Consider the following 57,671-nt stretch of genomic DNA (forward strand, 5'->3'; position numbering starts at 1 on the left):
GTATTCATTTTTCGTCCGAGGACGTTAAGAATCCATGTCACTTTGAGTGCCCACACAGATTGTCTGATAAATTGTTAAAGAGCAGTGCCGCTTCGCTTTTCGCTGCGGCGCGGGGTGTGCATATTACGCTTTCCCGCTTCAGAGTCAAGCGTTTATTTTCGCTATTCTCTGCTGACCCGGCGGCGTGATGTGCCGTTGTTCCGTGTCAGTGGAGGCGCATTATAGGGAGTTATTCTGAAGTGACAAGCACAAAATACAAAAAACTTTTCGTTCGCTCACTTTTCAAACTTAACGCTTATTTATGTCGCGAATCGTCCGTTAAATGTGCGATTTCTCGCGCAAAACTGGCTACCTGCGACCAGTCGGTATAAACCACTTCTTTACGCGTGTCGGTTTCGCCCCCCGTCATCTTCATAATAAGACGGATCATAAAGCGGTCATACCAGCGGTAGCGAGGGTAGCGCAGCGCGCCGGCAAAGACGGCGCACAGATCAGGCTGCCACGGCGAGTTGAGTAAAAACTTGCGCGTGTAGCTGTTGGTCTGCGGCGTGCGCTTCTCGGGTTTACGCGCGACCAGATTGACCGAGTAAAACGCACCGGGCAATTTGTTGAGCACCGCCGTATGCTTTTTCACAAAGCGATCCAGCGCCGGATGGAAATGCCCGTAACGAATAGATGCACCAATTACCACGCGGTCGTAATCCTGCCAGCTTATCTGCTCAGCACGGTTCAGGTTCACCACATCAGAGTAAATCCCCAGCTCTTTTAATTCAGATGCCAGATACGCGGCAATCTCACGCGTTTGCCCGTCTCGCGTAGAGAAAAGAATCAGTGTTTTCATCAACGGCTCCTTACTCGCGCCAGAATGTAGGGGTGAACAGCACCAGCAGCGTAAAGACCTCAAGACGACCAAACAGCATATTGGCGATGAGGATCCATTTCGCGACCGGGTTCATACTGGCAAAGTTATCCGCCACAACCCCCAGGCCAGGCCCAAGGTTGTTCAATGTTGCGACGACCGACGCAAAGGCGGAGAAATCATCCACTCCCGTCGCGATAATCGCCAGCATACTGACGATAAAGACCAGCGCATACGCCGAGAAGAACCCCCACACCGCTTCGAGGATACGTTCCGGCAGCGCGCGGTTACCCAGCTTGATGCTGTAGACCGCGTTCGGGTGGACCAGACGCTTCAGCTCACGGTTGCCCTGCTTGAATAGCAGCAGAATACGGATCACCTTCAGGCCACCGCCCGTCGACCCCGCACAGCCGCCGATAAACGCGGAACAGAGCAGAAGCACCGGCAGGAACAGCGGCCAGCGCGCGATGCTGTCCGTAGTAAACCCGGCGGTCGTCGCCATCGATACCACCTGGAAGAAGGCCTGGTTTAGCGTGGTCAACGCGGAGTTGTAAACATCATGGAACCACAGCACCAGGGTACAGATGATCACCAGCGTCAGCTGGACGCCAATGAACATGCGGAACTCAGGGTCACGCCAGTACACCTTCAGGCTGCGCCCGCTCAGTAAAGAGAAGTGCAGGCCATAGTTACAGCCAGAGATCAGCAGGAAAATGGCAATAATCGTGTTAATCGTTGGGCTGTCGAAGTAGCCGATGCTGGCATCGTGGGTGGAGAACCCGCCGATAGCAATCGTCGCGAAGCTGTGTCCGATGGCGTCGAAAGCGGGCATCCCGGCAAACCATAGCGCCAGCGCACAGGCCACCGTCAGCAAGACATAGATAAGCCAGAGAGTTTTCGCCGTCTCAGCAATACGCGGGCGCATCTTGTTATCTTTCAGCGGTCCGGGCATTTCGGCGCGATAGAGCTGCATCCCACCAACGCCCAGAATAGGCAGAATGGCCACCGCCAGGACGATGATCCCCATACCGCCGAACCACTGCAGCATCTGACGATAAAAGAGAATCGCGTGCGGCAGCGAATCCAGTCCTACCAGCGTCGTCGCCCCGGTCGTCGTTAAGCCGGAGAAGGATTCAAAGAAGGCATCCGTGATGCTCAGGTTAGGCTGTTCAGAGAAGATAAAGGGCAGCGAACCGACGCTCCCCAGCACCGTCCAGAACAGGACCACAATCAGAAACCCTTCGCGAGATTTCAGCTCACCTTTCTGGCGACGGTTTGGCCACCACAGCAGCGAGCCAATCGCCAGCGCGACAAAGAAGGTCTGGGTAAATGCCCGCCCCGCGCCGTCCCGGTAGATAAGCGCCACCAGTCCAGGGAGAATCATCGTCCCGGAAAAGAGTATGACCAGCAGTCCAACGATTCGGGTTATGGCACGAAAATGCATCTCTGCCGCTTCCTTTGGTATTCAAAAGTGAGGTGGGGATTATTCTTCAATCGGCAGCAATTGCAACGAACCACGACTAAAATCTGCCAGTTTTGCTGAAAAAGCAGCCAGTTCCGCCTGAGGAAGCGCCACGCGTAATTGCACCATTGCCTGATATTCACTGTGTGCGATGACACCGTTAAACTGCCTCAGAAGCGCTTCAATACCCGATAGCTGGGCGTAATCGCATAATAAAGTATATTCGGTAAGCGGCGTTTTGCGGGTAGTGACCAGCATATTAAGCGCCTGCTGTACGCCCCCACCATAGGCTTTAACCAGCCCACCGGTGCCTAACAAAATGCCGCCGTAGTAGCGCACCACCACGGCGGTTATTTCGCCCACGCCGCTGCCCATTAGCTGGGAGAGCATGGGTTTACCGGCCGTGCCCGCCGGTTCACCGTCATCGGAAAACCCCAGCTGCTGCGAATCGTCCGGCGGCCCTGCTACCCACGCCACGCAGTGGTGACGGGCGTCAGGATGCTCAGCCCGGACGGACTCGACAAACGCTTTTGCCGCCTCTACGCCATCGGTATGAGCCAGCAGCGTAATAAAGCGGCTTTTCTTGATTTCCTCAACAAAGGTGACCGGTTCAGCCGGTATCAGCCAGCTTTCCATCAGGCCAGCTTCAGGTCTCGCGTCATATTCTCGATACCGTTTTCGTGAACCACCACGTTATCTTCGATACGAATACCGCCAAACGGCTTCAGCGCTTCAATTTTTTCCCAGTTGAAGTGCTTGCTGAACTGGCCTTCACGCCACGGCGCCAGCAGGGATTCGATAAAGTAGATCCCCGGTTCAATCGTCAGCACCATGCGCGGTTCCAGAATGCGGGTGCAGCGCAGGTAAGGATATTTAGACGGTGCCGCCAGATGTGTACCGGTATCATCCTGCATAAAGCCCGCAACGTCGTGCACCTGCAGGCCCAGCGGGTGACCAATGCCGTGCGGCATGAAGGGCCCGGTCAGATCGTTCTCGACCATCGCCTCTTCGCTCATGTCTTTCACAATCTGGTGCTTACGCAGCAGTTTGGCGATGCGCTGATGGAACTGGATGTGGTAATCCACATAGCTGGTGCCCGCCTTCATGGTGCCAATCAGCGCCAGCTGTTCATCGTTCACGTCTTTAATCAGCTGCGCGAAATCGGTGTCCGCATTCGCCGCCCAGGTACGGGTCAGGTCAGCCGCGTAGCCGTTATACTCTGCCCCTGCGTCCAGCAGGAAGCTGCGCATTTCCGACGGAACATGGTGATCCAGTTTGGTGTAGTGAAGCACAGACGCGTGCTCGTTGAGCGCGACAATGTTGCTGTACGGCACGTCGGTATCACGGTGGCCTGTCGCGGTCAGATAGGCCTGATTGATGTCGAACTCGCTCATCCCCGACTGGAACGCTTCGTGCGCGGCACGGTGGCCGTTCACCGCCGTTTTTTGCGCTTCACGCATGCAGTAAAGTTCATAGTCGGTTTTATATGCGCGGTAATAGTGCAGGTAATCCAGCACCCCTTTCGGATTGAGTTTGTCTGCCGGAATATCCAGACTCAGCGCACGCTCCGGAACAGGGCCAATGTAGCCGATGTTGCCGCGCGCGGCAGGCAGTTGGCTGCCAATACCATCCGCTTTCGGCAGTGCAATCACTTCTATCTCTTCCGTCCAGAAAGAGGTCGGCAGCGGTTCTACGTTGTGCCAGTAATCGACCGGCAGGTAGAACCACAGTTTCGGTTTGTTCACGCCATCCACCAGCAGCCAGCAATTTGGAACCTGCGTCACCGGTACCCAGGCTTTAAACTGCGGGTTCACCTTAAACGGATAAGCGTGGTCATCCAGAAAGGTATTCATCAGCTCGCCGGAGTGGATCAGCAGCGCATCCAGCTTAAAGCGGGCCAGTACATCGCGGGTACGTTCTTGTAGGGTAACGATATGATTTTTATAAAGCGAAGCCAGTGAGTCCATCATTCTTCCTTTCATTTTTTTGACCTCAAGTCATCGCATCTTAGCACACCTCACTCCGGCTGCGTGATTTCCACCGACCGTGATCAATGCAGCATTTTCTTAATGAGTAATTTGCATTTTATTAACATAAATCCCACACTCCGATTCATCTGGTATGACCAGATCCAATTGCTGGATTCAGGAGACTGACATGCTCTACAAAGGCGACACCCTGTACCTCAACTGGCTGGAAGATGGCATTGCCGAACTGGTGTTCGATGCCCCCGGCTCAGTGAACAAGCTTGATACCGCGACGGTGGCCAGTCTTGGCCAGGCGCTGGATATTCTTGAAAAACAACCTGAATTAAAAGGGCTGCTGCTGCGTTCGAACAAAGCGGCCTTTATCGTCGGTGCCGATATCACCGAGTTCCTTTCGCTTTTCCTGGTCCCGGAAGAACAGCTGAGCCAGTGGCTGCACTTTGCCAACAGCGTCTTTAATCGTCTGGAAGATCTGCCTGTCCCGACCATTTCCGCCGTTAACGGCTATGCGCTGGGCGGTGGCTGCGAGTGCGTGCTGGCGACCGACTATCGCCTGGCGACGCCGGACCTGCGCATCGGCCTGCCGGAAACCAAGCTGGGCATCATGCCGGGCTTTGGCGGCTCCGTGCGTATGCCGCGCATGCTGGGTGCCGACAGCGCGCTGGAGATCATTGCCGCAGGTAAAGACGTCGGCGCAGAACAGGCGCAGAAAATCGGCCTGGTCGACGGCGTTGTGAAACCTGAGAAGCTGGTTGAAGGTGCTGTCGCCATTCTGCGTCAGGCGATTAACGGCGATCTCGACTGGAGAGCCAAACGCCAGCCGAAGCTGGAACCGTTAAAACTCAGCAAAATTGAAGCCACCATGAGCTTCACCATCGCCAAAGGCATGGTCATGCAGACGGCGGGTAAACACTACCCGGCGCCAATCACGGCGGTGAAAACCATTGAAGCGGCTGCCCGTCTCGGACGTGATGACGCGCTGAAGCTCGAAAATCAGAGCTTTGTCCCGCTGGCGCATACCAATGAAGCTCGCGCGCTGGTCGGTATCTTCCTTAACGATCAGTTCGTAAAAGGTAAAGCCAAACAGCTGACTAAAAACGTTGAGACGCCAAAACATGCGGCGGTACTCGGCGCGGGCATTATGGGTGGCGGCATCGCATACCAGTCGGCCTGGAAAGGCGTGCCGGTAGTGATGAAAGACATCAGCGAGAAATCCCTGACGCTGGGCATGACCGAAGCGGCCAAGCTGCTGAATAAACAGCTGGAACGCGGAAAAATTGACGGGCTGAAGCTTGCAGGCGTGATCTCCACCATTCAGCCCGTGCTGGAATACAGCGGTTTCGACCGTGTCGACGTGGTGGTCGAAGCCGTCGTCGAGAACCCGAAGGTTAAAAAAGCGGTGCTGGCGGAAACGGAAGACAAGGTTCGTCCTGAGACCGTGCTGGCCTCTAACACCTCCACCATTCCAATCAGCGAACTGGCGAGCGTGCTGAAGCGTCCGGAAAACTTCTGCGGTATGCACTTCTTCAACCCGGTACACCGTATGCCGCTGGTCGAAGTGATCCGTGGGGAAAAAACCTCTGACGAAACCATCGCTAAAGTGGTGGCCTGGGCCAGCAAGATGGGCAAAACGCCGATCGTCGTTAACGACTGCCCGGGCTTCTTCGTCAACCGCGTGCTGTTCCCTTACTTCGCCGGTTTCAGCCAGCTGCTGCGCGACGGCGCGGACTTCCGCAAAATCGACAAAGTGATGGAAAAACAGTTCGGCTGGCCGATGGGCCCGGCGTATCTGCTGGACGTGGTCGGCATTGATACCGCCCACCACGCCCAGGCGGTAATGGCGGCAGGCTTCCCGCAGCGTATGCAGAAAGATTATCGCGACGCCATTGACGCGCTGTTCGACGCTAACCGCTTCGGTCAGAAAAACGGTCTGGGCTTCTGGCGCTATAAAGAAGACAGCAAAGGCAAACCGAAGAAAGAAGAAGACGCCGCGGTGGATGGCCTGCTGGCCGACGTTAGCCTGCCGAAACGCGACTTCACCGACGACGAGATCATCGCCCGCATGATGATCCCGATGATCAACGAAGTGGTGCGTTGCCTCGAAGAAGGCATTATCGCCAGCCCGGCGGAAGCGGATATGGCGCTGGTATACGGCCTGGGCTTCCCTCCGTTCCACGGCGGCGCGTTCCGCTGGCTGGACACGCTCGGCAGCGCCCGCTATCTCGATATGGCTCAGCAGTATCAGCACCTCGGCCCGCTGTATGAAGTGCCGGAAGGGCTGCGTAACAAAGCGCGCCATAACGAACCCTACTATCCAGCAGTTGAGCCAGCCCGTCCGGTTGGCGAGCTGAAAACGGCTTAAGGAGTCACAATGGAAAAGGTTGTCATTGTTGATGCGATTCGCACCCCGATGGGCCGTTCAAAAGGCGGCGCGTTCCGTAACGTGCGTGCGGAAGACCTCTCCGCGCATCTGATGCGTAGCCTGCTGGCGCGTAACCCGGCGCTGGATCCTGCTGCGCTGGACGATATCTACTGGGGCTGCGTGCAGCAGACCCTGGAGCAAGGTTTCAATATCGCCCGTAACGCGTCGCTGCTGGCGGAGATCCCGCATTCGGTTCCGGCCGTCACCGTGAACCGCCTGTGCGGTTCGTCAATGCAGGCGCTGCACGACGCGGCGCGCATGATCATGACCGGCGATGCGCAGGCCTGTCTGGTGGGCGGCGTTGAGCACATGGGCCATGTGCCGATGAGCCACGGGGTCGATTTCCACCCGGGGATGAGCCGTAACGTGGCGAAAGCCGCGGGGATGATGGGTCTGACCGCCGAGATGCTTTCTCGTCTGCACGGCATCAGCCGTGAAATGCAGGATGCCTTTGCCGCGCGCTCTCACGCTCGCGCATGGGCGGCGACACAGTCCGGTGCCTTTAAGAATGAGATCATCCCGACCGGCGGTCACGACGCAGACGGTGTACTGAAGCAGTTCAGCTACGACGAAGTCATCCGCCCGGAAACCACGGTCGAAGCGCTGTCTACCCTGCGCCCGGCGTTTGATCCGGTCACCGGTACGGTCACGGCGGGAACGTCGTCCGCCCTGTCCGACGGTGCCGCGGCGATGCTGGTGATGAGCGAAAGCCGTGCCCGCGAGCTGGGCTTAACCCCTCGCGCTCGGGTACGTTCGATGGCGGTCGTGGGCTGCGATCCGTCAATCATGGGCTACGGCCCGGTTCCGGCCTCGAAGCTGGCGCTGAAAAAAGCGGGATTAACCGCCAGCGACATCGATCTGTTTGAGATGAATGAAGCCTTCGCCGCACAGATCCTGCCGTGCATTAAAGATCTGGGGCTGATGGAGCAGATCGACGAGAAGATTAACCTCAACGGCGGCGCGATCGCCCTAGGTCACCCGCTGGGCTGCTCCGGGGCGCGCATCAGCACGACGCTGATCAACCTGATGGAACGCAAAGATGCCCAGTTTGGTCTGGCAACGATGTGTATCGGGCTGGGTCAGGGTATCGCGACGGTGTTTGAGAGAGTGTAGGTCTAATACGTAGGCCCGATAAGCATCGCGCCATCGGGCTTTTGCCGGGAGGCGCTGCGCTTTCCCGGCCTAAGAGAGGTACCTCGCCGCCAGTGGCGTCACTGGCGAAGAGAGAGTTTAGTTGCCGTTCTTCCCGCCTGTCAGGGGCGGGTTTTTTATTTAAATGAAGGCAAACGCATCGCCAAACAGGCGGTCTTCACGCGCATCACGTTCGTTACAGAACAGATCGCGGGCGATTTTCGCCATCTCGAAACGGCCAGCGATATAGATATCGTGCCCAGCCAGCGTACCGTGATCCTGCAGCACCGCCGTCAGCACCGTACCGCTACGCCCGCGCCAGCCCTCTTCCGGCTGCTCAACCACCGGCTCAATGCGCAGGTTAGGATGGGTGACGCTCAGCGCTTCCAGTTCAGACAGATCGTACAGATGTTTCTCTTCGCGGCCACCCCAGTAAATGGTGATGTCCCGGTCCGGGTTACGCGCCAGTGCGGTCAACAGAATAGAGCGCACATAAGAGAAGCCCGTACCGCCAGCGATCAGGATCAGCGGACGGTCTTCGTCATCGCGCAGCCACGCATCACCGTGCGGAATATCCACCACGATTTCACGTTCCTTCAGGATGCGATCCATCACCGCCATCGCATACAGGTTAAGCTCTGACGCACCAATATGAAGCTCAATAAATTCCTGCTCCGCTGGCGTGGAGGCCATAGAGAAAGGACGCTTATCACGCTCATCCATCACAACCATCAGGTACTGACCCGCGCGGAAAGAGAATGGCGCTTCTGGCACTAAACGGACGCGATATACGGTGTCGGTGATGGCATCTACCGAGGTCACTTTACAGCTTAAGGTTGTCATTCGCTCTCTCTGTCGGGAAGTCTATAGGGCTTAACGGTCAGCTCAGGGTTTACCGTTATTCATTATGGCCAGCTCGTCCCAGATCGCGTCAATGCGCGCGGTCACAGCAGGATCTTTTTTGATCGGGCGACCCCATTCACGGTCGGTTTCGCCAGGCCATTTATTTGTGGCATCCAGTCCCATCTTTGAGCCAAGACCGGAAACCGGCGAGGCAAAATCCAGATAATCAATCGGCGTGTTTTCGACTAACACCGTATCGCGCGCCGGGTCCATTCGCGTGGTAATGGCCCAGATTACGTCATTCCAGTCGCGGGCGTTAACGTCATCATCGCAGACAATAACAAATTTGGTATACATAAACTGGCGCAGGAAAGACCATACGCCCATCATCACGCGTTTAGCATGACCAGGATACTGCTTCTTCATCGTGACCACCGCCATGCGATACGAGCATCCTTCAGGCGGCAGATAAAAATCAACTATTTCCGGAAACTGCTTTTGCAGGATCGGCACAAACACTTCATTCAGCGCCACGCCCAGCACCGCCGGTTCGTCCGGTGGACGTCCGGTATACGTGGAGTGATAAATCGCATCTTCACGCTGCGTAATGTGCGTCACGGTAAACACCGGGAAGTTATCCACCTCGTTGTAATAGCCGGTGTGGTCGCCGTAAGGGCCTTCTGGCGCCATTTCACCCTGCTCAAGGTAACCCTCAAGCACAATTTCGGCACTGGCCGGAACTTCGAGATCGTTAGAGATACACTTCACGACTTCGGTTTTCGTTCCGCGCAGCAGGCCTGCAAACGCATATTCAGAAAGGGTATCCGGCACGGGGGTGACGGCTCCCAGAATGGTGGCCGGATCGGCGCCTAAAGCAACGGACACCGGGAAACGTTCACCCGGATGCGCAGCACACCACTCCTGGAAATCCAGCGCGCCGCCGCGATGCGACAGCCAGCGCATGATGAGTTTATTCTTGCCAATCAGCTGCTGGCGGTAAATACCGAGGTTTTGCCGCTCTTTGTGCGGGCCGCGCGTAACGGTGAGCCCCCAGGTGATCAGCGGCGCAGCATCTTCCGGCCAGCACTGCATGACAGGGATTTTGGTCAGATCAACCGCATCGCCTTCCAGCACCTTCTGCTGGCACGGCGCGCCGCGCAGGCGTTTAGTGGGCATGTTCAGCACCTGCTTAAACTGCGGCAGTTTGTCGAACAGATCGCGGAAGCCTTTCGGTGGCTCCGGCTCTTTCAGAAACGCCAGCAGCTTACCGACTTCGCGCAGCGCCGTGACGTCTTCCTGCCCCATCCCCAGTGCGACGCGACGCGGTGTACCAAACAGGTTGCACAGCACCGGCATGGAGTACCCTTTCGGATTTTCAAACAGTAACGCGGGGCCACCGGCACGCAGGGTGCGGTCAGCAATTTCTGTCATCTCCAGATAAGGATCAACAGGAAGTGTAATACGTTTGAGTTCACCCTGCTTTTCCAGCAGCGTCAGGAAGTCGCGGAGATCGTGGTATTTCATGCAGTTAATCATGGCCTCTCTGTAAGCGCTTCATTATACGGCGTAAGCCTGCTTGATGCTGTAATTTTGTTAAATTAGCGTGAAGTTATGCGTTCTGTCCCATTTTCGCCCATTATAATCAACTTAGCGATCCCGCCAGGGTTTTGATATGCTTGCGCCCCGAACTAAGGGAAAGAGTGATTATGCAGGCCTGGTATTTACTGTATTGCAAACGCGGGCAACTTCAGCGCGCGCAGGAACATCTTGAACGTCAGTCTGTAAATTGCCTGACACCCGTGATCACGCTTGAAAAAATGCAGCGCGGGAAGCGCACAACCGTCAGTGAGCCGTTGTTCCCGAACTACCTGTTCGTGGAGTTCGACCCGGAAGTCATCCACACCACCACCATCAGCGCCACGCGTGGCGTCAGCCACTTCGTTCGTTTTGGTGCTCACCCGGCAACGGTTCCGTCGACGGTCATTCATCAGCTGTCGATTTATCAACAGCCTGAAGGGATCACCGACCCCGAAACCCCTTACACGGGCGATAGCGTCGTAATTACCGAAGGCGCTTTCGAAGGTCTGCAGGCGATTTTTGCCGAGCCGGACGGAGAAGCGCGCTCTATGCTGTTGCTCAATCTGCTGAACAAGCAGGTGCTGCAGAGCGTTAAAAACACCGACTTCCGCAAACTTTAAACGTTTATTCCGAACAGATTACGCACGTTGTTATCCGTCTGCGCCGAAAGCCAGTGCGGATCCTCTCCGCGCCACTTCGCAACGCTCTCAACAATGTGCCCCAGATACGCGGGCTCATTTCGCCGCGATGCCGGTTTGGGTTTCATATCGCGCGGTAGCAGATAGGGTGCATCGGTTTCAAGGAGCAACCGGTCAGCCGGGATCGCTGGCAACAGCTCCCGAAGTTCGAGCCCGCGACGCTCATCGCAAACCCAGCCAGTAACACCCAGATAAAGCCCTCGCTTCAGGCAATCCAGTGCTTCCTGTCGTGAACCGGTAAAGCAGTGGAGTACCGCGCCGGGCAGTTTCTCCAGCCACGGATCCAGAAGTGCCAGGAAACGCTCATGCGCGTCGCGGCAGTGCATAAATACGGGCATTCCAAGCTCTGCCGCCAGCGCAAGCTGGGCAGTGAATGCTTTTTCCTGCTCTTCAGGCGTGGAAAAGTTACGGTTGAAATCGAGACCGCATTCGCCGATCGCTACCACTTCTGGCGTCTTCGCCAGCCTGTACAGGGTGTCGCCACTTTCCGGGGTCCACTGGCTACTGTCGTGAGGATGTACACCAGCAGTAGACCAACAGCGATCGTAGCGTTGCGCCAGCTGCTGCGCCTGCTCGCTCTCATGCAGGTTGGTGCCCGTCAGCAGCAGCCCTTTCACCCCGGCAGCAAACGCGCGCGCAACCACCTCATCGCGATCTTTCGCAAACTGCGAACTGGTCAGGTTGAGTCCGATATCAAACATGTGAATCCCCATATAACAACCGCCCTGACGGGCGGCTGGTTTTACTCTTCAGTGGTCTTGTCGGACGTATCGTCTTCGTCATCCGACCGACGCCCTTTACCCACGTAGAACCTTGAGAAGAAGACGCCGACCTCAAACAGGCAGTACATCGGTATGGCCAGCAGCGTCTGCGAGAACACATCCGGCGGTGTCAGCAGCATGCCGACCACAAAGGCGCCCACCAGGATATACGGACGCTTCTTACGCAGGTCATCCGGGGTTGTTACCCCTACCCAGCAAAGCAGCACAATGGCCACCGGCACTTCGAATGCCACGCCAAACGCCATAAATAACGCCATCACAAAGCTGAGGTAGCTGGCGATATCCGTCGACACCTGGACCCCTTCCGGCGCGGTATGCGTCAGGAAGCCGAAGGCCAGCGGGAAGACAACGAAATAGGCAAACGCCATGCCGATATAGAACAGCAGCGAGCTGGAGACCAGCAGCGGGATCACCAGCTTGCGTTCGTGCTTATACAGTGCTGGCGCCACAAACGCCCACACCTGATAAAGAATGACCGGCGCTGAGGCAATCAACGACACCCAGAAGGTCAGCTTGATGGGGGTAAAGAACGGAGAAGCAACGTCTGTTGCAATCATCGTTGCGCCCAGCGGCATCTGCTTAATCAGCGGTGCAGAGACCACCTGATAGATATCGTTGGCAAAATAGACCAGGCACAGGAATATGAGTAAAACCGCAATAATGCAGTTTAACAGGCGCTTACGCAGCTCAATGAGGTGCGCAATCAGCGGTTGAGTATCATCTACTGCCATGTTTACGCTTTATCACTCGACGAGGGGGATGATTCGGAAACGGACGCAGCGTGCTTCACTTCCGCCGTTTTTGCCACCGGCTCTTCCGGCTGCACCTGTTTTTTCACTTCGGTTTCCTGCGGCGTCTGTTCTGGCGCGGCAGCCTGATGTTCTGCGCTGGCAGGCGTTACGCCCTCGCGCTGCTCCTCGCTGCCCTTCACCACCGGGTTATGGATGGTGTTCGCTTCATCGCTCGCTTTTTCAGGATCGTTAACGCTGTAGGAGCGCTTCATGGATTCCGCCGCTTCGCGCAGCTCATCCATTGACGCTTTCAGTTCCGGCGTCAGGTTATCCATGCTCGCCTTCTCGACCTTTTTAAGGCTTTCCTGAAATTCCTGCAGCTTAAGCTCCTGCGCCAGCTCATTCTGAACGGTCGATGCCAGCGATCTCAGCGCACGAACCCAGCCCGCAACGGTCTTCACCGCCACCGGCAGACGCTGCGGCCCCAGCACAATCAGGCCAATCACAAAGACCAGCAGGAGCTCACTAAAACCAATGTCGAACACGACTTACACCTGCTCTTTATCGTGGCGTTTAGCGTCTTCCTTTTTGGCTTCTTCCTGCTTATCGGCGATGGACTTAGCAGTAAAATCAGCGTCCTGGCTGGTTTTATCCTGCTTGCTCTCATCATCGCTCATCGCTTTCTTGAAGCCTTTGATAGACGCGCCCAGGTCGGAACCAATAGAACCGAGCTTTTTGGTGCCAAACAGCAGCACGACGATGACGGCAATGATCAACAATTGCCAGATACTGATACCACCCATACATGTTCCTCAGGGATAGATGATTAATTAGTCAGGTCGCATTATACGTATGCGACCCGTCGATAGCGACGCAAACTCAGCGCGTTTTTCGCCATCCGGCAAGCCAGACAACCACCCCGGCGGCCATCAGCCAGGCGGGCATCATCTGCCAGTCCGGACGGTTGATCAGCAGCAGCGTACCGCTCAACAGCAGCGTTGCGCCAATCCCAAAGAGATAGCGTGACTGGCCCTGGCGAACCCGGCTGGACTGAAGCTCGCGGGCGATTTTATCCATGCTGTGCTGAAGGTTCTTGCTCTGACGCAAACTGTCATAAACCAGTTCAGGAATTTCAGGCATTTTTTCTATCCAGAACGGGCCTTTCTCTTTCAGCGAGCGCACCAGCGCCGGAATACCAACCTGATCCTTAATCCAGGACTCAAGGAAAGGTTTCGCGGTCTTCCACAAGTCTAACTGAGGATAGAGCTGTCGGCCTACACCCTCAACGTAAAGTAATGTTTTCTGAAGTAAAACTAGCTGTGGCTGAACTTCCATATTAAAGCGGCGAGCCGTGTTGAACAGGTTTAACAGCACGTGCCCGAAGGAGATTTCCGCCAGCGGTTTTTCAAAAATCGGTTCACAAACGGTCCGGATCGCGAACTCGAACTCCTCGACGTTGGTGTCCGGCGGCACCCAGCCTGAATCGACGTGCAGCTCGGCCACCTTACGGTAGTCGCGGTTGAAGAACGCGATGAAGTTCTCTGCCAGATACCGTTTATCTTCCTTGTTCAGCGACCCCACAATCCCGCAGTCGATACCGATGTACTTCGGATCCTCAGGGTGTTCGTAGCTCACGAAGATATTGCCCGGATGCATGTCCGCATGGAAAAAGCTGTCGCGGAACACCTGGGTAAAGAAGACCTGTACCCCACGCTCGGCCAACAGCTTCATGTTCGTTCCCTGCTTCTCCAGGGCCACCACATCCGAAACCGGAATACCGTAGATTCGCTCCATCACCATCATGTTCTGGCTGCAGTAGTCAGAATAGACTTCAGGGACATAGAGCATCGGGCTGTTTTCAAAGTTGCGACGCAGCTGAATGGCGTTTGCCGATTCGCGCAGCAGGTTAAGCTCATCAATCAGCGTTTTTTCATATTCCCGCACCACTTCCAGTGGACGAAGGCGACGCCCGTCCGGCAGCAAGCGTGGTACCCAGCGCGCCAGACGATAAATCAGCTTCATGTCTGCTTTGATGATGGGCAGGATGTCCGGACGAATGACCTTAATAACAACTTCTTTGCCGTTTTCTTTCAGACGCGCGGTATGCACCTGCGCGATAGAGGCCGATGCCAGTGGGTGAATGTCGAAATCGTCAAACCAGGTCTCGACGGGTACATTTCCCATCGCCTCTTCAATTTGCTTTTTCGCGCGCGCGCCGTCAAACGGTGCGACGCGGTCCTGCAGCATCGCGAGTTCATCAGCAATCAGCGGCGGGAAGAGATCGCGACGGGTCGACAGCATCTGTCCAAATTTAATCCAAACCGGACCGAGCTCCTGCAGCGCCAGGCGAAGACGCTCACCCAGCGGTTGACCTTTATGGCGATTGGGCATCCAGAACAGCATCCGCCGCCAGATACGAAGCGGCAGCGTGATACGCATTTTGGGGATAAGCTCGTCGAGCCCGTAGCTCAAAAAGGTGCGAATAATAAAATAGAGGCGCCGAATTTCACCAGGCGTCATTTGCCCTCCAGTTTTTCCAGCCGTTTGGTTAACGCATCAACCGCACGTTCAACAGCAGCGGTCTCTTCCGCAAACCACGCCACTTCCAGTGGACCGGGCGCCATTCGCCACTCCTCCGTCAGCACTTCCGCCGCATAGCGTTGCTGACGTTGCAGGCTTTTACGCGCAAAGGAGGAGCCACCCTGAAGGACTTTCCCGATGCCTTCGGCGGCGATGTCGCCGATAAAAGGCACGAGCAGCTCTGCCGGGTCGAACTCCGCCAGATCGGTGAGCGCAACGAAGTTCTGCACGACCTGAATGTCGCCTTCTACTTCCAGCTCACCGCTGCGGATAAGCGCCGTTAATTGCTGGCGATCGCGCAGTTTTGGCAGCACGCTCATGTGCGTGATGACCGAGCAGTCAGCTTCACCTTCCCACTCCCCCAGTACGTCAAGCTGGCGTTCGCTGAAGACCAGTACAAGCGGCGTCGATAACTCTTTTAAAACAATGCGCAATACCTTCCCGTTTAGCCGCTGACGCGCAGCTTTCAGCGCCGGAGCGCGATACAGGAAAGCGTTCAGTACATTCTCGATGCCTGCGGAGACTAAGGGTTTAAAGGGCACGGGACACCTCCACTCAGAATTTGTAACCGCGATGCAGCGCGACGACACCCGCCGTCAGGTTGAAATATTCAACGTTCTCAAATTCTGCATCCTGCATCATGGCTTTTAAGGTGTCCTGATCCGGGTGCATACGGATAGATTCCGCCAGATAGCGGTAACTTTCCGCATCATTCGCCACCAGCTCGCCGATGCGCGGCAGCACGTGGAAGGAATAGGCGTCGTAGGCTTTGCTCAGCGGCTCAATGATCGGTTTCGAGAACTCGAGCACCAGCAGGCGTCCACCCGGTTTCAGCACGCGGTACATGGAGCGCAGCGCCTTTTCTTTATCGGTCACGTTACGCAGACCGAAGGAGATCGTGATGCAGTCAAAGGTATTGTCCGGGAACGGCAGCGCTTCGGCGTTTGCCTGAACATATTCCACATTCCCCACCACGCCGATGTTACGCAGCTTTTCGCGGCCCATTTTCAGCATGGAGTCATTAATATCGGCGAGGACAACGCGCCCGGTTTCGCCCACCAGACGGGAGAATTTCGCGGTTAAATCGCCCGTACCGCCGGCTAAATCCAGCACCGTTTGTCCGCGACGTACGCCGCTACAGTCAATGGTGAAGCGCTTCCACAAGCGATGAATGCCGAACGACATCAGGTCATTCATTACATCGTACTTCGCCGCCACGGAATGAAATACGTGGGCCACCATGTCAGCTTTCTGCGCTTTGGCGACAGTCTGAAAGCCAAAGTGCGTTGTGTCTTGTGAATCGTCAGCCATCTCAGAGCCTGCTTATCAGTAAAATGTTCGTGAAGTGTAACAGATTGGGCGCGTTTGCCCTACGTTTCAACCACCGCGAAAGAAACGCGCCGGAGTCTCGTCTGGTGATAAATCCACCGCTAACGTATTGTCTTCACTGTTTGTCTTTTGTTCGTCCGCACCTTCTCGCAGGCGAAACTCGTCGTCCTGGGCGGTGGCCTGTTCCACCAATTCCGGATGAATCTCGCGTTTAACCTCTACCCCCAGGCTGCGGAATGATTCGGCCTGCGCCAGCAGATTGCCGCGTCCCGAGGTGAGTTTTTTCATCGCCTGGCGGTAGTTATCCTGCGCACGATCCAGGCTCTGCCCGACTGAGGACATGTCGTCCACGAAGAGGCGCATTTTGTCGTACAGCTTGCTGGCACGATCGGCAATCTGCTGCGCGTTGCGGCTCTGGTGCTCATAGCGCCACAGGTTCGCAATGGTACGTAACGCCACCAGCAACGTGGTAGGGCTGACCAGCATAATGTTATTTTTGAGCGCTTCGGTGATGAGTTCAGGCTGCCTGTCGAGTGCCAGCAGAAACGCGGGCTCTACCGGAATAAACATCAGGACATAGTCCAGCGAGCGAAGACCCGGCAACTGCTGATAGTCTTTTCTGCCGAGCAGGCGAATGTGGTTACGCACGGAGGCAATGTGCTCCTGCAGCGCCGATTCGCGGGTGTAGTCATCCTCCGCGTTGAAGTAACGCTCATACGCCACCAGGGTCATTTTGGCGTCAATCACCACATCTTTACCCTGCGGCAGCCGCACAATCACATCCGGCTGCATGCGAGAGCGGGCGTCGTTTTCGATACTCACCTGCGTTTCGTATTCATATCCTTCCCGCAGGCCGGAGGCTTCCAGTACGCGGGTCAGCACCACTTCTCCCCAGTTGCCCTGGGTTTTGTTATCCCCTTTGAGCGCGCGGGTCAGGTTGACCGCTTCCTGCGCCATCTGGGCATTCAGCTGCTGGAGATTGCGAATCTCATGCGCCAGGGTGTGCCGCTCGCGGGCTTCCTGACCAAAACTGTCCTGCACCTGACGACGAAAACCGTCCAGCTGTTCACGCAGCGGCGTCAGCAGGCTGTTAAGGCTCTGGCGGTTCTGTTCGTCAACGCGACGGTTGCTGTGCTCGAAAATACGGTTGGCGAGGTTCTCAAACTGTTCGCTGAGGCGCTGCTCGCTGTTGATCATCTGGCGGATTTTGTCTTCCGCATGCAGCTGAGTGGATTCAAGGCGGGTGGTCACTTCGCGGAGATCGGCCTCCAGCGAGGTGTTGATATCTCGGAGATTGCGCAGTTCGTTGTTGAGCAGTTCACACTCGTCGCGCCAGTGTTCACTCAGGGCAAGCTGCTGCCTGGCCGCGCTTAAATCGGCGACGATCTCTTCACGTTCAGCCAGCTGATCGGCCTTCTGCTGCGCATGCTGATAACTGGACATCAGCCAGCCTATCGCCACGCCCGCCAGCGCAATCACTGCATAAATCAGGATTGAGATATCCACAATGCCCCCTGCATCAACGTATTACCCGCACAAAATAAGATTGTGCTGTATAAACGTCCAGTTTGAAAGGGTTTTCCTGCGAGGCGCTACGCAAAAAATAAAGGCCGAACGTGTCGGCCTTTGATTTAGAAAGGAAGGGACTAGATCAGGCGACGCGCGGCTTCAACCACGATTTTCACTGCATGGCTTTCGGTCTGCTTCATGGTTTCGGCGTTCGGGATCTCCTGCTGGGTACGGTTGACGATAACGCCCGCCACCATACCGGCACGCAGACCCTGGCTTGCGCACATGGTCAGCAGCGTGGCGGATTCCATTTCGTAGTTCATCACGCCCATTGACTGCCACTCTTCCATGGAGCCTTTGAAGCGGCTTACCACGCGGCCAGAGAAGGTGTCGTAACGCTCCTGGCCCGGGTAGAAGGTGTCGGAAGAGGCGGTTACGCCTACGTGGGTGGTTGCGCCCACGGATTTCGCGGCTTCAACCAGCGCGGTGGTGCATTCGAAATCCGCCACTGCCGGGAATTCCATCGGTGCAAAGTGCAGGCTTGCACCGTCCAGACGGACGGACGCGGTCGTGACCAGCACGTCGCCGACGTTGATGTGCGGCTGGATAGCGCCGGTGGTACCGATACGCAGGAAAGTACGAATGCCCAGCTGCGCCAGCTCTTCAACAGCAATAGACGTAGACGGACCACCGATACCGGTAGAGCACACGATCACCGCTTTGCCATCCAGCTCTGCGCGCCAGGTGGTGAACTCACGATGGGCAGCCAGCTTGACCGGCTTATCCATCAGCGCGGCGATCTTTTCCACACGCTCAGGATCGCCAGGGACGATAGCGAGCGTAGCCCCTTGTAAATCGTTTTTAGTGAGGCCGAGATGAAAAACATCAGACTTAGACATAGGTGACTCCTCTGTGGGTCGGTTAGTCAGAAGAAGTAAAACGGTACTTTACAGAAGCAGTAAGTATATTTTCGTGACGCACCTCACCATGAATGAAAATGATTACATTTGATTTCCATAAAAAGGTGATTCACATCACATTAACAAGTTATATCGTCAGGTGCTGCACAAAAGATAGACCGTTTAAGGCACTGTGAGTTGTTAACCTGGTGTCTATATTTACCTTTGCGCTAACTGATTGGTACGGAGAATGCCATGACTGAAAAAACTGGTTTTGCACCTGCTGCGGCCCCGCATGCCTCAACCATCGTCTCAACATCTGAAGACGCCATCACGGCGGGTGAGACCTCTATTCCCTCGCAGGGGGAGAATATGCCTGCTTATCACGCACGACCAAAATCGGCAGACGGCCCGCTGCCCATCGTGATTGTGATTCAGGAGATATTTGGTGTTCACGAACACATTCGCGACCTCTGCCGCCGGCTGGCGCTGGAAGGGTATCTGGCCGTTGCGCCAGAGCTCTACTTCCGTCAGGGCGATCCGAACGACTACAGCGATATTCCTACATTGCTCAGCAACCTGGTCAGCAAAGTCCCGGACGCGCAGGTGCTGGCCGACCTCGACCACGTCGCCAGCTGGGCGGCGCGCAACGGGGGCGATCCCCATCGTCTGCTGGTCACCGGTTTCTGCTGGGGCGGACGCATTAGCTGGCTGTATGCCGCGCATAACCCGCAGCTCAAAGCCGCTGTCGCCTGGTACGGCAAACTGGTGGGTGAAAAAACGCTGAATTCACCGAAACATCCGGTTGATATCGCCACCGAGTTGAATGCCCCCGTGTTAGGGCTTTACGGCGGTCAGGACACCGGTATTTCGCTGGATTCGGTAGAAACCATGCGCCATGCGCTCCGCGCGGCAAATGCGAAGGCGGAGATTGTAGTTTACCCGGATGCCGGGCATGCGTTTAACGCCGACTATCGTCCGAGCTATCACGCTGAATCGGCGAAAGATGGATGGCAGCGGATGCTTACGTGGTTCCGTCAGTACGGTGGTAAAAAAGGGTAAGCCTTTCCCATCATCATGACGCATAAGGAGTGCGTGTTATGGACAATTCCCTCGCGTTTCCACACGGTTTTTTATGGGGCGGCGCGATTGCCGCCAACCAGGCCGAAGGCGCATGGAACGTGGACGGCAAAGGGCCGTCCGTTGCCGACGCTGTCGCCTGGAAACCCAACCTCTCCGTGAAAGATTACAGCGGCCACATGGCCCTGACGGACGAGAATATCCGCGACGCGTTTGAAGGTAAAAATGATGCGCTGTACCCGAAACGCCGCGGCATCGATTTTTATCACCACTATAAAGACGACGTCGCGCTGTTTGCTGAGATGGGTTTTAAGGTGCTGCGCGTATCCATTGCCTGGTCGCGTATTTTCCCGACCGGCGAGGACGCCGCGCCAAACGAGGCCGGGCTGCAGTTTTATGAAGAACTGTTCCGCGAGCTGCGTCGTCATAACATCGAGCCGCTGGTCACCCTTTCCCACTACGAAATGCCGCTGGCGCTGAGCGAAAAATATAACGGCTGGGTGCATCGTAATGTGGTTGATGCCTTTGTTCGCTTCAGCAATGTTTGTTTCGACCGCTACAAAGAGCTGGTGCGTTACTGGCTAACCTTCAATGAAATAGACAGTATTCACCGCCATCCCTTTACGACCGCGGGCATTCGCGAAGAGAAAAGCGCGCCGGGCAACGCGAAACAGGATATCTATCAGGGTCTGCACCATCAGTTTGTCGCATCTGCACTGGTCACCCGAGACTGCCACGCCAAAATTCCGGGCAGCCAGGTCGGGTGCATGCTGACGAAGCTGACGACCTATCCGCGCAGCTGCCGTCCGGAAGACATTGAAGCCACGCTGAAGAAAAACCTGGAAAACTATTTTTATGCCGACGTGCAGGTATTTGGCGACTATCCGCCGCTGATCCTGCGCGATCTGGAACGACGAAATATCCATATTGAAATGCACCCTGACGATCGGCGTATTTTAAAGGCGCATACCGTCGATTTCGTCTCCTTCAGCTATTACATGTCGATGACCGAATCCACTCAGCCTGACGCCGAACGCATTCCCGGGAATACCGTTCTCGGTGTGAAAAACCCGTATCTGCCTGCATCCGAATGGGGATGGCAGATTGATCCGCTTGGGTTGAAAATCTCGCTGCTGGAGCTGTATGACCGTTACCGAAAGCCGCTGTTTATCGTTGAAAACGGTCTGGGCGCGAAGGATGTAGTCGAAAACGGCAGGATCCACGATAGCTATCGCATCGACTATTTCCGCGCACACTTCGCGCAAACGCTGGCCGCGATTAATGAAGGCGTGGAGGTGATGGGGTTCACCACGTGGGGCTGTATCGACATCATTAGCGCGGGCACCTCGCAGATGTCCAAACGCTACGGTTTTATCTATGTCGATCAGGACGATGAAGGAAACGGTACGTTGAAACGGCTGAAAAAAGACTCCTTTTGGTGGTACCAAAAAGTGATTGCCAGCAATGGCGCAGACCTGAGCTAAGTACGATAAGGCCGGGCTGGCACCCGGCCATCGCGCGTCACAATTATGCCTGACGCAACTTCTGTGCTGCCTTCACCATGTTCGCCAGCGCCGCACGCGTCTCCGGCCAGCCGCGGGTTTTCAGGCCGCAGTCCGGATTCACCCACAGGCGCTCAGCCGGAATGCGCTGGGCCGCTTTTTTCAGCAGGGCTTCAATCCACTCCACGCTCGGCACGTTCGGGGAGTGAATGTCGTACACGCCCGGCCCGATTTCGTTCGGGTAGTCGAATTCTTCAAACGACTCCAGCAGCTCCATGTCAGAGCGCGACGTCTCAATGGTGATCACGTCGGCGTCCAGCGCGGCAATCGAATCCATGATGTCATTAAATTCGCAGTAACACATGTGGGTGTGGATCTGGGTGTCGTCCTTCGCCACCGCGGCGTTGATGCGGAACGCTTCCACACCCCACTGCAGGTAGGCATCCCAGTCGCTGCGGCGCAGCGGCAGACCTTCGCGCAGGGCCGGTTCGTCAATCTGAATAATGCCAATGCCTGCTGCTTCCAGATCCGCCACTTCATCACGCAGTGCCAGGGCAATCTGTTTGGCGATGGTTTCACGGGTCACGTCTTCACGCGGGAAGGACCAGCAAAGAATGGTCACCGGACCAGTGAGCATGCCTTTCACCGGCTTGTCCGTGAGGGACTGCGCGTATTTCGCCCATTCCACGGTGATCGCTTCCGGGCGGCTGACGTCACCGATAACCACTGGTGGCTTCACGCAGCGGGAGCCATAGCTCTGCACCCAGCCGTTTTGGGTAAACACAAAGCCGTCGAGATGCTCACCGAAGTATTCCACCATGTCGTTACGCTCGGCCTCACCGTGCACCAGCACGTCCAGACCCAGCCGCTCCTGCTCGATAATCGCCTGCTTGATGTGTTCGGCAATACCGGTGCGGTAGTGATTCGCATCCAGATTGCCCTTTTTGAAGTCCAGACGCAGGCCACGGATTTCGGTGGTTTGCGGGAAGGAACCTATGGTGGTGGTCGGCCACGCAGGCAGGTTGAAGCGGGCACGCTGCGCTTCAGCGCGGACTTCATACGGGCTCTGACGCTGGCTGTCCTGGGCGGTGATGGCCGCCAGACGTTTTTCCACCGCCGGGTTATGCACACGCGCCGAGTGACGACGCGCCTGGATCGGTGCGCTCCATTCGGCGATCGCCGCCGTGTCGCCGCTGTTCAGCGCATCGCGCAGCAGCGTCAGCTCTTCACATTTTTGCAGGGCGAAGGCAAACCAGCTTTTCACCTCAGCATCCAGACGGGTTTCGACGCTCAAATCGATCGGGCTGTGCAGCAGGGAGCAGGACGAAGCCACCCACAGCTCACGTTTGCCGACGATGTCTTTTATTTGAGCGTATTTCCCGGTGAGATCGGCACGCCAGACGTTACGACCGTTAATCAGCCCGGCGGAAAGCAGCCAGTCCACAGGCAGGCGCTTATGCAGCTCCGCCACATCGTCTTTACCGTGTACGAGGTCAACGTGCAGACCCTGAACCGGCAACGCGGTAATGGTGTTAAGGTTCGGCGTTACGCCTTCGAAATAGGTGGTCAGCAGCAGCTTCACTTGCCCCGCCAGCGCGTCATACGCCGGTTTGAAGGCATCGTGCCAAACCTTGGGCAGTTCGAGCACCAGCGCCGGCTCGTCGATTTGCACCCACTGAATGCCGCGTTTGCCCAGCTCAATCAGCACCTGTTTGTAGACCGGCAGAATGTCCTTCAGCAGGCTGAGTCGGTCAAACTGCTCGCCTTTTACTTTACCCAGCCACAGGTACGTTACCGGCCCGAGCAGAACCGGTTTCACCTGATGGCCCAGCGCCAGCGCTTCGTCCACTTCATCCAGAAGCTGCGTCCAGGTCAGCCTGAACTGCTGACCTTTCACGAACTCCGGCACCATATAGTGATAGTTGGTGTTGAACCACTTGGTCATTTCCGCCGCTGCCGCTGGCTCACCCGTTGGCGCACGGCCACGGCCGATGCGGAACAGGGTATCGATATCTACCGATCCATCTTTGTTCTGATGACGAGCCGGCACGTTGCCAAGCAGCAGGCTGGTCGTCAGAACATGGTCGTACCAGGCGAAATCGCCCACCGGCAACAGGTCAATGCCCGCCTGTTTTTGCTGAGCCCAGTGACGAGCGCGCAACTCGCGTCCCACCGCCAGCAGTTCTTCACGGGTGGCGTTCCCCGCCCAGTAGCTTTCTTGCGCTTTTTTCAGTTCGCGACGCAGGCCAACGCGAGGGAAACCGAGTGTGTGATTGCGGATTGTCATGTTTTCTTCCTCTAATTAATTGTAAATCCTTTGGATTTTGAATTTAGGGAAGGCGGCAAGTTTGCTCATCCCCGGGAGCTTACATGAGTAAGTGACCGGGGTGGGTAAACGCAGCCAACGCACCATAAATTTAAAAGACGAAGGATTTTAGCCGTCCAGATGTTTACACATCCATAATTGGCAGTTACTGTATATTCCTCAAGCGCAATATGTTCATGGCGAAGTGAAGGACTTTCATGATCGAGATAAAACACCTGAAAACGCTACAAGCGTTGCGGAACTGCGGCTCGCTCGCGGCTGCGGCTGCCACGCTGCACCAGACCCAGTCCGCCCTTTCTCACCAGTTCAGCGATCTGGAACAACGACTCGGCTTCCGTCTTTTTGTGCGTAAGAGCCAGCCCCTGCGCTTTACGCCGCAAGGTGAGATCCTGTTGCAGCTGGCGAATCAGGTCCTGCCGCAAATCGCCAGCGCGCTGCAGGCGTGTAACGAACCGCAACAAACCACGCTGCGTATCGCCATTGAGTGCCACAGCTGTATTCAGTGGCTGACCCCCGCGCTTGAGAACTTCCGCCAGAAGTGGCCGCAGGTGGAGATGGACTTCAAATCCGGCGTGACCTTTGATCCGCAGCCGTCCCTGCAGCAGGGCGAGCTGGACCTGGTGATGACCTCTGACATCCTGCCGCGCAGCGGCCTGCACTATTCGCCGATGTTTGATTATGAAGTGCGCCTGGTCCTGGCACCGGATCATCCGCTGGCGGCGAAAACGCGCATCACGCCGGAAGACCTGGCGACGGAAACGCTGCTGATTTACCCGGTTCAGCGCAGTCGTCTGGATATCTGGCGCCACTTCCTGCAGCCCGCGGGCATCAGTCCGCAGCTGAAAAGCGTGGATAACACCCTGCTGTTGATTCAGATGGTGGCGGCCAGAATGGGTATCGCGGCGCTGCCGCACTGGGTGGTAGAGAGCTTTGAACGCCAGGGTCTTGTGCAGACCAAAACCCTGGGTGAAGGACTGTGGAGCCGACTGTACGCCGCCGTGCGCGATGGCGAGCAGCGTCAGCCGATTACGGAGGCGTTTATTCGCTCAGCGCGGAACCACGCGTGCGACCATCTTCCGTTTGTGCGGAGCGCGGAGCGACCCAGCGGCGATGGACCCACAGCGAAGCCAGGATCACCGCTCCCCCAATAAGGAAGCTCGGCCAGTGCGGCTGTTGCTGCCAGATGGCGAGGTTGACCAACAACCCAGCCGGGACATGCACATTGTTCATGATCCCCAGCGTACCGGCGTCGACCTGCGTCGCGCCGTAGTTCCACATGAAGTACCCCAACCCGGAAGCCACGACGCCCAGCCAGATCAGCACGCCCCACTGCACGGCGGTGGTCGGCAGCTTGTGCGGGTTACCGAGCATAAACCACGCCGCCACTGCGACAATCGCGGCGCCCATATAAAACCAGGCGAACGCGTTATGCTGCGGCATCGGGCGGGTTTCCATCAGGCGCTTATAGCCCACCATGCCGATGGCGAAACTGATATTGGCGAGCTGGACGAACATCAGTCCGGTCCAGAAGTGATCGCTGACTTTGTCGTAGCGAATAATCGCCGCGCCAATCACCGCCAGCGCCGCGCTAAGCAGGTATCCCCAGCGCAGGCGGCGTTTACTCAGCAGATCGTATATCAGCGTGATGTAGAGCGGCGTCAGCACGGTAAAGAGCAGGAATTCCGAGACGGACAGATAGACGTAAGCCCGGAAGCTGAACAGGTACATGATGCCGAGCTGCATCGCCCCCACCAGCATGTACAGCACAATCGTTTTCAGCGATTGCCCGCGCGTGCGCAGAAACGGCAGGAATACCAGCGCCGCCAGCCCCACGCGCATCAGCACCGAGAAGTAGCTGTCGACCGAACCGGCAAGGTATTCGCCAATCAGGCTAAAGGAGAAGGCCCACAGGATAGTGGTGATAATGAGTAGCGCCACAATGCTTGTCTCTCAGAAAGAAGGAGAGGCATTGTAGCGAACTCTTTGGTTGACATCTGAGCAATAAACAATCAAATGAAGATTATTCAAGGAACAGTTTGCGCAGGTATTTCGGTACCGCATTGTCTGCGTTGGTGCCGATCACTTCCAGCTCCGGGTGCAAATCTTTCAGGCGCTGGTGCGCATTCTCCATAATGCAGCCCTTGCCTGCCATCGACAGCATTTCGGCATCGTTCATGCCGTCACCAAAGGCGATACAGTCTTTCAGCTCAAAGCCCAGACGTTTCGCGACGGCTTCCAGCGCGTGGCCTTTGGAGACGCCACCCGCCATCACTTCCAGACAGGTCAGGGTTGAGAAGCTCACATTGACGCGATCGCCCCAGCGGGCGTTGATTGCCTGTTCCAGCGGGAGCAGTTCTTCATGGCTGTCGCAGGTAAAGAACACCTTACTGATCCCCTCCGGCTCCAGCAGACCCGGCTCGTACAGGGAGTAGTTAAATACCGCTTCTTTGAAGAAACGCATTTCATCCGGGCGGTGGCGGTTCATGAACCAGTCGTCGTCACGATAAACGTTGGTGACGATAGCCGGATTATTGTGCACCACGCCAAACAGATCGGCGGCAATATCGCGATCCAGGTTGTGGGTGAAGATCAGGTTGCCGTTGGTATCATGCACGCGCGCACCGTTGGAGGTGATCATGTACGATTTGATCTCAAGATTATCGCGGATCTGCCCCACGTCGACGTGGTGGCGGCCGGTGGCAAACACAAAGTTCACGCCCCGTGCCGTCAGCAGCTTTAGGGTCTCTTTCGCGTAAGGCGACAGGGTGTGGTCAGGGGAAAGCAGCGTGCCATCTAAATCAGATGCAACAACCTGGTACATAGGGATTTCAACCTCTGGTGGAAAACAATAATCAATTATGCCTGTTGAAAAATTCAACAATGGCGTTGAGCGCGACTGAGCGCATAGCGTCCTTTTCAAAAAGGATCTCATGGTACGCGCCGTTAATGACCAGCGGTTTTCCCCCTTCACAAGGGTGACCGGCGGCCGCACGCAGTTCAGAATAGCGGTCATGCATGCGGTTATCCACCACACGCTCTTCTTCCGCCTGAATCAGGAGTGTTGGTGTATCGTCATTGCCGACACCCGCCAGAACCTGCTCACCGGCAAGGATACCTTCCCGCACCCAGTGGTAGGTCGGGCCCCCCACGCGCAGGCGCGGTTCATCGGCATAAAAACGCAGGTTACGACGATACCGCTGGCGACTGTGGGTCAGAACGTTCATCGCAAACGGCAGTGCCCGCCAGCGTCCCGTCCCGATGGCATAGCCTTCCCGAATGCGCTGATGGCCCTCAGCCCAGTCAAGAATATGACGCACCATCCAGTCAGGAAAACGCATGACGATGCCATACATCGGCGCGGTGAGCGCAATGGCGTCGCACTGGTGAGCGTGGCGCTGTAAAAACAGCGTTGAAATCGCACCGCCCATCGAGTGCGCCAGAATATAGCGCTTCCGCCAGGGGCCGGGCTCGACCTCCTGCTGCCAGAACGCGGCAAGATCGTCGACGTAATCGCTGAAGTTATCCACGTGGCCGCGATGCGTATCCGATAGCAGGCGGCCAGAAAGCCCCTGCCCGCGGTGATCGATAATCAACACATCGAAGCCCAGATGGAACAGGTCATAGGCCAGTTCGGCGTATTTGATGTAGCTCTCGATACGCCCGGGGCAGACCACGATGACCCGGTCATTTTTCTTATCGTGAAAACGCACAAAGCGTACCGGTATATCACCGACGCCCGTAAACTCATCTTCCTCACGCTGGCGCCAGAAATCGGTCAGCGGCCCCATGGAGAAAGCAGCAAATGCGTTTTCTCGTGTTTCCCAGTCCTTTTTCTGCTGAAACATCGGGTTTCTACTCACCTAAGCCAAGGAATATCGTTTTTTCGTAACCGGTCACAAAATGACTCAACAATAGCGTATTGTGGCATAAAAACAGACGATTCGGGAGTTTCAAATGACCTTCGAGTGGTGGTTCGCTTACCTGCTGACATCCATCATCCTTAGCCTTTCACCGGGCTCGGGCGCCATTAACACCATGACCACCTCCATCAACCACGGCTATCGCGGTGCGGCAGCGTCAATTGCCGGTTTGCAGACCGGGCTGGGCATTCATATCGTGCTGGTTGGGATTGGTCTGGGGACTCTGTTCTCCCGCTCGGTACTGGCCTTTGAGGTGCTGAAATGGGCCGGGGCGGCGTATCTGATTTGGCTCGGCATCCAGCAGTGGCGCGCGGCAGGCTCCATCAACCTGAACACGCTCGCGCAGACGCAAAACCGCGGCCATCTGTTTAAGCGTGCGGTGTTCGTCAACCTGACCAACCCGAAGAGCATCGTGTTCCTCGCCGCGCTGTTCCCGCAGTTTATCGTGCCGCATCAGCCCCAGGTGATGCAGTACGTGGTGCTGGGCGCGACCACCATTATTGTCGATATCATCGTGATGATTGGTTACGCGACGCTGGCGCAGCGGATTGCGGCGTGGATTAAAGGGCCTAAGCAGATGAAGGCCCTGAATAAAGTCTTTGGCTCGCTGTTTATGCTGGTTGGCGCGCTGCTTGCGTCAGCGCGTCATGCTTAGCGAGAAATGATGAGATGAATGCCGAAGCCGGCGAACAGCGCGCCGGCGAAGCCATCAATCCACTTCGCGATACGCTGGTAGCCGCGGCGCATCGCCGGTAAGGCGAACAGGCTTGCCACGATGGTAAACCAGGCAAAGGTTTCAACAACGATCAGCAGGAAGATGCCCCAGCGTGCGCCCGCACCGACGCTATCGCCGACAAACAGCGAGAACACGGAGCCGAAATAGATAATCGCTTTTGGGTTCGCCAGATTGGTCAGCAGCCCTTTTACAAAGCTGCGGCCGCCCGTTGCCAGCTCCACCTTTGGCTCTTCCGGTTTTTTCTGCTCTTTCTTCAGCGCCCCGCGCAGCATCTGGTAGCCCATCCAGCACAGGTACAGCCCGCCGCCGACCATAATGATGTTATGCAGCCAGGCCATCTTCGCCAGGATCAGGTTCAGACCGAGCAGCGCGACTGCCGCCCAGACCATAACGCCCATGGTGATACCGAGCACGCCCATCATCGCCTCTTTGCGGGAGCGGCTGACGGCCGTTTGTGACACGAAGAAAAAGTCCGGTCCCGGGCTCATCAGCGCAACGATGTGCACTAACGCCACGGTGAGAAATAGCATCAACATAATTAACTCGCGGGGAAATAATTCAGTGAGTCATCATCCTGGCACTTTTTCGCCCGGCTGACTACTCCTCATCATCACCATCGGCGTGAGAGCGGATGAGCGCCATAAACTCTTTACCGAAGCGCTCCAGCTTGCGCGTCCCCACGCCGTTGACGCTGAGCATCTCGCTGGCGCTGAGCGGCATCTGCTCGGCCATCTCGATGAGCGTCGCGTCGTTGAACACCACGTAAGGCGGGATGTTCTCTTCGTCGGCGATGGCCTTACGCAGCTTGCGCAGTTTGGCGAAAAGCTTGCGGTCGTAGTTGCCGCCGTAGGATTTCTGCATCACACGTGGCTTCAGGGCGATGACGCGCGGCACGGCGAGCTTGAGCTCAACGTCACCGCGCAGCACCGGACGCGCGGCCTCCGTGAGCTGAAGCGCGGAGTGCTGGGCAATGTTCTGCGTGGCAAAGCCGAGGTGAATGAGCTGGCGAATGATGCTCACCCAGTGCTCGTGGCTCTGGTCCTTGCCAATACCGTAGACAGGCAGCTTGTCGTGGCCCATGTCGCGGATACGCTGATTGTTGGCACCGCGCAGCACTTCCACCACGTAGCCCATCCCGAAGCGTTGATTCACGCGGTAAATGGTCGAGAGCGCCTTACGCGCGTCCATCAGACCATCGTACTGTTTCGGCGGATCCAGGCAGACATCGCAGTTGCCGCACGGCTCCTGGCGCCCTTCACCAAAGTAGTTGAGCAGCACCAGACGGCGGCAGGTTTGCGCTTCAGCAAACGCGCCCATCGCGTTGAGCTTGTGGCGCTCAATATCCTGGAGCTGCCCCTGCGGTTTCTCTTCCAGACAGCGGCGCAGCCACGCCATATCGGCCGGATCGTAAAACAGCATCGCTTCCGCAGGCAGACCGTCACGTCCGGCGCGACCGGTTTCCTGATAGTAGGATTCGATATTGCGCGGGATGTCGAAGTGCACCACAAAGCGCACGTTCGGCTTGTTAATCCCCATCCCGAACGCCACCGTCGCAACCACGATTTGCAGGTCGTCGCGCTGGAATTTCTCCTGCACGTCGGCGCGGATGTGGTTCTCTAACCCGGCGTGATACGCGGCGGCGCTAAAGCCGCGGTTTTGCAGACGCGCGGCGGTGTCTTCCACCTTCGCACGGCTGTTGCAGTAGATGATGCCGGACTTGCCGCGCTGCTCCTGGACGTAGCGCAGGAGCTGATCCAGCGGCTTGAACTTTTCCATCAGCATATAGCGGATGTTAGGGCGGTCGAAGCTGCTGACCTGAATATAGGGGTCGTTCAGCCCCAGCAGGCGAACGATATCCAGCCGCGTGGTGTCATCCGCCGTGGCGGTGAGCGCCATAAACGGCAGCTCGGGGAAGCGCTGACGCAGTTGGCCGAGGGCAGCGTATTCCGGGCGGAAATCGTGTCCCCACTGGGAGATACAGTGCGCTTCATCCACCGCCAGCAGTACCGGGTTCCAGTGCGCCAGATGATCGAGGAAGTTATCCAGCATCAGGCGTTCCGGGGCGATATACAGCAGGCGGATCTGCCCGGTGCGGCACCCGGCCATCACCTCTTGCTGCTGCTCCCGGGTTTGGGTCGAGTTAAGGCAGGCCGCCGCGACGCCGTTGGCGAGCAGTTGGTCAACCTGGTCTTTCATTAGCGAAATGAGCGGGGATACCACGACCGTCAGGCCGTTAAGCACCAGCGCGGGCACCTGATAACAGAGGGATTTACCGCCGCCGGTCGGCATCACCACCAGGCAGTCACGGCCTTCCAGCACCGTTTCAATGATGGTTTCCTGGCCGGGGCGGAACTGCTGGTAGCCAAAGGTTTCATGCAAAACCTGTTTAGCCAGCGACTCCTGATTCAATACTTCCGCCTGCGCCACGTTAACCCCATATGCCTGAAATGAAACAGGCGCTATTTTCAGCGCCTGAGAGAGAAACTTCAACGTTTAACGCAAAAACATTCGAGCAGCCTAGAGAATATCGTTCAGCATCACGCCCACGCCGATGCGGGTCTGGTTGAAGTTGTAATCGATAAGCGACTCGCCGTAACCGCTGTACACCTGGGTATAGATGCGGACATGCTTCGTCATTGGATAGCTTAAGCCCACTTCCGCACCACCGTAGCCGGTGTTCCAGTTGTACTGGCCTTTGGCGCTGAGCACGGCATCACCTAGCTGGTAGCCGACCTTGAGCTGGTAATAGCCCATATATTTGGTGATATCCGGGTTGTCATCGGTTTCGCCCACCACATACCACGGCTTCACTTCCACCATCCAGTTACCGTTCTGCGCCATCAGACGCGTATAGGCACGGTTCCAGCTGCGCGAGGTGGGATCGGAACGTCCGTTAGAATCATGGTTAAAGCCCACTTCGACATCACGCAGCGTCCAGCCCGCAAACTCATAATCCGTTGCAAAACCGAGGAACAGCTGCGGCTCATAGTTGGTTTCACGGAACGGCGAGGATTCTCCGCTGTTAGAGAGCTGCCACCAGGATTTCTGCGTGTAAGACGCCCCGAGAACCGAGTTCGGCCCCAGAATACCGCGCCAGAACGGGAATGCCAGGCTGAGCTGGAACTTCACCTCATCTTTACGCGCATTATCGGACCAGTTATAGGAGCTTATCGCCTCTTTGTTGAGATCGCTGGTCTGGGTGTAAATCACGTAGTTGGTGTCATACGGATAGAGCGTAAACGGATTGTCATGCTCCTGAAGAAGGTTCGCGATAATGCTACCGTGAACGGCAGGTTTATCATGCACCTCTTTGATCGTCGCTTCCTGCGCATATGCTGTGAAGGGCAGCGCAACCGCCGCCAGTAACCAGGCCAGATACGTCCGCATCGGTGGTGTTCTCCTGCAAAAGAGTAAAATTACCTGAATAGTTATGTGGCGGACATTCTACAGACTTCTGCGACAACTGCTGCATCCTCGTTTCTGAAAGTGGCATTCCTTGTTGCCGCGGCATAAAATCAACATTTCGTTAACAATAAGGATGTGATGCCTCATGTCAGCCATGCTTACCGCCGAAGAAGTGTTAAAACTCGTGGGCGAGATTTTTGTTTACCATATGCCGTTTAACCGCGCGCTGGGACTGGAGCTGGAGCGTTACGAGAAAGACTTTGCCCAACTGAGCTTCAACAACCAGCCGATGATGGTGGGTAACTGGGCGCAAAGTATTTTGCACGGAGGTGTGATTGCCTCCGCGCTGGACGTGGCGGCAGGTCTGGTCTGCGTGGGCAGTACGCTGACCCGCCATGACACCATCAACGAAGACGAACTTCGCCAGCGTCTGGCGCGAATGGGTACTATCGACTTACGCGTCGACTATCTTCGTCCGGGACGCGGAAATCGCTTTACCTGTACCAGCAGCCTGCTGCGCGCGGGGAATAAAGTCGCCGTGGCGCGCGTTGAGTTACACAACGAAGAACAGGTGTATATCGCCAGCGCAACCGCCACTTATATGGTGGGTTGAGGCGGCAAAATCGGGTAAAATTAATTCACTTTTTTGTAACGGATTTTCCCGATGGATGCTAAACAGACGCGGCAGGGCGTTTTACTCGCCCTTGCCGCTTATTTTATTTGGGGTATCGCCCCGGCGTATTTCAAGCTTATCGCCTACGTTCCGGCTGACGAGATCCTGACTCATCGCGTTATCTGGTCATTCTTCTTTATGATCGCGCTGATGAGCCTCAGCCGTCAGTGGTCGGGCGTCAAAACGCTGTTTAAAACCCCTAAAAAGGTCTTCCTGCTGGCGCTCTCAGCGGTGCTGATTGGCGGTAACTGGCTGCTGTTTATCTGGGCGGTGAATAACCATCACATGCTCGAAGCGAGCCTGGGGTACTTCATTAACCCGCTGGTGAACATCGTGCTGGGGATGATTTTCCTCGGCGAACGCTTCCGCCGGATGCAGTGGTTAGCGGTCCTTCTGGCCTTCTGCGGCGTACTGGTGCAGCTCTGGACCTTCGGCTCGCTGCCGATTATCGCCCTCGGTCTGGCGTTCAGCTTTGCCTTCTACGGCCTGGTACGCAAGAAGATTGCGGTGGAAGCGCAGACGGGGATGCTGTTTGAAACCCTCTGGCTGCTGCCGGTGGCGGCGATTTATCTCTTCGGCATCGCCGACAGCCCAACCAGCCACATGGGCAGCAACCCGTGGTCGCTGAACCTGATGCTGATGGCGGCGGGCGTGGTGACCACCATTCCTCTGCTGTGCTTCACCGGTGCCGCGACGCGTCTGCGTCTCTCCACGCTGGGCTTCTTCCAGTACATTGGCCCGACGCTTATGTTCCTGCTGGCAGTGGTGTTTTACGGAGAGGTACCGGGGGCGGATAAGATGGTGACGTTCGCCTTTATCTGGGTGGCGCTGGCGATCTTTGTTGCGGATGCGATTTATACCCAACGCAGAATGCGCAAAGGGCTGTGATGTTGCCCTCACCCTAACCCTCTCCCACAGGGAGAGGGAATTCGATCGTAGGGCGGGTAAGCGCAGCGCCACCCGCCAGTTTTTTACAGCCAGTTCCGGCGTTTGAAATAGAGATACGGCGCCAGCCCCGCGAGGATCATAAAGATAATCGCCCCCGGGTAACCAAAGCTCCACTTCAGCTCCGGCATAAACTCGAAGTTCATCCCGTAGCTGGATGCCACTAGCGTCGGCGGCAGGAACACCACGGAAACCACCGAGAAGATCTTGATGATGCGGTTCTGCTCGATGTTGATAAAGCCCATCGCCGCCTGCATCAGGAAGTTGACCTTCTGGAACAGGGATTCGTTGTGCGGCAGCAGTGATTCGATATCTCGTAAGATCTCACGCGCCTGCTCCAGCTGACCGCCCGGCAGACGCGCCTTGCGCACCAGGAAGTTCAGCGCGCGCTGGGTATCCATCAGACACAAACGCACCTTCCAGCCGATATCTTCCAGCTCTGCCAGCGTGGACAACGCTTCGTCATATTCGTCGCCCTGATGGCCTTCCATGATCACGCGGCTCAGCTTTTCCAGATCGCTGTAGATGTTTTCAATTTCATCCGCCAGCTGTTCAATTTTGGTCTCGAACAGATCGAGCAGCAGCTCGTACGCGTTGCCGTCTACCATCGCCTGGCTACGGGCGCGCATGCGGTAGAGGCGGAATGCCGGTAGCTCACGCTCGCGCAGGGTAAACAGACGACCGTCGCGAATGGTAAACGCCACGGTGGAGTTGCCCGCGTGGTCTTCCGCATCTTCAAAGAAGAAGAAGGAGTGAATGTGCAGACCGTCTTCGTCTTCAAAAAAACGGGCGGATGCTTCGATGTCTTCCAGTTCCGGGCGGGTTGCCAGGCTTTGCCCCAGCTCAGATTGTACGCGAAGGCGCTCATCGTCGTCCGGCTCGACCAGATCCACCCATACGGCATCAATGAGGGGCTGTGACTCTTCGGCTTCAAGCCGAGTCAGTCGGTTATTTTCGAGTTGAAATGCGCTCAACATGACCGGGACTCCCAATGCAAAAAATATCGGACAGTTCGGTGGGCACACAGAAACAAATTGGGTTTCAGACCATTAAACAGCCTGACTCAGCGCGACGGGAATAGAGCAGTCGCTGACAACCACTAAGGCCATCAGCAAGAGGAGATAGCCTTAGGAGTTGTTCCTGGATGACAGGGAATTGAGCCAGTATCTACTGGGTGTGTCCAAGGCGAATGTCCTCTTAGCGTAATCGTGCGCGCATGTTACGCCAGCTATAACTGCGGCGTCAACACGCAACGGAACGCTGAAGGGCATTAATTGACCTTCACTGTATAAGGCTAGCAGATTATTACAAAATAATGATATTTTTCTGAATGTTAGACTGTTTCCAGCTTGGCGTAGGCCGCCACCAGCCATTTGATCCCCTGCCCCTGGAACGCCACCTGCAGGCGGCTATGCTCGCCGCTGCCTTCCAGATTCACAATGGTACCTTCGCCAAACTTCGAATGGCGCACGCGCTGGCCCAGCTTGTAGCCGGTATCGGTTTCCGCAATCGGCGAGCCCATGCGCTGATGGCTGACCGGACGGCTGATGCTCGCCCGCAGACGCACCTCCTCCACGCACTCTTCCGGCAGTTCACCGATAAAGCGCGACGGACGGTGGTAGACCTCTTTACCGTACAGACGGCGGGTTTCGGCGTAGGTCAGCGTCAGCTTTTGCATCGCGCGCGTCACACCCACGTAGGCCAGACGACGCTCCTCTTCCAGACGCCCGCCCTCATCCAGCGACATCTGGCTCGGGAACATCCCCTCTTCCATCCCGACGATGAACACCTGCGGGAACTCCAGACCTTTGGCGGAGTGCAGGGTCATCAGCTGAACCGCATCCTGCCAGGTGTCCGCCTGCCCTTCGCCCGCTTCCAGCGCGGCGTGGGAGAGGAACGCCTGCAGCGGCATCAGGTCTTCGTCTTCTTCGTTGTAGCTGAACTGGCGCGTTGCCGTGACCAGTTCCTCTAAGTTCTCAATTCGGGTCTGGCCCTTCTCGCCTTTTTCCTGCTCGTACATGGTGCGCAGGCCGGAGTCTTTAATCACCCGGTCGGTCTGCACGTGCAGCGGCATGTCCGCGGTTTCCTGCGCCAGGGCGTCAATCAGCTCAAGGAAGCGCTGTAGAGCGCTGGCCGCGCGTCCGGCAAGGGCCTTTTCCTGCAGCAGCTCGCGGCACGCCTGCCACAGCGTCAGCTGGCGGTCGCGCGAGGCCTGACGCACCACGTCCAGCGTACGGTCGCCAATCCCGCGGGTTGGGGTGTTCACCACGCGTTCAAACGCCGCGTCGTCGTTACGGTTGGCAATCAGACGCAGATACGAGAGCGCATCTTTGATTTCCTGACGTTCGAAGAAGCGCATGCCGCCGTAAATCCGGTACGGCATGCTCACCTGCAGCAGCGCCTCTTCCAGCACGCGCGACTGGGCGTTGCTGCGGTAAAGAATGGCGCACTGCTCCAGCGCGCCGCCGTTGTCCTGCCAGGTTTTGATGCGGTTGACCACGAAGCGCGCTTCGTCGAGTTCGTTAAACGCGCAGTAAATCGAAATCGGTTCGCCGTCGACGCCGTCGGTCCACAGCTTTTTACCCAGACGCCCGTTGTTGTTCTCAATCAGGGCGTTGGCCGCGCTCAGAATGTTGCTGGTTGAGCGGTAGTTCTGCTCCAGACGGATAGTTTCCGCGCCGGGAAAATCGTTGAGGAAGCGCTGGATGTTCTCCACCTGCGCCCCGCGCCAGCCGTAGATCGACTGGTCATCATCGCCCACGATCATTACCTTGCCGGTATCACCGGCCAGCAGGCGGATCCACGCGTACTGGATGTTGTTGGTATCCTGGAATTCATCCACCAGGATATTGGTGAAGCGTTCACGGTAGTGCTGCAGGATGTGCGGCTTGTTGAGCCACAGCTCGTGGGCGCGCAGCAGCAGCTCGGCAAAATCCACCAGGCCGGCGCGATCGCACGCTTCCTGATAGGCCTTGTAGACGTTCTGCCAGGTCTGCTCGACCGGGTTGCCGAAGCTCTGAATGTGGTGCGGGCGCAGCCCCTCGTCTTTCTGACCGTTGATGTACCACATCGCCTGACGCGGCGGCCACTGCTTCTCGTCGAGGTTCATCGCCTTGATCAGGCGCTTCAGCAGACGGAGCTGGTCTTCGCTGTCGAGGATCTGAAAATCCTGCGGCAGGTTGGCGTCCATGTGGTGCGCACGCAGCAGGCGGTGCGCCAGGCCGTGGAAGGTACCGACCCACATGCCGCCCTGGCTGGTGCCCATCAGCTGGGCGATACGGTGGCGCATCTCCGCCGCCGCCTTGTTGGTGAACGTCACCGCCATGATGGAGTACGGCGAGCAGTTCTCCACGCTCTGCAGCCAGGCGATACGGTGAACCAGCACGCGCGTCTTACCACTGCCCGCCCCAGCCAGCACCAGCAGGTTGGTGCGCGAGGCGGCAACCGCGTCACGCTGTTTGTCATTAAGGCTGTCGAGCAGGTAAGAAACGTCCATTGGCACCGTCACGTCATGTCGGGCAGGCGAATAGCATTCGCCAAAACCCTGTTAATTTATACAGAACAATTGATGATTATATCAGCGTCGTGAGGGATGCCAACCGCGAAATTTCCACGTGCGGCAGAAGACGGCTATCGGAGGCGATCATCAGGTCAGCGTTTTCCGGCTTGATCCAGCAGGCCTGCATGCCGCAGCGGATAGCGCCAGCCACGTCTGTGGTCAGGTCATCCCCCACGTGCAGGATCTCACCCAGCGGCAGCTTAAGCTTATCTGCCGCCAGATGGTACATGTCACTGAACGGCTTCGCGCGCCCGTGAGGACCCGCACGCAGCACGAACTCAAAATAATCACTCAGGCCAAACAGCTCCGGCTGGGCATTGCCGTTGGTGATGGCCACCAGCGGCCACTTTTCTGCAAGCTTCGCCAGCGTGTCGTGGGTTTCCTGCGGCACGTCGATACGGCTGCGCCATTTGGCGAAGTTTTCCATGGCCGCTTCGGCACCGATGGCCGCGTCCTGCACGCTCAGACCCACGTTGAGCATCGCCTGCTCTACCGCACGACGACGCCATTCGGTCACGTCGTGGTAAATATCCGGCTCGGTCTCCCGCAGGGACTGGCGCAGCTTCTGGAAATCCTTGTTCTGTATCGCCTTCAGCGCGGGATGGTAGTTCTGCACGAACGCCAGCGACTCCTGCTCGGTACGCAGGATCACCTCGCGGTTGTCATAAAGGGTGTCATCAAGGTCAAACGTCAGGGCTGAGATCTGACCGAGTGGGCGGTAAAAACGCATTATTTCCCCCGTTTGGCGCGTGGATGCGCCGCGTCATACACCGAGGCAAGGTGCTGGAAGTCTAAGTGAGTATAGATTTGAGTGGTAGACAGATTTGCGTGCCCGAGGAGCTCCTGCACGCCGCGCAGATCGCCGCTCGACTCAAGCATATGTGTTGCAAAGGAGTGGCGCAGCTTGTGCGGATGCACGTGGCTGTTCAGCCCCTGCTTAATGCCCCACTCCGCAAAGCGCTTCTGCACGTTACGCGCCGAGATCCGCTTGCCGAGTTTCGACAGGAACAGCGCATCTTCGTCGGAGCCAAACAGCCCGCGCAGGTCAAGCCAGTGCTCAATCCAGGAGACCGCGTTGCGGCCAATCGGCAGGCGGCGCTCTTTGCTGCCCTTACCCATCACCCACACTTCACCAGATTCCAGATCGAGATGCTTGAGGTCAAGGTTGACGAGCTCAGACAGACGCAGGCCTGCGCCGTACATCACCTCCAGCATCGCGCGGTCGCGTACGGCAAGCGGATCGTTAAGGTCGATATCCAGCAGGTGGTTTACGTCGTCGACGTCGATATTTTTGGGCAGATGGCGCGGGGCTTTCGGCGTGGCGATGCCCTTTGCCGGGTTGGCTTTTAAACCGCCCTGGCTGACCAGCCAGTCGAAGAAACTGCGCAGCGCTGAGAGCCTGAGCGCCAGGCTCGCCGGGCTGAGATTTTTTTTACGGCTACGCACGACGAACCCGCGTACCGTCGCAGCGTCACATTGTTGCCAGCTTTTCAGGCCGATCTCGTCGGCGATCTGCATGATGGCATCAAGCTGACGCTGATAGTTAAGCAGCGTAATGGGGCTGAGATGGCGTTCCACGCCGAGATAGCGCAGAAAGCGCGAAACGTCAGTAGCGAGCAGTCCGTCCGTCATACGCGCTCAATCCAGCGCTCCAGCAGCTCGGGCAGCATCAGGGCGATCTCCTGCAGCAGGTGGGTGGCTTGCCCTTGCTCATAGTGATGCGCATCGCGGCTGGTAAATAACATGACCCCCAGGTCGCCGTCGCGCCCCATCAGCGACATCGCCACCGAGCCAATCGCTTTGGCTTCCGGCAACACCACCAGTAGCTCAGGCCCGTTCAGCGGCCCCAGATAGTGGTGCTCATGGCCCAGACGCTGAATGCGCAGCGGTTCAAACGCCTGACGGCTCAGTGCCAGATGGGTAAACCCCGACGGCGCGCCAATGCGCCAGCGGTCAGGGAACAGGCGAATCGTTGCGCCTGCTAGCCCCAGCTCCCGAGCCCAGCGGTGGAAGCGGCTGAGGAACTCGTCAAGACTGTGCGCCGACGCCAGACGCGCCTGCAGATGCAGCAGACGATAGAACAGGCTTTCGTTGGTGCTGGCCTGCTCCATCAGCAGCGTCATGTTCTCTTCGAGCTGGTTGATGTGGTTGCGCGCGCGCGCCATGTGCCATTCCACCAGCGACACGGTCCCGCGAACCGGATGCGGCACGCGCATCTCTTCGACAACGCGTGCATTGCGAATAAAAAACTCAGGATTGCGCAGCAGATAATCAACAACAGCTCTGTCGTCCAGTTCCGTCACTGTTTCCTGCAGTTCTTCCCCTGGTTGTTTCATAGATGGATAAACCCGTCATAGACATGTGCCGCCGGGCCAGTCATATACAGTGGATGACCCGGTCCTTTCCAGGCGATATCAAGCCGACCGCCCGGTAATTCCACGCGAACCTCTTCTGCCAGTAACCCCTGAGAGATGCCCACGGCCACCGCCGCACAGGCACCGCTTCCGCAGGCCTGAGTCTCACCCGCGCCGCGCTCGTAAACCCGCAGGCGAATGTGCTCGCGCTTCACCACCTGCATAAAACCGATGTTCGCGCGCTCCGGGAAACGTTCGTGGCTTTCCAGCACCGGGCCGAGCGTTTCGACCGCGGCGGTTTGCACATCATCAACCTGAATCACGCAGTGTGGGTTACCCATTGAGACGACGCCGCACAATACTGTCTGCTCGGCCGCACGCATAATATAGGTCTTTTCCGCTTTGTTTGCGCGAAACGGCACGACGGAGGGCTCGAAGTTAGGCTCGCCCATGTTCACGCGCACCAGCTCATCATCGGTGACGCTAAGCACCATGCGACCATTGGCCGTGCTGACGCGAATATCACGCTTGTTGGTCAGCCCTTTCAGACGCACAAAGCGGGCGAAACAGCGCGCGCCGTTGCCGCACTGGTTAACTTCGCTGCCGTCCGCGTTAAAAATACGGTAGTGGAAATCGAGGTCGGGGTCGTACGGCGGCTCAACCACCAGCAGCTGATCGAACCCCACGCCCAGATGCCGATCCGCCAGGCGACGGATCAGTTCCGGGGAGAAAAACACATTCTGCGTTACCGCGTCGACGACCATAAAATCGTTGCCAAGGCCATGCATTTTAGAGAACTGCATCATTTGCTCCATTGCGCGGGTACAGAACGTTGTCGTCAGAGATTAACCTGAGTCGGGCCACCGTTGTCGCCACGGTCGTTAGTGTTTGGCGTGGTAGACTCAATGCCGCTGTTAACCGGTTTCGTCGGCGGCGGTGCGGTTTTATCCGCAGGTGGGAAGTACAGTGGTCCCTTCAGTCCGCAGCCAGTCAGGCTAAACAGCGTGATGAGAACGGCAAGCGTTCGGAAAGCGTTTTTCATTATAAAGTTGCCCGTAAGTTCAAATCTGTTTCTATCATCGCAGGAGAAGACACAAAAGCAAGAGTTTGCCGCTTTCCTGCAACGGGAATTATTTAGGGTTATACTGCCGGCATCACGAAAAACAGGAACAAAACCATGAACGACAGTGAATTCCATCGCCTTGCCGACAACCTGTGGATGACCATCGAAGAGCGTATTGACGACTGGGACGGCGACAGCGATATCGATTGTGAAATTAACGGCGGTATTCTGACCCTGAGCTTCGAAAATGGCAGCAAAATTATTATTAACCGCCAGGAGCCGCTTCACCAGGTCTGGCTGGCCGCGAAACAGGGCGGCTATCATTTCGATCTGAAAGACGGGGAATGGGTTTGCGACCGCAGCGGCGTAACGTTCTGGGATCTGCTGGAACAGGCGTCGACCGCGCAGGCGGGTGAGACAGTGAGTTTCAGGTAGTTTTGTCGCCCGGTGGCGGCTACGCCTTACCGGGCCTACAACGGCTCGAACCGTAGGCCGGGTAAGCGTTAGCGCCACCCGGCGAAAAGAGTCAGGAAAAATACTGCTGCAACAGCGGCGCGGTGTCCTGATTGGCAGGCGCGGCAGGCGTGACGGCCTGGGTGCGGAACGGAATCACCTGCGTACGGCCGTCGACGTTCACAATCTGGTAGAACTGCGGCAGGTTAAAGTTGATAAAGCTTGAGCCGTAGGTAAAGCGGTCATGCGAAGAGGAGTAGAAGCGGCTGACGTCGCGCACCAGCTCCTCTTTACTGCCTTCACAATGGTGATACACCTCGGCGCGGTTGGTCTCATCCAGAATGTAGATGTTGAACCCGGCATCGTCGCCCGACTCTTCAAAGAAGAACTGAATAATCCCTTCGCTGGCAAAGCCGTCCACCACCTGCGGCAGCTTAACGTGGTTGGTTTCCACCTGCACCGACAGACCGTGCAGCTTGTTATGCGAAATCGCGCCGTAGAATTCGATGGCGTTTTCCAGCTTCTGTACCGACACGTTCAGGCGCTCGAAGAACAGGCCCCAGGTCTGACCGGAGACGCGCAGTGCTTTAAAGCGCCCGGTTTCCTGACGGGTACTGGAGAGACGCAGTTCGATACACTCAGAAACCAGCTGCTGCACGCGGGTACGAATCAACCCACGCAGGTGCTGGCTGTAGCAGAACACTTCCACGCTGTCCGGCGGCGCGGCATCCTGGTGCATCTTGCCGAGGATGGTTTTCAGCGCCTCGATCATCGCCTGCTCGCCGTTGAAGTGCAGGGTACGCACTTCGTTCCACGAGTTGCGATAGAGCAGGTCCACGCTGCCGACCAGGCAGTTTTGCTGCTCGCCAAAGCTAAAGACGTCCAGCTTGCGGAAGTCAAAATGGACCACCTGATTGCGGAAGGCCGCCGTCGGGTCGTATTCCAGGTTGACGATGATCGCCAGATGGCGAATCTCGCACGGGCTGTAGAGCGCTTTCGGCGTTGGGGCAGGCAGATGCAGCGGGAAGTGGTGCGACACATCCGCGACCATCTCCTGCAGCTTAGCGAGATCGACCACCTCGTTGCCTTTGATAAACAGGCGCGTACGCGAGGTCAGCAGGCCGTTAAACCAGGCCCAGGCCACCAGCTTGTTCAGATAGCGGTTATATTCCAGCGGCTGATGGCTGATGATTGAATCCATGCTTGGCGCACGGTTGTACAGATACCACCCGGTGCGGTTCGCGCGGCCCGGCGGCACGTAGATAAAGGTCAGGTTCGGTTCTGACAGGTCAGGCGAAATCTGCGGGTTAACCAGGGTGACTTTGCCCGGCAGCGCTTCAAACGCGGCGTACAGCTTACGGGTCAATACCCCGATGTCCTGCGGGCTGGCGGAAACGCTGAGGTTGTTACGGCGCGCAAAGCGGATCAGATTACGGTAGCTTTGCATCATCGCATCGAGCAGTTCGTTGTGCGCTTCACGCACCTGATCGATTTTCCAGTTGGCCCGGTTGTCGAGCATGGACAGACGCGCTTCGTCCCATCCCCACTCTTTCACTAACTGACTGACCACTTCACGACGCCAGCCCACGCAGGCGCGCTCGCGGCTCAATTTCTCACAGACTTTGAGATAGAAACATCGACGCACCAGGTCAAGACGCGTGGTGTCATCAATGGCTTTCAGGTATTCGGTCACGCGCTCCAGCATCATGCAGTAGGCGTCCAGCCCGAAGGAGACGATTTCCCCGTCGTGCAAACGCTGCTTGATATCTTTCGCCAGCAGGCGCGGCGTAGGGTATTCCCAGGAATAGGCTTCAAGCAGCAGCGTTTTCAGCACCGCTTTGTACGGTGAGTCGATACTCTTATAGAGCTGCCAGAGGCTTGCGCCGAAATACTCTTCTGCTGACAGGGAACTCAGGCCGCCAAGGTCCAGCCATTCGTTTGGCGTCAGTACGCCCTGCGCGTAAAGCGACATGACGTAATCATCGTAATGCTCTTCTTCTTCGCACGGGACCATATTCCACAGAATACGCTTCCCGGCCAGGCGCACAGCAGTACGGTAAAATTCATCCAGCAATAAGATGTGCTGAGTCGAGCCGCAGTCTTCACCACCCAGACTGCCGCTTTCGTTATGGCGGAAACGGTTTTCATCAATCAGGAAGAAGCTCACTTCCACACCGAGCGATGCCGCCCAGCTCTCCAGCAGGCTGCATTTACGCTGCAGCAGCTGACGCTCGTCGTTATCGAGCCAGGACTGATGGCAGACCCAGATGTCCAGGTCCGAAGAACAGCTTTGCCCTACCGATGAGGTGCTCCCCATTGAGTAAACGCCGGTAATCGGCAGTTCACCTTTCGGGGACTCCTGTGGCGGCATGCCGCGGTAGAGTTCCAGCTCGTTCAAATAATGCTGTTGGGTTTCATCAGGCGTGAAAAGGCAAATGCCCTGGGGAACGTTACCATCAAGGTAGCCAGGCATCAGCGGGTGGTGATAGTGCAATAATGTCGGCAGCAGACTGTATACCTGCTGGAAAGCAGGGCCCATAGCAGCAAGCGCGCGATCCACACGCAGTTGATTTATGGCATCCAGTCTCTGTTTCAGAGTCTCAATATAGAGGTACAAGACGTATCGCCTGATGTTTCCGGGTGTCGCAGCTATTCAAAACACGAGTAACAGCGGACCCGCAGTATTTCAAAAAGATAACCGTTACCCTTTTTCGCCCTTATCATTTTTGGTGGTACCGACGAAAAAATGGTCTAAAACGTGATCAATTTAACACCTTGCCGGTTGACCGTAAAGAAAGATGCACTACATACAAGTGTAGCACCGTTCTGTACGTGTAAATTCCTGAATACGGCTATGGCTGGCGAATACGCCGCCTTGTCCCTCTCACGCTTCATCAACCGTAAAACTGCCATCCCAGAGTCAACAATGTTAGGATGGTTAGCGATTGATAATGACGGTAACAAGCATGTTAGACAATGTTTTGAGAATTGCCACACGCCAAAGCCCTCTCGCGCTCTGGCAGGCACATTATGTGAAGCAGCGCCTTGAGGCCTGCCACAGTGGATTGCGCGTCGAGCTGGTACCGATGGTCACGCGCGGTGACGTGATCCTCGATACGCCCCTGGCGAAAGTGGGCGGCAAAGGCCTGTTTGTCAAAGAACTGGAACTGGCATTGCTTGAGAACCGCGCCGATATCGCCGTACATTCGATGAAAGACGTACCCGTCGAGTTCCCGGAAGGGCTGGGGCTGGTGACTATCTGCGAGCGCGAAGATCCGCGCGATGCGTTTGTCTCTAACCACTATGACTCCCTCGACGCGCTGCCAGAAGGTAGCGTGGTTGGCACGTCCAGTTTACGCCGTCAGTGTCAGCTGGCGGAACGTCGTCCTGACCTGATCATTCGCTCGCTGCGCGGTAACGTCGGCACGCGTCTGGGCAAGCTGGATAACGGCGATTACGATGCCATTATCCTCGCCGTTGCCGGCCTGAAGCGTCTGGGGCTGGAGTCGCGCATTCGCGTGGCGTTACCGCCAGAGCTGTCGCTGCCGGCCGTGGGCCAGGGTGCCGTCGGCATCGAGTGCCGTCTGGACGATGCGCGTACCCGCGAACTGCTCGCACCGCTGAACCATGACGATACCGCTACCCGCGTAAAAGCCGAGCGTGCGATGAATACCCGCCTCGAAGGGGGATGCCAGGTTCCAATTGGCAGCTATGCTGAATTGACGAATGGCGAACTGTGGCTGCGCGCGCTGGTGGGCGCCCCGGACGGTTCGCAGATGGTACGCGGCGAACGTCGCGGTAAAGCGCAAGATGCCGAGCAGCTTGGCGTTTCGCTGGCCGAAGAGTTACTGGATAACGGCGCCCGCGAGATTCTGGCTGACGTTTATAATGGAGAACCCCCTGCATGAGTATTCTCGTCACCCGCCCTTCTCCCGCAGGAGAGCAATTAGTGAGCCGTCTGCGCGCACTGGGGCAGGTGGCCTGGAGTTTTCCGCTCATAGAATTCTCCCCCGGTCGCGAGCTCTCTGCGCTCGCCGACCAGATGGATACCCTTCAGGACGGCGACCTGCTGTTTGCGCTGTCGCAACATGCCGTGGAATTTGCCCACGCGCAGTTGCAACAGCAGGGTTTGACCTGGCCAACCGCCCCCCGCTATTTCGCGATTGGCCGCACAACGGCCCTGGCGCTGCATACCGTAAGCAGCGCGGACGTTCGTTACCCGTTAGATCGGGAAATCAGTGAAGTCTTGCTACAATTACCTGAATTACAAACTGTTGCCGGAAAGCGTGCGCTCATTTTGCGCGGTAATGGTGGCCGCGAACTGCTGGGCGAAACGCTGCGTGAACGTGGTGCAGACGTGACGTTCATTGAGTGCTATCAGCGCTGTGCAAAACACTACGATGGCGCGGAAGAGGCGATGCGCTGGCACGCGCGCGGCATTAATACGCTGGTGGTCACCAGCGGTGAAATGTTACAACAGCTTTGGTCGCTGATACCGCTTTGGTATCGCGAAAACTGGTTACTCCGCTGTCGGCTTCTGGTCGTCAGTGAGCGTCTGGCGAACCATGCCCGGGAACTGGGCTGGCAGGATATTCGGATCGCTGATAACGCCGACAACGATGCGCTGCTGCGCGCATTACAATAACTCTCAAATGGGAAGCCATAATGACGGAACACGACAAATCCTCCGCCGTGGTTGAAGAGACCAGGGAGACTGTGGAGACGACGCCACAGCCAGAGACGACAGAGAAAACCGCTGAGAAGAAAAACGGCAGCAACAAAACGAGCCTCACGCTGAGCGCGATTGCCATCGCCATCGCGCTGGCAGCAGGGGTTGGCCTGTACGGTCTGGTGAAACAACAGGGCGCTAACCAGACGTCCACCAGCGATGCGCTGGTGAATCAGCTCACTGCCCTGCAAAAAGAGCAGGAGACGCAGAAAACCGAGCTGGAAGCCGTGATTAAGCAGCAGGCCGCTGCGCTTGCCGAAGCGAACAGCAAACAGGAAGAGCTGACCAAACAGCTGGGTGAAGTACAGCAGAAAGTCGCCACCATTTCCGGCACCGATGCCAAAACCTGGCTGCTCTCGCAGGCCGACTTCCTGGTGAAGCTCGCCGGACGTAAGCTCTGGAGCGATCAGGACGTCACCACTGCCGCGGCGCTGCTGAAAAGCGCCGATGCGAGCCTGGCAGACATGAACGATCCAAGCCTTATCACCGCCCGTCGCGCGATCACCGAAGACATCGCCAGCCTCTCCGCCGTCACACAGGTGGACTACGACGGCATTATCCTCAAGGTGAATCAGCTTTCGAATCAGATTGATAACCTGCAGCTGGCGGATAACAACGACGACGACTCCCCGATGGATTCCGACGGTACCGAACTTTCCAGCTCGCTGAGCGAATGGCGCATAAACCTGCAGAAAAGCTGGCAGAACTTTATGGACAGCTTTATCACTATCCGCCGTCGCGACGAAACCGCCGTGCCGCTGCTGGCACCGAACCAGGACATCTATCTGCGCGAGAACATTCGTTCCCGTCTGCTGGTGGCGGCGCAGGCCGTACCGCGTCATCAGGAAGAGACCTACAAGCAGGCGCTGGATAACGTCTCAACGTGGGTCCGCGCCTACTACAACACCGATGATGCGACGACCACCGCCTTCCTCGAAGACATCGATAAGCTGAGCCAGCAGAACATCACCATGAACGTGCCGGATAAGCTGGCCAGCCAGCCGATTCTCGAGAAGCTGATGCAAACGCGCGTGCGTAATCTGCTGGCACAGCCGGGTGTACCGGCAGAGCAGACGAGCGGAGCGGCGCCTGCTCCGGATCCTGCGCCTGAAAGCGCACCACAAGGAGAGTAATGATGCTAAAAGTCCTCTTACTCTTCATCCTGCTGATCGCCGGGATCGTGCTGGGCCCCATGCTTGCGGGTCATCAGGGTTACGTCCTGATCCAGACCGATAACTACAACATTGAAACCAGCGTAACGGGTTTGACGATCATTCTGATCCTCGGCGTGGTGGTGCTGTTTGCGATCGAGTGGATCCTGCGCCGTATTTTCCGTACCGGTGCCCATACGCGCGGCTGGTTCGTTGGCCGTAAGCGCCGCCGCGCCCGTAAACAGACCGAGCAGGCGCTGCTTAAGCTCGCAGAGGGTGATTATCAGCAGGTTGAAAAGCTGATGTCGAAAAACGCCGACCACGCCGAACAGCCGGTGGTGAACTATCTGCTGGCGGCCGAAGCAGCGCAGCAGCGCGGTGATGAAGCACGCGCCAATCAGCACCTGGAACGGGCGGCTGAGCTGGCTCACGGCGACCCGATTCCGGTGGAAATCACGCGCGTTCGTCTGCAGCTGGCACGTAATGAGAATCACGCGGCTCGCCACGGCATCGACCGCCTGCTGGAAGTCGCACCACGTCATCCGGAAGTGCTGCGCCTTGCCGAGCAGGCCTACATCCGTACCGGCGCCTGGGGCTCACTGCTGGACATCATTCCATCGATGGCGAAGGCCGAGGTGGGCGACGATGAACATCGTGATGAGCTTCAGCGTCTGGCGTGGATTGGCCTGATGGATCAGGCGCGCGCTGACCTGGGCAGCGACGGTCTGAAAACGTGGTGGAAGAATCAGAGCCGGAAAACGCGCCAGCAGGTTCCTCTGCAGGTTGCCATGGCAGAACATCTTATTGAATGTGACGACCATGACACGGCTCAGGAGATCCTCCTCGACGGTCTGAAGCGCCAGTACGACGATCGTCTGGTGATGGTGATCCCGCGCCTGAAAACCAACAATCCTGAGCAAATCGAAAAAGTGCTGCGTCAGCAGATTAAAACCGTTGGCGATCGTCCACTGCTGTGGAGCACGCTCGGCCAGTCGTTGATGAAGCACGGCGAATGGCAGGAGGCAAGCCTCGCCTTCCGTGCAGCGCTCAAGCAGCGTCCGGACGCGTTTGACTACGCATGGCTTGCCGATACGCTGGACAAGCAGCATAAGCCGGAAGAAGCGGCCGCCATGCGCCGTGATGGGTTGCTGTTGACGCTGCAAAATAACGGTACGCAGCAGTAATTAATCAGGAGGCCAGATGGCCTCCTTTTTTTATCGCCTTTCTCCTGCTACATTCTTTACACCCGCATCCGCAAACGAACCCGCCAATGTAACGATGTCTTTTCATTAACTTTTTTTCACACACGCGCACATTCTGCAGCGTGGATTAAATCGTTTTTGAAAGGAAATCGTCATGAACTCGCTTTTATATACGCTTATTGAAGCGCTGCGCGGCCACCGCTGGCTGCGCCTGCTTGCCTGTGCTTTTATCTTTTCTTCGTTGGGGAATGGCTTAACCCAGGTTGTGGTCTTCGGCTTGCTGTTAGCGTGGTCGGCCTCGCCTGCTCTGCTAACCCTTGCTTTTCTTTTCGCTACGGTACCGGGATTTATCGGCAGTACGATCGGCGAAAAGCTGTGCTCACGCTGTTCTCCAATATCCCTGCTGATACTGACCGAAGGGCTGGGCCTGCTCGCCCTGCTCTTTCCCCTGCTTGGTGTGGGTTATCACAGCGTTGCCGCATTACTCGCCGTACAATCCACCGAGGCGCTGCTCAGCGGGATGAGCTGGCCCGCGCTGACGTTGCTCTTCAAGCGCGGCCTCAGTGAAGCAGAGCTGCCTGCTGCGACCTGTCTGGAAAATGTGATTTTTGCCTCGCAGGTATTGTTAGGGACCGGCCTGGGCGTGGTGCTGTTCCAGAAGACTTCCGTGTTTACCCTGCTGGCCATTGATGCCGCCAGCTTTCTCGGGTCACTGCTCATGCTATGGCTGGCTGGACGCCGGTTTTCTGCGCCATCACTCACGCCCCCCGAGGAAGAGGAAGCCCCTGCGGCATTACGCTGGCGGACGTTGACCGTTCGGCAGAAACGCAGCCTGCTCATCCTGCCGTCGCTGGCGGCCGTCGGCTCACCGGCCATGGCGCTGCTTCCGGCGCTGGCACAGCAAATCCATCCTCAGGATGCGGCGGGGCTTGCTCTGCCGCTGCTTTTCGCAAGGAGCATGGGACAACTTTGCGGCCCCATGCTGATAAAAAAAGAGAGCCTGACGCGCTTTGCCGCTCACACGCCGCGCATCATCGTTTGTCTCGGTATCTTTCTGACCGGTTATGGTGTGCTGCCGTTTTTGTCCGGGTGGACGGCATGTGCGCTGAGCATGATCTTTATCGCGCATCTGGCCTCGAATATTCTCTTCGCAGCGGGCACGTTTGGCGTACTCAGTAGTTTTCATCTCACGCAAACCGCTTCAGCCAGTGGGAAAGCCTGGCGCTGGCAAACGCTCAGCGCCTCTCTTTTCACCGGTATTGCAGCGATGGTGGCTGTTGGGCTTGGCTCAGTGCTGGCGCTCTATACGGTCTCGTCAGTTGCCCTGCTGTTGGTCGCCCTGATCATGCGCAGGTATCGGGAATAAGGCATAAAAAAACGCCTGCTATAAAAGCAGGCGTTAAAACAGGTCTGTAAGACAACATATTTGGTGCTTCACTCAACGTTATGTCCATGGTGTCTGATGAGGCCGAAGCGACATCTGTCAGTGGACGATAAGCACCGTAAATGGCTCTGCGTCATTCCTGAGTTTATGAGGCACTAAGGCGAACATAAGAGATGGAATGAGCATCTACACGCATATTATTGCACGTAACGTGCCAACATGACACCCAGAACTTTTACATGACGCAACATTTTAAGATAAAAGGAAATTATGCTGTTAAGTAACGTCTTAAGCTCTACAACGTATCGGGAAAAGGCGGGAAGATGTCGCCAGGAGGAGACAGCAAAACCCATAAACAGTTATTTACCTAACTTTCAATGAGTTATATGTCGCTGGATTGCGACAATGAAAAAGGACGTTGTTGGGGAATGACTACAGGGATGAAGAATTGCAGAAAACAAAAAACCCCGCCGAAGCGGGGTTCAAAATTGGTCGGCGAGAGAGGATTCGAACCTCCGACCCACTGGTCCCAAACCAGTTGCGCTACCAAGCTGCGCTACTCGCCGATGTACTGCTTTTTTGAATTTTTAGTTCAATTCATTTAAAAAGTCGTGGTGCGAGGGGGGGGACTCGAACCCCCACATCCAAAGGACACTAACACCTGAAGCTAGCGCGTCTACCAATTCCGCCACCTTCGCAATTCACAACTCTTTCAAATAATGGGGTGGCTAATGGGATTCGAACCCACGACAACTGGAATCACAATCCAGGGCTCTACCAACTGAGCTATAGCCACCACTGTATTCTTTCACGCGGTACTGACTACTTCTCAGACCACCGCAGCTCCAGCACCGGGTTAATGGTGCGCCCGACAGGATTCGAACCTGAGACCTCTGCCTCCGGAGGGCAGCGCTCTATCCAGCTGAGCTACGGGCGCTTAGCGCCGTTGCGGGGCTGGATATTACGTACCTCCGTCCCCGCTGTCTAGTGCTTTTTTGAAAAAAATGCGCGTTTGGTTATGGTTTGCACATTTTGCCGCTTATTCCTCCACTTTCTGCGTGGTGGCACGGCGACCCAGGCCAAAAAGCTTATATGCAGCCGTCACAGCCGCCAGGAAGATCACCCCGACAAACAGCGACATGCGGGTATCTTCATTAAAGTACATCCCGATTAATACGCAAATCAGGAACGCCATCGTCAAATAGTTCGCATAGGGGAACAGAATTGATCGGAACGGATGGCTTTCAATCGCCTTTTTGTGCGCATGACGGAAGCGCAGCTGGCTGATGAGGATAACAAACCACGGCACCATGCCCGGCAGTACGCTGGCGCTGTAGACGTAAACGAACACGCGCTGCGGGTTAGGTATGATGTAATTCAGGCAAGAGCCAATCAGCAGGATCGCAATGGAGACCGCCACCCCCGCCACCGGCACCCCGGCACGTGAGACTTTACTCATCGCCGCAGGCAGCTGGTTGTTCTTCGAGAGCGCATAGAGCATACGCCCGCAGCTGTACATCCCACTGTTACAGCCTGACAACGCGGCCGTCAGGACCACAAAGTTGATGATACCCGCCGCCGCCGTGATACCAATTTTGGCGAAGGTTAAAACAAACGGGCTGCCGGTCGTGCCAATTTCGTTCCACGGGAAGATGGTCACGATGACGAAGATTGCACCCACATAGAAAATCAGGATGCGCCACAGCACTTTGCCTACCGCGCTACGCAGCGTGACCTGCGGGTTTTTCGCTTCACCGGCGGTAATGCCGATCAGCTCCACGCCCTGATACGAGGCCACAACGATACACAGCGCCGTCAGGAAGCCCTTCCAGCCGCCAGCGAAGAAGCCGCCGTTTTCGGTCAGGTTGCCAAAGCCGATAGCGTGTCCACCGTTGCCAAAGCCGAAGAAAATCACGCCCAGGCCGACGACAATCATCACGATAATCGTGGTGACTTTGATCATTGCGAACCAGAACTCAATTTCACCGTAAAGGCGCACGGCGGCCAGGTTTGCCAGCGCCACCAGCCCCACGGCAATGAGCGCGGGTATCCACTGGACCATGTCCGGGAACCAGAACTGGACGTAGACCCCTATCGCGGTGATCTCTGAGATGCCCACCGCCATCCACATAAACCAGTATGACCAGGCCGTCAGGTAGCCAAAGAACGGGCTCATATAACGATGCGCGTAAACGGCGAAAGAGCCGGTTACCGGCTCCAGGAAGAGCATTTCGCCCATGGAACGCATAATGAAGAAAACAAACAGCCCGGCAATAATATACGCCAGTAATACGGAAGGGCCTGCCCATTTGAGCGTACTTGCGGAGCCCATAAACAGGCCCACGCCGATAGTGCCGCCCAGCGCTATCAGTTCAATATGACGAGCTTCCAGCCCACGCTGTAGCTCCGGTTTTTTCTCTGCCATAGATCCTCGATTGTGTTTGCTGTTTCCCGGCTTAAGACCGGGTATTGTTTTTTAGGGGTACTAAAATACGGAGCGAATGGTTTCTTAAAATCGGCCAAATGGCAAACGATGCATTAAAAAAATGAATGCATTGCACAGATTGTCAGCAGTTTTGCAGGCGAGTTGCAGCGCGAATAGCATATCGCGCTACATTTTGATTACATTTTCCCGGTGTAATGCCAGGCGAGGTAGCGAAGCAGACGGATCTGTCGTTTAATGCGCGTCGGTTGCGATAGCAGGCGGTACAGCCACTCCAGCCCCAGATTTTGCCAGACCCTGGGCGCACGCTTAACGTGGCCGGTAAAGACGTCGTACGTACCGCCAACGCCCATGTAGAGGGCATCCGGACAGACCAGACGGCAGTCACGCATCAGGATCTCCTGGCGCGGGGAACCCATCGCCACGGTGACAATTTTCGCCCCGCTGTCACGAACCCGCTCAAACAGCGCCTGCCGATCTTCCGGTTTGAAGTAACCATCCTGGCTGCCGACGATATTAACATTCCATTGACGACGCAGTTTCTCCTCCGTCTGGGCCAGTATCTCCGGCTTACCGCCAATCAGGAACACGGGCGTGTCCTGCGCACCTGCGCGGGCCATAAGCTGCTCCCAGAGATCGGCCCCCGCCACGCGGGAAACATTAGCGTCAGGATACTTTTTACGGATAGAGCGGACCACGCTGATCCCATCAGCGTATTTAAATTCAGCCGCTTCAATCAGGCTTTTGACTTCCGCGTTATCCTCAACCGCCAGCATTTTTTCCGCGTTGATAGCCACCAGCGTACCGGATTTCATCTGGCCGTCGGCAAACAGAAAGTCCAGCGCGTGCTGCATGTCGCGCCAGCCAATAAGCTGCAGGCCACGTAGCGCATAGCGCGGTGCAGAAATTTTATCAGTCATTACTATCCTTACTCAGACTTGCGACAGCGTTGTGCTGCCCTGCCGCTCGCGCTTGTGCACAAGCCCTGCGCTGTCAAACAGCCAGTACAGCAGTTTGGCCAGTAACAGGCAGACGCCAAAAACGACCATGAAGAACACCACGCGCGACACGAATGAATCCAACCCTTCGCGCGCCAGCACGATCATATTGAAAATGGCACCAAAGCAGAAACTGTGCAAAATAGCGGCTTTATAGCGGTTGGTCTCTTCGTTGCCCCGCACGTAAAGCCAGTCGAACCACTTAATAATCAGCCCCACGGCAACCGCCCCGGGCAGAATGAACCACGCCCCGCCCATCACCACTAGGGAACCAATCAGCGTTGGCGAGATTGCCAGACCGGAATGGTTGTTCAGCACTTCCCAGGTAAAATAGTTCGCGGTATTGAGCACCACACCAGGCCGCTCCGGCCATAGCCAGGAAGGGATAAAGACGTAGAAGTCGCGAACAATCGGCGCCAGTCCCTGGAAATCAATCTTGTCGTAGTTTTGCAGCAGTAATGCCAGGTTTTCCCACGGCGAGAACGTATCGCGCGTCAGGTAGAGAAACGTGTAAAACGCCTCATCTCCCGCCACGTTCATCCCGTAGCGCTTCAGCGCGAGCCAGAACATCCCCACTATGCCAAACACCCCTGCCGCAACCAGCATCCACAGCGAGATCCAGCCGCGAATGATGCCGATAAACAGGAAGATGGCAAAGGCGATGATGATGTTCGCGCGCGTGCCGCCCACTATCATGTAGGTCAGGATGCCAAACGCGACGGTGCTGACCAGGAAGAACAGCCACGCTTTGCTGTCCTGACGCAGGAAAAAGATCACCAGCATCGCCGGAATGAAGAAGTAGAAGAAACGCTTAAGCGCCACGCCCGAGACTTCGGCCGAAAAAATCTGGCTGTAGGAGTGGAGCTTAAACAGCAGGAAGCCGTTATGCATGAAGAAGATACCGACGCTGACCAGGGCGATGGTCATCAGCATCACCCACGTCAGGTGGGTCTCCACCCGATTCATGGTAAAAAGCGCCCGACGCGGGGCTGTAGCCTGCGCTGAACGCAGACGCGTTTTATAGGTAACGTAGTAGACCGCATAGAAACAGGTCGCCGCCAGAAGCGCCTGGAGCAGGATTTCCGGCGGCGCGACGCTCACGTCAAAACGGAAGACCAGAATGCTGGTGAGCGGGAAGCCGAAAAAGAAGGTCAGCAGAAACAGTAACGAGAAGAATACGTTAAAGTTGAAGCGTACCCGGCGGAATTCAAACCAGGTAAGCGTGGCGATAAACAGGGTGCTCAGAAGCCAGACAACCAGTAACCCGCTGAATTGCAACTGACTCATGCTTTGTCTCCTGACGCGATACGCAGCGCACGGTGCCACGGCGTGAGGTAATTCGGGCTGAAAAAATCGATGCTATTTTTATCCACCAGCGTGAGCTGGCGTTGAGCTTCCCGTACCACCTCGACATTCAGCGTGTCTGAGGTAAACAGCACCGGAATATGCTGCTCGGCCATGTCCTGCCAGAACGGGTTGTCGCGGTTGAGCACGCACGGTACCCCCGCCTGAATCAGCAGACACAGCGTGCCGATTCCCTGCTGTCGGGCAAAGATGAAATAGCCAAGATCGCATTTTCTCAGCAGCGCAAGATATTCATCAAATTCCAGCTTATCGCTAAGGATGTGCAGATTTTCTGCGCTAAACAGCGCAAGTCCCTGTTGACGAACCTCATCAATATAGGCGTCGTTGTTGGCGGGATAGCCCATCGGCACCACCACGTTCACCGTGTCGCCAAACTGCTGATGCACCGCCCTGAGCGCCGCGGTGTGTTCGTTACTGCGATCGCCGGAATTCCCCACCAGGATCGTTAGCTTGCCTTCACGCACCGTGTCATTCGCCATGGCGTTCAGCGCCGGATCCATGCGGGTGGGGAAATAGAGGAGTTCTCCGCGCACGCTCGGGTGCTGTTTAGCAAAATAGTTGAGATCGCCACGGGTGGCAAACACACAGCCTACGCGCCCCTGCGCCATGCGGCGTAAGGGATAGAAAAGACGGAATTTCCAGCCGCGGGAGACTTCGTAGAGATCGGCTCCCCAGATATGCCAGCTGCACTGGGAGGGTTTAATCCCCCCGCTGAGAAGCGCCAGCCACAGGCCGGTATTAAACTGCCCGTGGAAAAAGAAACGTTGCTTACGATCCGCTTTGGCTTTGGCAACAACCGCCTTCGCCAGTGAGGCCTTATCCGGCCAGAAGCGAATAGCGAGCGCCGGAAATGCTGCGCTCAGGCCCTTATCCTGACCTGCAACCATAAACTCACGCGCATCAGGATTACCTGATGCCAGCTCGTCGTTGAAGAACCGCAAAACGGTCTGGTTATGGTGTGGGATATCCGATCCCAGGATGTGAATCAGTGCAGTCATGCGCGTTTACGCCACAATAAAAATACGCCGCAACAGGCGGCGAAATAAACGATATAGGTTGCCATGTAGGCCTGAGCCGCCCCCAGCGCACCGTGCGCGGGTATCAGCCAGTGTGAAAATGCTGTCAGTAACGCAAACTGGCTAATTTCCGCCAGGATATACAGCCGCAGGGACGCTTTTGCAATCACCAGATAGCCGAAAACGTAAGCACCCACTTTCAGCACATCGCCCACCAGCTGCCAGGCAAACAGATCGCGCATGGCGGTGAACTTCGCCGAGAACAGCAGCCAGATGGCGACATCACGCAATAACCAGACGGTAAAGCTGGCAGCTGCAACCGCCGGCAACACGAAGCGCAGCGATCGGAAAATCTCGCGGGTAATATCCTGCCTGGACGTCAGACGCGATAATGTTGGCAGCAAATAAACGCTAAAGGAAGCCGTAATAAACTGGAGGTAGGCGTCGGAAATGCTGCTTACGCCTTGCCAGATCCCCACTTCATCCCAGCTATAATGTGCCGCCAGCAGGTTTCGCATCATCACGTAGGCCACCGGCAGCGTGACGGAGGTAATGAGCGCCATCAGGGTAAATTTACCCAGCTGACTGGCAAGCACTTTATCCCATTGCGGTTTCAGGTAGCTCAGCGGGATGACGCCCCGACGCATCAGCATAAGCGCCGCAGGCACAACAACCAGCGCCGGGACCAGCGCCAGCCCAAGCAGCGCGCCTTCATAGCCTCCCAGGCGATAGCAGAAATAGTAGGCAATCACGCCGATGACGCTGCCCAGGATTAAGGCAAGCGCGTTCCCGGCAGCATCACGAAACCCTTTCATCAGCGCCAGCAGCAGGTTAGCCCAGGCAATGCCCATCTGAACCAACGCCACCAGACGCACCAGCCCCTGGTAATGGGTGTGCCCGAACAAGCCCTGGCTGATAGGGGCCGCCGCCAGCAGAAAGATAATCGCCATCAGGGTCGAAAAACCCGTGACCATCGCCGAAGAGGTGCCCACGACTCTGCGAAGCTGAGCCGCATCATCGTGATACTGCGCAACGTATTTGGTCACGCCGTTGAAGATACCGGCACCAGCCAGCACCCCAAGGACGGTGACAAGCTGGCGGAAATTACCCGCTAGTCCCACACCAGAGGGGCCAAATGAGACGGCCAGCAGCTTGACGACCAGCAGCCCGGCGCCAATTTTTACAAGCGTGGACGCGGCGGTCCACACCGATGCTTTTGCCAGAGACATATCAGCCGAAATAACTCAGAAGGGTATTAATCACCGTACGCTGGTTAACTGGCGCGAGGTTGTAGAACAGTGGCAGACGAAGCAAACGCTCACTTTCTTTGGTGGTGTAACGGTCTTCACCCGCGAACACCCCAAACGTTTCACCCGCCGGGCTGGAGTGCAGCGGGATATAGTGGAATACCGCCATAATTTCGGCTTCTTTCAGCCAGGCAATGAGCTGGCTGCGGTCGTCGTTATCGCGCAGCTTGATGTAGAACATGTGCGCGTTGTGGACGCAATCAGCCGGAATGGTTGGCAGCTCAATACGCCCGGCTTTGGCCAGAGGCTCAAGGGCATCGTAATAGGTTTGCCACAGGGAGAGACGCTGCAGGTTGATACGTTCCGCCGCTTCCAGCTGCGCCCACAGGTACGCCGCCTGCAGATCCGCCATCAGATAGCTTGAACCAATATCGCGCCAGGTGTATTTGTCCACCTGCCCGCGGAAGAACTGGCTGCGGTTGGTGCCTTTTTCGCGGATCACTTCCGCACGCTCCACGAGCGCCCGGTCGTTAATCAGCGTCGCGCCACCTTCTCCGCCTGCCGTGTAGTTTTTGGTTTCGTGGAAGCTAAAGCAGCCGATGTGGCCGATGGTACCCAGCGCGCGTCCCTTGTAGGTAGACATCACGCCCTGCGCGGCGTCTTCCACCACAAACAGATCATGTTTTTTGGCGATGGCCATGATGGTGTCCATTTCACAGGCCACGCCCGCGTAGTGAACCGGCACGATCGCGCGTGTTTTATCGGTGATCGCCGCTTCAATCAGCGTCTCATCAATGTTCATGGTATCCGGTCGGATATCCACAAAGACGATTTTCGCCCCGCGCAGAACAAACGCATTCGCGGTGGAAACGAAGGTATAGCTCGGCATGATCACTTCATCGCCGGGCTGGATATCCAGCAGGAGCGCCGCCATTTCCAACGATGCCGTACAGGACGGGGTCAGCAGCACTTTGGCGCTGCGAAAACGCTGTTCCATCCACTGCTGACAGCGACGGGTAAAACCACCGTCACCGCAGAGTTTGCCGCTGCCCATGGCAGACTGCATATAGTCGAGTTCAGTTCCGACGACGGGTGGTGCGTTAAATGGAATCATCTTGTCACCTGTATAACCAGTAGGCGGTGGCGTCGATGTTGGCACCACTCGCAATATAACGTTTAAGCGCGGCGGTGTTGCCCAGTTGGGTCGCAACCCGCAGCGTCACAAGCTGTTGCTGCTGCGCCCAGTGCAGCGCCGCCTGCATGAGTTTCTCACCCATGCCGCGCCCGGCTAATAAGCCGATACGCGCCTCGC

General features: G+C 56.7%; 54 protein-coding genes and 4 tRNA genes (1 of these 58 running past the window's edge). 16 read left to right on the top strand and 42 right to left on the bottom strand.

The features are described from left to right. The coding region (locus OTG14_RS23215; RefSeq protein ID WP_267215806.1) for a hypothetical protein at positions 1-188 on the top strand (188 nt) is incomplete at its 5' end. Positions 189-295: 107 nt separating this feature from the next. Here the strand turns inward: OTG14_RS23215 and hemG are convergent. The 4 genes from hemG to pepQ are packed head-to-tail and all read right to left on the bottom strand — an operon-like array spanning position 296 to position 4,288. After that, positions 296-841: a menaquinone-dependent protoporphyrinogen IX dehydrogenase gene (gene hemG, locus OTG14_RS23220; RefSeq protein ID WP_048992402.1), complete on the bottom strand. Its 546-nt coding sequence runs from the start codon at positions 839-841 to the stop codon at positions 296-298. A 10-nt stretch (positions 842-851) separates the two neighbouring features. Beyond that, the gene (trkH, locus tag OTG14_RS23225) at positions 852-2,303 is read right to left on the bottom strand and encodes a Trk system potassium transporter TrkH (RefSeq protein WP_048992400.1); all 1,452 of its coding nucleotides are present in this window, start codon (positions 2,301-2,303) and stop codon (positions 852-854) included. A gap of 39 nt (positions 2,304-2,342) precedes the next feature. Next, positions 2,343-2,957: an IMPACT family protein gene (locus tag OTG14_RS23230; RefSeq protein ID WP_024908007.1), complete on the bottom strand. Its 615-nt coding sequence runs from the start codon at positions 2,955-2,957 to the stop codon at positions 2,343-2,345. Next, positions 2,957-4,288, bottom strand: coding sequence for a Xaa-Pro dipeptidase (pepQ, locus tag OTG14_RS23235; RefSeq protein WP_048992398.1), 1,332 nt, complete (start codon positions 4,286-4,288; stop codon positions 2,957-2,959). The genes OTG14_RS23230 and pepQ overlap by 1 nt, the downstream gene beginning before the upstream one ends. A gap of 190 nt (positions 4,289-4,478) precedes the next feature. Here pepQ and fadB point away from each other — a divergent pair, with 190 nt between their 5' ends. Together fadB and fadA are read left to right on the top strand one after the other, a co-directional pair. Further along, positions 4,479-6,668: a fatty acid oxidation complex subunit alpha FadB gene (gene fadB / locus OTG14_RS23240; protein WP_048992395.1), complete on the top strand. Its 2,190-nt coding sequence runs from the start codon at positions 4,479-4,481 to the stop codon at positions 6,666-6,668. Positions 6,669-6,677: 9 nt separating this feature from the next. Beyond that, positions 6,678-7,841: an acetyl-CoA C-acyltransferase FadA gene (gene fadA / locus OTG14_RS23245; protein ID WP_008501515.1), complete on the top strand. Its 1,164-nt coding sequence runs from the start codon at positions 6,678-6,680 to the stop codon at positions 7,839-7,841. Positions 7,842-8,000: 159 nt separating this feature from the next. On the opposite strand, the gene fre is transcribed toward fadA, so the two are convergent. Both fre and ubiD read right to left on the bottom strand, forming a co-directional pair. Next, complete coding sequence (fre, locus tag OTG14_RS23250) at positions 8,001-8,702, bottom strand: NAD(P)H-flavin reductase (protein WP_008501516.1); 702 nt, start codon at positions 8,700-8,702, stop codon at positions 8,001-8,003. 42 nt (positions 8,703-8,744) lie between these two features. Beyond that, positions 8,745-10,235, bottom strand: coding sequence for a 4-hydroxy-3-polyprenylbenzoate decarboxylase (ubiD, locus tag OTG14_RS23255; RefSeq protein WP_161798590.1), 1,491 nt, complete (start codon positions 10,233-10,235; stop codon positions 8,745-8,747). A 173-nt stretch (positions 10,236-10,408) separates the two neighbouring features. Here ubiD and rfaH point away from each other — a divergent pair, with 173 nt between their 5' ends. Beyond that, entirely contained in the window at positions 10,409-10,900 is a 492-nt protein-coding gene (gene rfaH / locus OTG14_RS23260) for a transcription/translation regulatory transformer protein RfaH (protein ID WP_023309605.1), read from the top strand. Here rfaH and tatD read toward each other — a convergent pair. The 9 genes from tatD to udp all read right to left on the bottom strand — a co-directional run bounded on the left by tatD (position 10,897) and on the right by udp (position 18,808). After that, entirely contained in the window at positions 10,897-11,679 is a 783-nt protein-coding gene (gene tatD, locus OTG14_RS23265; protein ID WP_267215807.1) for a 3'-5' ssDNA/RNA exonuclease TatD, read from the bottom strand. The genes rfaH and tatD overlap by 4 nt on opposite strands. Before the next feature lie 41 nt (positions 11,680-11,720). Further along, on the bottom strand, positions 11,721-12,491 hold the full coding sequence (tatC, locus tag OTG14_RS23270; RefSeq protein WP_024908002.1) for a Sec-independent protein translocase subunit TatC: 771 nt from the start codon (positions 12,489-12,491) through the stop codon (positions 11,721-11,723). 2 nt (positions 12,492-12,493) lie between these two features. Continuing rightward, positions 12,494-13,036, bottom strand: a complete 543-nt coding sequence (gene tatB, locus OTG14_RS23275) for a Sec-independent protein translocase protein TatB (RefSeq protein ID WP_267215808.1) — start codon at positions 13,034-13,036, stop codon at positions 12,494-12,496. A 3-nt stretch (positions 13,037-13,039) separates the two neighbouring features. After that, positions 13,040-13,294: a Sec-independent protein translocase subunit TatA gene (gene tatA, locus OTG14_RS23280; protein WP_024908000.1), complete on the bottom strand. Its 255-nt coding sequence runs from the start codon at positions 13,292-13,294 to the stop codon at positions 13,040-13,042. Positions 13,295-13,370: 76 nt separating this feature from the next. After that, positions 13,371-15,011: a ubiquinone biosynthesis regulatory protein kinase UbiB gene (ubiB, locus tag OTG14_RS23285; protein WP_024907999.1), complete on the bottom strand. Its 1,641-nt coding sequence runs from the start codon at positions 15,009-15,011 to the stop codon at positions 13,371-13,373. Further along, positions 15,008-15,613: a ubiquinone biosynthesis protein UbiJ gene (gene ubiJ / locus OTG14_RS23290; protein WP_267215809.1), complete on the bottom strand. Its 606-nt coding sequence runs from the start codon at positions 15,611-15,613 to the stop codon at positions 15,008-15,010. The genes ubiB and ubiJ overlap by 4 nt, the downstream gene beginning before the upstream one ends. A 13-nt stretch (positions 15,614-15,626) precedes the next feature. Next, positions 15,627-16,382: a bifunctional demethylmenaquinone methyltransferase/2-methoxy-6-polyprenyl-1,4-benzoquinol methylase UbiE gene (ubiE, locus tag OTG14_RS23295; protein WP_023309612.1), complete on the bottom strand. Its 756-nt coding sequence runs from the start codon at positions 16,380-16,382 to the stop codon at positions 15,627-15,629. Between the two features lie 66 nt (positions 16,383-16,448). Next, entirely contained in the window at positions 16,449-17,906 is a 1,458-nt protein-coding gene (gene rmuC / locus OTG14_RS23300) for a DNA recombination protein RmuC (RefSeq protein WP_267215810.1), read from the bottom strand. A gap of 140 nt (positions 17,907-18,046) precedes the next feature. Continuing rightward, positions 18,047-18,808: a uridine phosphorylase gene (udp, locus tag OTG14_RS23305; RefSeq protein WP_003860792.1), complete on the bottom strand. Its 762-nt coding sequence runs from the start codon at positions 18,806-18,808 to the stop codon at positions 18,047-18,049. 255 nt (positions 18,809-19,063) lie between these two features. On the opposite strand from udp, the gene OTG14_RS23310 reads away from it, so the two are divergent. Further along, the gene (locus tag OTG14_RS23310; protein ID WP_024907996.1) at positions 19,064-19,870 is read left to right on the top strand and encodes a dienelactone hydrolase family protein; all 807 of its coding nucleotides are present in this window, start codon (positions 19,064-19,066) and stop codon (positions 19,868-19,870) included. Positions 19,871-19,908: 38 nt separating this feature from the next. After that, a complete protein-coding gene (locus OTG14_RS23315) occupies positions 19,909-21,372 on the top strand; it encodes a glycoside hydrolase family 1 protein (protein WP_267215811.1) in 1,464 nt (487 codons plus the stop codon). Between the two features lie 43 nt (positions 21,373-21,415). Here the strand turns inward: OTG14_RS23315 and metE are convergent, their stop codons facing one another. Next, positions 21,416-23,677, bottom strand: a complete 2,262-nt coding sequence (gene metE / locus OTG14_RS23320; RefSeq protein ID WP_267215812.1) for a 5-methyltetrahydropteroyltriglutamate--homocysteine S-methyltransferase — start codon at positions 23,675-23,677, stop codon at positions 21,416-21,418. Positions 23,678-23,913: 236 nt separating this feature from the next. Between metE and metR the strand changes: the two genes are divergently transcribed. Next, complete coding sequence (metR, locus tag OTG14_RS23325) at positions 23,914-24,867, top strand: HTH-type transcriptional regulator MetR (protein ID WP_032646068.1); 954 nt, start codon at positions 23,914-23,916, stop codon at positions 24,865-24,867. Here metR and OTG14_RS23330 read toward each other — a convergent pair. From OTG14_RS23330 to pldB, 3 genes are all read right to left on the bottom strand, one after another. After that, on the bottom strand, positions 24,755-25,654 hold the full coding sequence (locus OTG14_RS23330; protein ID WP_032646069.1) for a carboxylate/amino acid/amine transporter: 900 nt from the start codon (positions 25,652-25,654) through the stop codon (positions 24,755-24,757). The genes metR and OTG14_RS23330 overlap by 113 nt on opposite strands. Positions 25,655-25,736: 82 nt before the next feature. Continuing rightward, positions 25,737-26,537 (bottom strand): sugar/pyridoxal phosphate phosphatase YigL, encoded by an 801-nt coding sequence (yigL, locus tag OTG14_RS23335; RefSeq protein WP_267215813.1) that lies wholly within the window; start codon positions 26,535-26,537, stop codon positions 25,737-25,739. 31 nt (positions 26,538-26,568) lie between these two features. After that, a complete protein-coding gene (gene pldB, locus OTG14_RS23340; protein WP_090420942.1) occupies positions 26,569-27,561 on the bottom strand; it encodes a lysophospholipase L2 in 993 nt (330 codons plus the stop codon). Between the two features lie 109 nt (positions 27,562-27,670). Here pldB and rhtB point away from each other — a divergent pair, with 109 nt between their 5' ends. Continuing rightward, positions 27,671-28,291 carry a homoserine/homoserine lactone efflux protein gene (gene rhtB / locus OTG14_RS23345; protein WP_008501533.1) on the top strand — a complete coding sequence of 207 codons (621 nt, stop codon included), beginning with the start codon at positions 27,671-27,673 and terminating at the stop codon, positions 28,289-28,291. Here rhtB and rhtC read toward each other — a convergent pair. The 3 genes from rhtC to pldA form a co-directional block, all read right to left on the bottom strand. Continuing rightward, positions 28,288-28,908, bottom strand: coding sequence for a threonine export protein RhtC (gene rhtC, locus OTG14_RS23350; RefSeq protein WP_024907989.1), 621 nt, complete (start codon positions 28,906-28,908; stop codon positions 28,288-28,290). The genes rhtB and rhtC overlap by 4 nt on opposite strands. Positions 28,909-28,969: 61 nt before the next feature. Then, the gene (recQ, locus tag OTG14_RS23355; RefSeq protein ID WP_267215814.1) at positions 28,970-30,799 is read right to left on the bottom strand and encodes an ATP-dependent DNA helicase RecQ; all 1,830 of its coding nucleotides are present in this window, start codon (positions 30,797-30,799) and stop codon (positions 28,970-28,972) included. A 90-nt stretch (positions 30,800-30,889) separates the two neighbouring features. Continuing rightward, positions 30,890-31,759, bottom strand: a complete 870-nt coding sequence (gene pldA, locus OTG14_RS23360; protein WP_024907987.1) for a phospholipase A — start codon at positions 31,757-31,759, stop codon at positions 30,890-30,892. Between the two features lie 163 nt (positions 31,760-31,922). Between pldA and yigI the strand changes: the two genes are divergently transcribed. Next, entirely contained in the window at positions 31,923-32,390 is a 468-nt protein-coding gene (gene yigI / locus OTG14_RS23365; protein ID WP_008501538.1) for an acyl-CoA thioesterase YigI, read from the top strand. A gap of 51 nt (positions 32,391-32,441) precedes the next feature. Then, complete coding sequence (gene rarD / locus OTG14_RS23370) at positions 32,442-33,338, top strand: EamA family transporter RarD (protein ID WP_090420933.1); 897 nt, start codon at positions 32,442-32,444, stop codon at positions 33,336-33,338. An 83-nt stretch (positions 33,339-33,421) separates the two neighbouring features. On the opposite strand, the gene corA is transcribed toward rarD, so the two are convergent. The 8 genes from corA to lptM form a co-directional block, all read right to left on the bottom strand. After that, positions 33,422-34,372: a magnesium/cobalt transporter CorA gene (corA, locus tag OTG14_RS23375; protein WP_008501540.1), complete on the bottom strand. Its 951-nt coding sequence runs from the start codon at positions 34,370-34,372 to the stop codon at positions 33,422-33,424. 150 nt (positions 34,373-34,522) lie between these two features. After that, the gene (gene ysgD, locus OTG14_RS23380; RefSeq protein WP_212743980.1) at positions 34,523-34,579 is read right to left on the bottom strand and encodes a YsgD/CorL family protein; all 57 of its coding nucleotides are present in this window, start codon (positions 34,577-34,579) and stop codon (positions 34,523-34,525) included. A 149-nt stretch (positions 34,580-34,728) separates the two neighbouring features. Continuing rightward, positions 34,729-36,891 carry a DNA helicase II gene (uvrD, locus tag OTG14_RS23385; RefSeq protein WP_032646073.1) on the bottom strand — a complete coding sequence of 721 codons (2,163 nt, stop codon included), beginning with the start codon at positions 36,889-36,891 and terminating at the stop codon, positions 34,729-34,731. A 76-nt stretch (positions 36,892-36,967) separates the two neighbouring features. Continuing rightward, positions 36,968-37,684, bottom strand: coding sequence for a 5-amino-6-(5-phospho-D-ribitylamino)uracil phosphatase YigB (gene yigB, locus OTG14_RS23390; protein ID WP_090420930.1), 717 nt, complete (start codon positions 37,682-37,684; stop codon positions 36,968-36,970). Then, entirely contained in the window at positions 37,684-38,586 is a 903-nt protein-coding gene (gene xerC, locus OTG14_RS23395; RefSeq protein ID WP_090420927.1) for a tyrosine recombinase XerC, read from the bottom strand. Before xerC ends, yigB begins: the two co-directional genes overlap by 1 nt. Beyond that, positions 38,583-39,290: a DUF484 domain-containing protein gene (locus OTG14_RS23400; RefSeq protein WP_048989630.1), complete on the bottom strand. Its 708-nt coding sequence runs from the start codon at positions 39,288-39,290 to the stop codon at positions 38,583-38,585. The genes xerC and OTG14_RS23400 overlap by 4 nt, the downstream gene beginning before the upstream one ends. Continuing rightward, positions 39,287-40,111, bottom strand: a complete 825-nt coding sequence (dapF, locus tag OTG14_RS23405) for a diaminopimelate epimerase (RefSeq protein WP_024907981.1) — start codon at positions 40,109-40,111, stop codon at positions 39,287-39,289. The genes OTG14_RS23400 and dapF overlap by 4 nt, the downstream gene beginning before the upstream one ends. A 35-nt stretch (positions 40,112-40,146) precedes the next feature. Next, entirely contained in the window at positions 40,147-40,350 is a 204-nt protein-coding gene (lptM, locus tag OTG14_RS23410; protein WP_024907980.1) for an LPS translocon maturation chaperone LptM, read from the bottom strand. A 135-nt stretch (positions 40,351-40,485) separates the two neighbouring features. On the opposite strand from lptM, the gene cyaY reads away from it, so the two are divergent. Next, the gene (gene cyaY / locus OTG14_RS23415) at positions 40,486-40,806 is read left to right on the top strand and encodes an iron donor protein CyaY (RefSeq protein ID WP_090420923.1); all 321 of its coding nucleotides are present in this window, start codon (positions 40,486-40,488) and stop codon (positions 40,804-40,806) included. Between the two features lie 91 nt (positions 40,807-40,897). On the opposite strand, the gene cyaA is transcribed toward cyaY, so the two are convergent. Further along, positions 40,898-43,441, bottom strand: a complete 2,544-nt coding sequence (gene cyaA / locus OTG14_RS23420) for a class I adenylate cyclase (protein ID WP_267215816.1) — start codon at positions 43,439-43,441, stop codon at positions 40,898-40,900. 349 nt (positions 43,442-43,790) lie between these two features. Here cyaA and hemC point away from each other — a divergent pair, with 349 nt between their 5' ends. From hemC to OTG14_RS23445, 5 genes are all read left to right on the top strand, one after another. Then, positions 43,791-44,732: a hydroxymethylbilane synthase gene (hemC, locus tag OTG14_RS23425; protein ID WP_032646077.1), complete on the top strand. Its 942-nt coding sequence runs from the start codon at positions 43,791-43,793 to the stop codon at positions 44,730-44,732. Continuing rightward, positions 44,729-45,469 (top strand): uroporphyrinogen-III synthase, encoded by a 741-nt coding sequence (gene hemD, locus OTG14_RS23430; RefSeq protein ID WP_267215817.1) that lies wholly within the window; start codon positions 44,729-44,731, stop codon positions 45,467-45,469. The genes hemC and hemD overlap by 4 nt, the downstream gene beginning before the upstream one ends. Positions 45,470-45,489: 20 nt before the next feature. Beyond that, positions 45,490-46,686 (top strand): uroporphyrinogen-III C-methyltransferase, encoded by a 1,197-nt coding sequence (gene hemX / locus OTG14_RS23435; RefSeq protein WP_267215818.1) that lies wholly within the window; start codon positions 45,490-45,492, stop codon positions 46,684-46,686. Positions 46,687-46,688: 2 nt separating this feature from the next. Then, on the top strand, positions 46,689-47,888 hold the full coding sequence (hemY, locus tag OTG14_RS23440; protein ID WP_008501551.1) for a protoheme IX biogenesis protein HemY: 1,200 nt from the start codon (positions 46,689-46,691) through the stop codon (positions 47,886-47,888). Between the two features lie 172 nt (positions 47,889-48,060). Next, positions 48,061-49,272: an MFS transporter gene (locus OTG14_RS23445; protein ID WP_090420912.1), complete on the top strand. Its 1,212-nt coding sequence runs from the start codon at positions 48,061-48,063 to the stop codon at positions 49,270-49,272. A gap of 507 nt (positions 49,273-49,779) precedes the next feature. Here OTG14_RS23445 and OTG14_RS23450 read toward each other — a convergent pair. From OTG14_RS23450 to rffC, 11 genes are all read right to left on the bottom strand, one after another. Then, a tRNA-Pro gene (locus tag OTG14_RS23450) sits at positions 49,780-49,856 on the bottom strand. A gap of 46 nt (positions 49,857-49,902) precedes the next feature. After that, positions 49,903-49,988 (bottom strand) — tRNA-Leu (locus tag OTG14_RS23455). Positions 49,989-50,010: 22 nt separating this feature from the next. Then, positions 50,011-50,086: transfer RNA gene (locus OTG14_RS23460), tRNA-His, on the bottom strand. A gap of 64 nt (positions 50,087-50,150) precedes the next feature. Next, a tRNA-Arg gene (locus tag OTG14_RS23465) sits at positions 50,151-50,227 on the bottom strand. Positions 50,228-50,329: 102 nt separating this feature from the next. Further along, positions 50,330-51,715 (bottom strand): bifunctional threonine/serine APC transporter ThrP, encoded by a 1,386-nt coding sequence (gene thrP, locus OTG14_RS23470; RefSeq protein ID WP_024907972.1) that lies wholly within the window; start codon positions 51,713-51,715, stop codon positions 50,330-50,332. A 197-nt stretch (positions 51,716-51,912) separates the two neighbouring features. Beyond that, positions 51,913-52,653, bottom strand: a complete 741-nt coding sequence (gene wecG, locus OTG14_RS23475; RefSeq protein WP_024907971.1) for a lipopolysaccharide N-acetylmannosaminouronosyltransferase — start codon at positions 52,651-52,653, stop codon at positions 51,913-51,915. A 12-nt stretch (positions 52,654-52,665) separates the two neighbouring features. Further along, a complete protein-coding gene (wzyE, locus tag OTG14_RS23480) occupies positions 52,666-54,018 on the bottom strand; it encodes an ECA oligosaccharide polymerase (protein WP_024907970.1) in 1,353 nt (450 codons plus the stop codon). Beyond that, positions 54,015-55,094 (bottom strand): TDP-N-acetylfucosamine:lipid II N-acetylfucosaminyltransferase, encoded by a 1,080-nt coding sequence (locus tag OTG14_RS23485; protein WP_267215819.1) that lies wholly within the window; start codon positions 55,092-55,094, stop codon positions 54,015-54,017. Before OTG14_RS23485 ends, wzyE begins: the two co-directional genes overlap by 4 nt. Beyond that, a complete protein-coding gene (gene wzxE / locus OTG14_RS23490; RefSeq protein WP_024907968.1) occupies positions 55,091-56,341 on the bottom strand; it encodes a lipid III flippase WzxE in 1,251 nt (416 codons plus the stop codon). Before wzxE ends, OTG14_RS23485 begins: the two co-directional genes overlap by 4 nt. 1 nt (position 56,342) lies before the next feature. Beyond that, positions 56,343-57,473: a dTDP-4-amino-4,6-dideoxygalactose transaminase gene (gene rffA / locus OTG14_RS23495; protein WP_024907967.1), complete on the bottom strand. Its 1,131-nt coding sequence runs from the start codon at positions 57,471-57,473 to the stop codon at positions 56,343-56,345. Between the two features lie 4 nt (positions 57,474-57,477). Next, positions 57,478-57,671, bottom strand: the 3' end of a protein-coding gene (rffC, locus tag OTG14_RS23500) for a dTDP-4-amino-4,6-dideoxy-D-galactose acyltransferase (protein WP_090420906.1). Its footprint extends 484 nt past the window's final position; only the last 194 of its 678 coding nucleotides appear in the window; its start codon lies off the right edge, out of view — the gene reads right to left on this strand; it ends in the stop codon at positions 57,478-57,480.

This window comes from Enterobacter pseudoroggenkampii, assembly GCF_026420145.1.
GTDB classification, from domain to species: domain Bacteria; phylum Pseudomonadota; class Gammaproteobacteria; order Enterobacterales; family Enterobacteriaceae; genus Enterobacter; species Enterobacter pseudoroggenkampii.

Coding starts and splice junctions, on each gene's coding strand:
- tatA (WP_024908000.1), bottom strand. CDS start 13,294: ATGGGTGGTATCAGTATCTGGCAATTGTTGATCATTGCCGTCATCGTC.
- wzyE (WP_024907970.1), bottom strand. CDS start 54,018: ATGAGTCAGTTGCAATTCAGCGGGTTACTGGTTGTCTGGCTTCTGAGC.
- yigB (WP_090420930.1), bottom strand. CDS start 37,684: ATGCGTTTTTACCGCCCACTCGGTCAGATCTCAGCCCTGACGTTTGAC.
- cyaY (WP_090420923.1), top strand. CDS start 40,486: ATGAACGACAGTGAATTCCATCGCCTTGCCGACAACCTGTGGATGACC.
- trkH (WP_048992400.1), bottom strand. CDS start 2,303: ATGCATTTTCGTGCCATAACCCGAATCGTTGGACTGCTGGTCATACTC.
- thrP (WP_024907972.1), bottom strand. CDS start 51,715: ATGGCAGAGAAAAAACCGGAGCTACAGCGTGGGCTGGAAGCTCGTCAT.
- metR (WP_032646068.1), top strand. CDS start 23,914: ATGATCGAGATAAAACACCTGAAAACGCTACAAGCGTTGCGGAACTGC.
- OTG14_RS23485 (WP_267215819.1), bottom strand. CDS start 55,094: ATGACTGCACTGATTCACATCCTGGGATCGGATATCCCACACCATAAC.
- OTG14_RS23310 (WP_024907996.1), top strand. CDS start 19,064: ATGACTGAAAAAACTGGTTTTGCACCTGCTGCGGCCCCGCATGCCTCA.
- OTG14_RS23400 (WP_048989630.1), bottom strand. CDS start 39,290: ATGAAACAACCAGGGGAAGAACTGCAGGAAACAGTGACGGAACTGGAC.
- rfaH (WP_023309605.1), top strand. CDS start 10,409: ATGCAGGCCTGGTATTTACTGTATTGCAAACGCGGGCAACTTCAGCGC.
- OTG14_RS23230 (WP_024908007.1), bottom strand. CDS start 2,957: ATGGAAAGCTGGCTGATACCGGCTGAACCGGTCACCTTTGTTGAGGAA.
- rarD (WP_090420933.1), top strand. CDS start 32,442: ATGGATGCTAAACAGACGCGGCAGGGCGTTTTACTCGCCCTTGCCGCT.
- rhtB (WP_008501533.1), top strand. CDS start 27,671: ATGACCTTCGAGTGGTGGTTCGCTTACCTGCTGACATCCATCATCCTT.
- rhtC (WP_024907989.1), bottom strand. CDS start 28,908: ATGTTGATGCTATTTCTCACCGTGGCGTTAGTGCACATCGTTGCGCTG.
- uvrD (WP_032646073.1), bottom strand. CDS start 36,891: ATGGACGTTTCTTACCTGCTCGACAGCCTTAATGACAAACAGCGTGAC.
- hemC (WP_032646077.1), top strand. CDS start 43,791: ATGTTAGACAATGTTTTGAGAATTGCCACACGCCAAAGCCCTCTCGCG.
- hemY (WP_008501551.1), top strand. CDS start 46,689: ATGCTAAAAGTCCTCTTACTCTTCATCCTGCTGATCGCCGGGATCGTG.
- pldB (WP_090420942.1), bottom strand. CDS start 27,561: ATGTTTCAGCAGAAAAAGGACTGGGAAACACGAGAAAACGCATTTGCT.
- hemG (WP_048992402.1), bottom strand. CDS start 841: ATGAAAACACTGATTCTTTTCTCTACGCGAGACGGGCAAACGCGTGAG.
- pldA (WP_024907987.1), bottom strand. CDS start 31,759: ATGCGGACGTATCTGGCCTGGTTACTGGCGGCGGTTGCGCTGCCCTTC.
- lptM (WP_024907980.1), bottom strand. CDS start 40,350: ATGAAAAACGCTTTCCGAACGCTTGCCGTTCTCATCACGCTGTTTAGC.
- fadB (WP_048992395.1), top strand. CDS start 4,479: ATGCTCTACAAAGGCGACACCCTGTACCTCAACTGGCTGGAAGATGGC.
- wzxE (WP_024907968.1), bottom strand. CDS start 56,341: ATGTCTCTGGCAAAAGCATCGGTGTGGACCGCCGCGTCCACGCTTGTA.
- dapF (WP_024907981.1), bottom strand. CDS start 40,111: ATGCAGTTCTCTAAAATGCATGGCCTTGGCAACGATTTTATGGTCGTC.
- pepQ (WP_048992398.1), bottom strand. CDS start 4,288: ATGGACTCACTGGCTTCGCTTTATAAAAATCATATCGTTACCCTACAA.
- tatC (WP_024908002.1), bottom strand. CDS start 12,491: ATGGCAGTAGATGATACTCAACCGCTGATTGCGCACCTCATTGAGCTG.
- yigI (WP_008501538.1), top strand. CDS start 31,923: ATGTCAGCCATGCTTACCGCCGAAGAAGTGTTAAAACTCGTGGGCGAG.
- tatD (WP_267215807.1), bottom strand. CDS start 11,679: ATGTTTGATATCGGACTCAACCTGACCAGTTCGCAGTTTGCGAAAGAT.
- OTG14_RS23315 (WP_267215811.1), top strand. CDS start 19,909: ATGGACAATTCCCTCGCGTTTCCACACGGTTTTTTATGGGGCGGCGCG.
- hemD (WP_267215817.1), top strand. CDS start 44,729: ATGAGTATTCTCGTCACCCGCCCTTCTCCCGCAGGAGAGCAATTAGTG.
- fre (WP_008501516.1), bottom strand. CDS start 8,702: ATGACAACCTTAAGCTGTAAAGTGACCTCGGTAGATGCCATCACCGAC.
- xerC (WP_090420927.1), bottom strand. CDS start 38,586: ATGACGGACGGACTGCTCGCTACTGACGTTTCGCGCTTTCTGCGCTAT.
- OTG14_RS23445 (WP_090420912.1), top strand. CDS start 48,061: ATGAACTCGCTTTTATATACGCTTATTGAAGCGCTGCGCGGCCACCGC.
- ubiB (WP_024907999.1), bottom strand. CDS start 15,011: ATGACGCCTGGTGAAATTCGGCGCCTCTATTTTATTATTCGCACCTTT.
- fadA (WP_008501515.1), top strand. CDS start 6,678: ATGGAAAAGGTTGTCATTGTTGATGCGATTCGCACCCCGATGGGCCGT.
- udp (WP_003860792.1), bottom strand. CDS start 18,808: ATGTCTAAGTCTGATGTTTTTCATCTCGGCCTCACTAAAAACGATTTA.
- rffA (WP_024907967.1), bottom strand. CDS start 57,473: ATGATTCCATTTAACGCACCACCCGTCGTCGGAACTGAACTCGACTAT.
- hemX (WP_267215818.1), top strand. CDS start 45,490: ATGACGGAACACGACAAATCCTCCGCCGTGGTTGAAGAGACCAGGGAG.
- corA (WP_008501540.1), bottom strand. CDS start 34,372: ATGTTGAGCGCATTTCAACTCGAAAATAACCGACTGACTCGGCTTGAA.
- ubiE (WP_023309612.1), bottom strand. CDS start 16,382: ATGGCTGACGATTCACAAGACACAACGCACTTTGGCTTTCAGACTGTC.
- yigL (WP_267215813.1), bottom strand. CDS start 26,537: ATGTACCAGGTTGTTGCATCTGATTTAGATGGCACGCTGCTTTCCCCT.
- metE (WP_267215812.1), bottom strand. CDS start 23,677: ATGACAATCCGCAATCACACACTCGGTTTCCCTCGCGTTGGCCTGCGT.
- wecG (WP_024907971.1), bottom strand. CDS start 52,653: ATGACTGATAAAATTTCTGCACCGCGCTATGCGCTACGTGGCCTGCAG.